The 57,671-nt window shown below is 39.0% G+C and carries 49 protein-coding genes and 1 pseudogene (1 of these 50 running past the window's edge); 27 read left to right on the forward strand and 23 right to left on the reverse strand.

Annotation, left to right across the window (positions count from 1 at the left end):
- Nucleotides 1-43: 43 nt before the first annotated feature.
- Both HUS62_RS06530 and HUS62_RS06535 read right to left on the reverse strand, forming a co-directional pair.
- On the reverse strand, nucleotides 44-628 hold the full coding sequence (locus tag HUS62_RS06530) for a hypothetical protein (RefSeq protein WP_175078935.1): 585 nt from the start codon (nucleotides 626-628) through the stop codon (nucleotides 44-46).
- The gene (locus HUS62_RS06535; RefSeq protein WP_175078936.1) at nucleotides 621-2,393 is read right to left on the reverse strand and encodes an AAA family ATPase; all 1,773 of its coding nucleotides are present in this window, start codon (nucleotides 2,391-2,393) and stop codon (nucleotides 621-623) included. Before HUS62_RS06535 ends, HUS62_RS06530 begins: the two co-directional genes overlap by 8 nt.
- A gap of 182 nt (nucleotides 2,394-2,575) precedes the next feature.
- Between HUS62_RS06535 and HUS62_RS06540 the strand changes: the two genes are divergently transcribed.
- The gene (locus HUS62_RS06540; protein ID WP_175078937.1) at nucleotides 2,576-2,878 is read left to right on the forward strand and encodes a helix-turn-helix domain-containing protein; all 303 of its coding nucleotides are present in this window, start codon (nucleotides 2,576-2,578) and stop codon (nucleotides 2,876-2,878) included.
- A gap of 2 nt (nucleotides 2,879-2,880) precedes the next feature.
- Here HUS62_RS06540 and HUS62_RS06545 read toward each other — a convergent pair whose 3' ends face one another.
- Nucleotides 2,881-3,645 (reverse strand): ATP-binding protein, encoded by a 765-nt coding sequence (locus HUS62_RS06545; RefSeq protein ID WP_175078938.1) that lies wholly within the window; start codon nucleotides 3,643-3,645, stop codon nucleotides 2,881-2,883.
- A 56-nt stretch (nucleotides 3,646-3,701) separates the two neighbouring features.
- On the reverse strand, nucleotides 3,702-4,358 hold the full coding sequence (locus tag HUS62_RS06550; protein WP_175078939.1) for a site-specific DNA-methyltransferase: 657 nt from the start codon (nucleotides 4,356-4,358) through the stop codon (nucleotides 3,702-3,704).
- A gap of 494 nt (nucleotides 4,359-4,852) precedes the next feature.
- Between HUS62_RS06550 and HUS62_RS06555 the strand changes: the two genes are divergently transcribed.
- The 4 genes from HUS62_RS06555 to cas6f are packed head-to-tail and all read left to right on the forward strand — an operon-like array spanning nucleotide 4,853 to nucleotide 9,707.
- Nucleotides 4,853-6,028, forward strand: a complete 1,176-nt coding sequence (locus HUS62_RS06555; protein WP_175078940.1) for a TniQ family protein — start codon at nucleotides 4,853-4,855, stop codon at nucleotides 6,026-6,028.
- Nucleotides 6,029-6,031: 3 nt separating this feature from the next.
- Complete coding sequence (locus tag HUS62_RS06560) at nucleotides 6,032-8,083, forward strand: type I-F CRISPR-associated protein Csy2 (protein ID WP_175078941.1); 2,052 nt, start codon at nucleotides 6,032-6,034, stop codon at nucleotides 8,081-8,083.
- Complete coding sequence (gene csy3, locus HUS62_RS06565; RefSeq protein WP_175078942.1) at nucleotides 8,083-9,111, forward strand: type I-F CRISPR-associated protein Csy3; 1,029 nt, start codon at nucleotides 8,083-8,085, stop codon at nucleotides 9,109-9,111. The genes HUS62_RS06560 and csy3 overlap by 1 nt, the downstream gene beginning before the upstream one ends.
- The gene (gene cas6f, locus HUS62_RS06570) at nucleotides 9,108-9,707 is read left to right on the forward strand and encodes a type I-F CRISPR-associated endoribonuclease Cas6/Csy4 (protein WP_175078943.1); all 600 of its coding nucleotides are present in this window, start codon (nucleotides 9,108-9,110) and stop codon (nucleotides 9,705-9,707) included. Before csy3 ends, cas6f begins: the two co-directional genes overlap by 4 nt.
- A 518-nt stretch (nucleotides 9,708-10,225) precedes the next feature.
- Here the strand turns inward: cas6f and trpS are convergent.
- From trpS to HUS62_RS06600, 6 genes are all read right to left on the reverse strand, one after another.
- Nucleotides 10,226-11,248, reverse strand: a complete 1,023-nt coding sequence (gene trpS, locus HUS62_RS06575) for a tryptophan--tRNA ligase (protein WP_220094977.1) — start codon at nucleotides 11,246-11,248, stop codon at nucleotides 10,226-10,228.
- A 724-nt stretch (nucleotides 11,249-11,972) separates the two neighbouring features.
- Nucleotides 11,973-14,285 (reverse strand): AAA family ATPase, encoded by a 2,313-nt coding sequence (locus HUS62_RS06580; protein ID WP_175078944.1) that lies wholly within the window; start codon nucleotides 14,283-14,285, stop codon nucleotides 11,973-11,975.
- Between the two features lie 927 nt (nucleotides 14,286-15,212).
- On the reverse strand, nucleotides 15,213-16,187 hold the full coding sequence (locus tag HUS62_RS06585) for a transposase (protein WP_175078945.1): 975 nt from the start codon (nucleotides 16,185-16,187) through the stop codon (nucleotides 15,213-15,215).
- A 226-nt stretch (nucleotides 16,188-16,413) separates the two neighbouring features.
- Nucleotides 16,414-17,793: an alpha-amylase family glycosyl hydrolase gene (locus HUS62_RS06590; protein WP_175078946.1), complete on the reverse strand. Its 1,380-nt coding sequence runs from the start codon at nucleotides 17,791-17,793 to the stop codon at nucleotides 16,414-16,416.
- Between the two features lie 244 nt (nucleotides 17,794-18,037).
- Nucleotides 18,038-18,238: a hypothetical protein gene (locus HUS62_RS06595; RefSeq protein WP_058586260.1), complete on the reverse strand. Its 201-nt coding sequence runs from the start codon at nucleotides 18,236-18,238 to the stop codon at nucleotides 18,038-18,040.
- A 225-nt stretch (nucleotides 18,239-18,463) separates the two neighbouring features.
- Nucleotides 18,464-20,254, reverse strand: a complete 1,791-nt coding sequence (locus HUS62_RS06600; protein WP_175078947.1) for an ATP-binding protein — start codon at nucleotides 20,252-20,254, stop codon at nucleotides 18,464-18,466.
- A gap of 280 nt (nucleotides 20,255-20,534) precedes the next feature.
- On the opposite strand from HUS62_RS06600, the gene HUS62_RS06605 reads away from it, so the two are divergent.
- The 7 genes and pseudogenes from HUS62_RS06605 to HUS62_RS06640 all read left to right on the forward strand — a co-directional run bounded on the left by HUS62_RS06605 (nucleotide 20,535) and on the right by HUS62_RS06640 (nucleotide 28,387).
- Nucleotides 20,535-20,834: a hypothetical protein gene (locus tag HUS62_RS06605; protein ID WP_175078948.1), complete on the forward strand. Its 300-nt coding sequence runs from the start codon at nucleotides 20,535-20,537 to the stop codon at nucleotides 20,832-20,834.
- 187 nt (nucleotides 20,835-21,021) lie between these two features.
- A complete protein-coding gene (locus HUS62_RS06610) occupies nucleotides 21,022-21,867 on the forward strand; it encodes an HDOD domain-containing protein (protein WP_175078949.1) in 846 nt (281 codons plus the stop codon).
- Between the two features lie 200 nt (nucleotides 21,868-22,067).
- A pseudogene (locus HUS62_RS23070) lies at nucleotides 22,068-22,742 on the forward strand (SIMPL domain-containing protein).
- 310 nt (nucleotides 22,743-23,052) lie between these two features.
- On the forward strand, nucleotides 23,053-25,671 hold the full coding sequence (locus HUS62_RS06625; protein WP_175078951.1) for a TonB-dependent receptor: 2,619 nt from the start codon (nucleotides 23,053-23,055) through the stop codon (nucleotides 25,669-25,671).
- Nucleotides 25,672-25,806: 135 nt separating this feature from the next.
- A complete protein-coding gene (locus HUS62_RS06630) occupies nucleotides 25,807-27,258 on the forward strand; it encodes a glycoside hydrolase family 10 protein (protein ID WP_258536733.1) in 1,452 nt (483 codons plus the stop codon).
- Nucleotides 27,259-27,330: 72 nt separating this feature from the next.
- Complete coding sequence (locus HUS62_RS06635) at nucleotides 27,331-28,074, forward strand: hypothetical protein (protein ID WP_175078953.1); 744 nt, start codon at nucleotides 27,331-27,333, stop codon at nucleotides 28,072-28,074.
- A 79-nt stretch (nucleotides 28,075-28,153) separates the two neighbouring features.
- Nucleotides 28,154-28,387, forward strand: a complete 234-nt coding sequence (locus HUS62_RS06640) for a hypothetical protein (protein ID WP_175078954.1) — start codon at nucleotides 28,154-28,156, stop codon at nucleotides 28,385-28,387.
- Here the strand turns inward: HUS62_RS06640 and HUS62_RS06645 are convergent.
- Genes HUS62_RS06645 through HUS62_RS06655 form a run of 3 tightly spaced genes read right to left on the reverse strand, consistent with a single transcriptional unit; the run spans nucleotide 28,384 to nucleotide 32,369 of the window.
- The gene (locus tag HUS62_RS06645) at nucleotides 28,384-28,764 is read right to left on the reverse strand and encodes a diacylglycerol kinase (RefSeq protein WP_175078955.1); all 381 of its coding nucleotides are present in this window, start codon (nucleotides 28,762-28,764) and stop codon (nucleotides 28,384-28,386) included. The genes HUS62_RS06640 and HUS62_RS06645 overlap by 4 nt on opposite strands.
- A 20-nt stretch (nucleotides 28,765-28,784) precedes the next feature.
- Nucleotides 28,785-30,410, reverse strand: a complete 1,626-nt coding sequence (locus tag HUS62_RS06650; RefSeq protein ID WP_404936066.1) for a phosphoethanolamine transferase — start codon at nucleotides 30,408-30,410, stop codon at nucleotides 28,785-28,787.
- Nucleotides 30,411-30,425: 15 nt separating this feature from the next.
- Nucleotides 30,426-32,369 (reverse strand): LTA synthase family protein, encoded by a 1,944-nt coding sequence (locus HUS62_RS06655; protein WP_175078957.1) that lies wholly within the window; start codon nucleotides 32,367-32,369, stop codon nucleotides 30,426-30,428.
- 174 nt (nucleotides 32,370-32,543) lie between these two features.
- Between HUS62_RS06655 and HUS62_RS06660 the strand changes: the two genes are divergently transcribed.
- From HUS62_RS06660 to HUS62_RS06675, 4 genes are all read left to right on the forward strand, one after another.
- Nucleotides 32,544-33,218, forward strand: a complete 675-nt coding sequence (locus HUS62_RS06660) for a response regulator transcription factor (protein WP_062566930.1) — start codon at nucleotides 32,544-32,546, stop codon at nucleotides 33,216-33,218.
- Nucleotides 33,218-34,627: a cell wall metabolism sensor histidine kinase WalK gene (locus HUS62_RS06665; RefSeq protein WP_175078958.1), complete on the forward strand. Its 1,410-nt coding sequence runs from the start codon at nucleotides 33,218-33,220 to the stop codon at nucleotides 34,625-34,627. Before HUS62_RS06660 ends, HUS62_RS06665 begins: the two co-directional genes overlap by 1 nt.
- Before the next feature lie 75 nt (nucleotides 34,628-34,702).
- Entirely contained in the window at nucleotides 34,703-34,891 is a 189-nt protein-coding gene (locus tag HUS62_RS06670; protein ID WP_054553751.1) for a DUF3185 family protein, read from the forward strand.
- A 66-nt stretch (nucleotides 34,892-34,957) separates the two neighbouring features.
- Complete coding sequence (locus HUS62_RS06675) at nucleotides 34,958-37,132, forward strand: exonuclease domain-containing protein (protein ID WP_175078959.1); 2,175 nt, start codon at nucleotides 34,958-34,960, stop codon at nucleotides 37,130-37,132.
- Nucleotides 37,133-37,149: 17 nt separating this feature from the next.
- On the opposite strand, the gene HUS62_RS06680 is transcribed toward HUS62_RS06675, so the two are convergent.
- From HUS62_RS06680 to HUS62_RS06690, 3 genes are all read right to left on the reverse strand, one after another.
- A complete protein-coding gene (locus HUS62_RS06680) occupies nucleotides 37,150-37,989 on the reverse strand; it encodes a mechanosensitive ion channel family protein (RefSeq protein WP_054561892.1) in 840 nt (279 codons plus the stop codon).
- 165 nt (nucleotides 37,990-38,154) lie between these two features.
- Nucleotides 38,155-39,423 carry an HlyC/CorC family transporter gene (locus HUS62_RS06685; protein WP_130051057.1) on the reverse strand — a complete coding sequence of 423 codons (1,269 nt, stop codon included), beginning with the start codon at nucleotides 39,421-39,423 and terminating at the stop codon, nucleotides 38,155-38,157.
- A 61-nt stretch (nucleotides 39,424-39,484) separates the two neighbouring features.
- Nucleotides 39,485-40,288: an inner membrane protein YpjD gene (locus HUS62_RS06690; RefSeq protein ID WP_054551738.1), complete on the reverse strand. Its 804-nt coding sequence runs from the start codon at nucleotides 40,286-40,288 to the stop codon at nucleotides 39,485-39,487.
- A gap of 243 nt (nucleotides 40,289-40,531) precedes the next feature.
- On the opposite strand from HUS62_RS06690, the gene ffh reads away from it, so the two are divergent.
- The 6 genes from ffh to tyrA all read left to right on the forward strand — a co-directional run bounded on the left by ffh (nucleotide 40,532) and on the right by tyrA (nucleotide 45,507).
- The gene (ffh, locus tag HUS62_RS06695; protein WP_054551737.1) at nucleotides 40,532-41,908 is read left to right on the forward strand and encodes a signal recognition particle protein; all 1,377 of its coding nucleotides are present in this window, start codon (nucleotides 40,532-40,534) and stop codon (nucleotides 41,906-41,908) included.
- Between the two features lie 240 nt (nucleotides 41,909-42,148).
- Entirely contained in the window at nucleotides 42,149-42,397 is a 249-nt protein-coding gene (gene rpsP / locus HUS62_RS06700; RefSeq protein WP_054551736.1) for a 30S ribosomal protein S16, read from the forward strand.
- Between the two features lie 17 nt (nucleotides 42,398-42,414).
- On the forward strand, nucleotides 42,415-42,948 hold the full coding sequence (rimM, locus tag HUS62_RS06705; protein WP_054561890.1) for a ribosome maturation factor RimM: 534 nt from the start codon (nucleotides 42,415-42,417) through the stop codon (nucleotides 42,946-42,948).
- Nucleotides 42,948-43,715, forward strand: coding sequence for a tRNA (guanosine(37)-N1)-methyltransferase TrmD (gene trmD / locus HUS62_RS06710; protein ID WP_054551734.1), 768 nt, complete (start codon nucleotides 42,948-42,950; stop codon nucleotides 43,713-43,715). The genes rimM and trmD overlap by 1 nt, the downstream gene beginning before the upstream one ends.
- Before the next feature lie 33 nt (nucleotides 43,716-43,748).
- Nucleotides 43,749-44,108 carry a 50S ribosomal protein L19 gene (gene rplS / locus HUS62_RS06715; RefSeq protein WP_054551733.1) on the forward strand — a complete coding sequence of 120 codons (360 nt, stop codon included), beginning with the start codon at nucleotides 43,749-43,751 and terminating at the stop codon, nucleotides 44,106-44,108.
- Nucleotides 44,109-44,373: 265 nt separating this feature from the next.
- Nucleotides 44,374-45,507, forward strand: a complete 1,134-nt coding sequence (gene tyrA / locus HUS62_RS06720; RefSeq protein WP_175078960.1) for a bifunctional chorismate mutase/prephenate dehydrogenase — start codon at nucleotides 44,374-44,376, stop codon at nucleotides 45,505-45,507.
- A 75-nt stretch (nucleotides 45,508-45,582) separates the two neighbouring features.
- Here the strand turns inward: tyrA and nhaB are convergent, their stop codons facing one another.
- Nucleotides 45,583-47,163, reverse strand: a complete 1,581-nt coding sequence (gene nhaB / locus HUS62_RS06725; protein WP_175078961.1) for a sodium/proton antiporter NhaB — start codon at nucleotides 47,161-47,163, stop codon at nucleotides 45,583-45,585.
- Between the two features lie 233 nt (nucleotides 47,164-47,396).
- On the opposite strand from nhaB, the gene fadR reads away from it, so the two are divergent.
- Nucleotides 47,397-48,110: a fatty acid metabolism transcriptional regulator FadR gene (fadR, locus tag HUS62_RS06730; RefSeq protein ID WP_054561887.1), complete on the forward strand. Its 714-nt coding sequence runs from the start codon at nucleotides 47,397-47,399 to the stop codon at nucleotides 48,108-48,110.
- Between the two features lie 284 nt (nucleotides 48,111-48,394).
- Nucleotides 48,395-49,000, forward strand: a complete 606-nt coding sequence (locus HUS62_RS06735) for a peroxiredoxin C (protein ID WP_054561886.1) — start codon at nucleotides 48,395-48,397, stop codon at nucleotides 48,998-49,000.
- Between the two features lie 68 nt (nucleotides 49,001-49,068).
- On the opposite strand, the gene HUS62_RS06740 is transcribed toward HUS62_RS06735, so the two are convergent.
- Both HUS62_RS06740 and smpB read right to left on the reverse strand, forming a co-directional pair.
- The gene (locus tag HUS62_RS06740; protein ID WP_404936067.1) at nucleotides 49,069-51,594 is read right to left on the reverse strand and encodes a TonB-dependent receptor; all 2,526 of its coding nucleotides are present in this window, start codon (nucleotides 51,592-51,594) and stop codon (nucleotides 49,069-49,071) included.
- Between the two features lie 264 nt (nucleotides 51,595-51,858).
- The gene (smpB, locus tag HUS62_RS06745) at nucleotides 51,859-52,338 is read right to left on the reverse strand and encodes an SsrA-binding protein SmpB (RefSeq protein WP_054551727.1); all 480 of its coding nucleotides are present in this window, start codon (nucleotides 52,336-52,338) and stop codon (nucleotides 51,859-51,861) included.
- Between the two features lie 133 nt (nucleotides 52,339-52,471).
- Here smpB and HUS62_RS06750 point away from each other — a divergent pair, with 133 nt between their 5' ends.
- Both HUS62_RS06750 and HUS62_RS06755 read left to right on the forward strand, forming a co-directional pair.
- A complete protein-coding gene (locus HUS62_RS06750) occupies nucleotides 52,472-52,912 on the forward strand; it encodes a type II toxin-antitoxin system RatA family toxin (protein WP_054561884.1) in 441 nt (146 codons plus the stop codon).
- A complete protein-coding gene (locus HUS62_RS06755; protein WP_055197025.1) occupies nucleotides 52,909-53,235 on the forward strand; it encodes an RnfH family protein in 327 nt (108 codons plus the stop codon). The genes HUS62_RS06750 and HUS62_RS06755 overlap by 4 nt, the downstream gene beginning before the upstream one ends.
- Nucleotides 53,236-53,276: 41 nt before the next feature.
- On the opposite strand, the gene HUS62_RS06760 is transcribed toward HUS62_RS06755, so the two are convergent.
- A complete protein-coding gene (locus tag HUS62_RS06760; RefSeq protein WP_054551724.1) occupies nucleotides 53,277-53,639 on the reverse strand; it encodes an outer membrane protein assembly factor BamE in 363 nt (120 codons plus the stop codon).
- Nucleotides 53,640-53,756: 117 nt separating this feature from the next.
- Between HUS62_RS06760 and HUS62_RS06765 the strand changes: the two genes are divergently transcribed.
- Nucleotides 53,757-54,074 carry a GIY-YIG nuclease family protein gene (locus HUS62_RS06765; RefSeq protein WP_062564301.1) on the forward strand — a complete coding sequence of 106 codons (318 nt, stop codon included), beginning with the start codon at nucleotides 53,757-53,759 and terminating at the stop codon, nucleotides 54,072-54,074.
- On the opposite strand, the gene HUS62_RS06770 is transcribed toward HUS62_RS06765, so the two are convergent.
- From HUS62_RS06770 to HUS62_RS06780, 3 genes are all read right to left on the reverse strand, one after another.
- Nucleotides 54,075-54,941 carry a M20/M25/M40 family metallo-hydrolase gene (locus tag HUS62_RS06770; RefSeq protein ID WP_175078963.1) on the reverse strand — a complete coding sequence of 289 codons (867 nt, stop codon included), beginning with the start codon at nucleotides 54,939-54,941 and terminating at the stop codon, nucleotides 54,075-54,077. It lies immediately after the preceding gene.
- On the reverse strand, nucleotides 54,928-56,112 hold the full coding sequence (locus HUS62_RS06775) for a tetratricopeptide repeat protein (protein WP_175078964.1): 1,185 nt from the start codon (nucleotides 56,110-56,112) through the stop codon (nucleotides 54,928-54,930). The genes HUS62_RS06770 and HUS62_RS06775 overlap by 14 nt, the downstream gene beginning before the upstream one ends.
- An 84-nt stretch (nucleotides 56,113-56,196) precedes the next feature.
- Nucleotides 56,197-57,671, reverse strand: the 3' portion of a protein-coding gene (locus HUS62_RS06780) for a methyl-accepting chemotaxis protein (protein WP_175078965.1). 439 nt of this gene lie beyond the right edge of the window; only the last 1,475 of its 1,914 coding nucleotides appear in the window; its start codon lies beyond the right edge, outside the window — the gene reads right to left on this strand; it ends in the stop codon at nucleotides 56,197-56,199.

The following is a 57,671-nucleotide window of genomic DNA, read 5'->3' on the forward strand; positions in this document are numbered from 1 at the left end:
GGGCTAGTTTTGACGATGAATTCAGGGCTGAGCTTATCTTTGGTTAATACTTGTTAACAAAGTATGCTCTCACCCTGATTACCCATTTAGGTATAACTTCTAATCCTTTAGATAAGCTTGTTTTACCATGCTTTAAATTACTTAACTCTACTAATGCATCTCTTTTTTCTGATGCTTTTCTGTTGACTCTACGGTTGATCTTAAGAGATTTCTCTAGGAAGTTGCTTGGATTATTAATGAAAAAGTCACTTAGATCTTTTAATGTCGTTTTAAATAAAACATTAATTTTGGCTGTTTCTTTTGCCTCAGTAAGGTTTAAAGCTTCAATTTCTTGTAAGTTATAATTTAGTTTAAGATTTATCAGAAAGAGTTCAGGGCAGTAATATTCTAAAAGCTCAGGAAATTTTTCATAAATATCAGTGATAACTAAGTGTAAATTTTGGGCTTCCTCAAATGTAATGCTTTCTAGCTTATTTTTTGAGAAATAAGTAATTAGCCTTTTATGAACTTCTTTATCATGTATTGACTTCGCTAGCCTATCAATATTAGGAACCAAATTTTCTTCGACAACAAACTTTTTGTATTGAGCTATGAGGTCTGGACATTTTACTGGAGTAATTTTAATCATTTTTTTTCAGGAACATTTCTTGAATGTCTTTATCTGGTATTTGTTTTATTAGGTACCTATCAAGGGAGCTAATTTTTTTATATTTCTTAGCTAAAAATAGTTGCTCGATAGTTTCTCTGGCTAATTCGCCAAATGTAGAGTCCAAGTGCATACCATCGAGGTATAAGTCGTTAATTCTGGTGCCGAAACCATTTGATTTTTCCTGTGTTATTTTGCCATCAATCTTAGTAATTGAAACTATATCATCGGGTAGAAAGTCACTTAGTATGATAGGAGAGTGTGTTGTCAAAATTGTATTTATAGTTGCTCGTTTCATTCTATTATGGTCTTTAAAGTGGTTTATTATATCAATAACCTCACTAACAACTTTTCTTTGCCACTCTGGGTGAAGGTAGGCATCTATTTCATCTACAAGTAACTGAATATTTGAATAGCCTCGTGAAATTAGTTGTTGTATGCCAGTGAAAATACGAGATTGTAGCTTTAATCTTGCCTCCTCACCCGAACTCAGACCATACCAACCATATGTAAAGTTATCACCAGTAAAGTAATTTAGATCGTTAAATTTTTCAGAGATTTCAGCTATTAGATGACTGTCATCAATATCGAAATAAATATATTTGGTATCAGATAGTATGCTTATATTTTTATCTAGTAATGATTGAGTCATTTCTTCTAGTTCATTTCTAAAGCTTTCGGACTCATACACTACATCTTCAACTGCATCATTTTTATCGAGGAGGTTATTTTCATCAATATGATATTTAATAATTTCAGGTACTCTTTCATTTGAACGTGAAGCTAGGAAAATGATATTTATATAAAACCACGCCCTATCATTTGGATCACTTATTTTTAAAGAGGCTTTTTTTAAGAAGTCACTTATCAAAAAGTTGTGTATATACCAAAATACATCATCGCTATGCCTGTGATTTTTTATATTTGATAGTAAGTACTTGGTTAAAGATTTTTTTATTACAGTCCCAGTTATTTGGTGCTCTCTAGAAATATTATTTATCGAGAATGTTATTTCGTTATTTTCTAAGGCTCTTTCTTTATTCTTATCAGCTTCTTCCATTACTAAATGATGAAAGTGGCGATTTTTCAATAAGTTAGAAACATTCTCATTAGTTAGCTTATTTACTGCTTGTTCAAGGTAATTTTTACTTGAGGGGTAAATGTGGAACCTAAATGATAAAGGTGCTCCAATTACACTTTTTTTATAGTTGAAATATTCAGCATACTTTAATTCCCTAGCAACCTCAGCCATAAGAATTTTTTTCTTTGCGACTCTTTTTTCAAGGAATTTATTTGAAGATAACTTTAGTACATTCTTTTTTTCTTTACTGTGTTCATTGAAAGTAAATTTATTTAAGTCAAAAAGGTTGGTTATAAAAAGTAGACTAGACCTGTTGTTTGATTCGTACTCATTAATAGGGCTGTCATTAAGGAATATTTCTGATAAAGAGTTGTTTTTTATATAGTACTTTGAGTCAATGTCATTCCAGAAAACAGCTGTACCAATACCAACGATTTCGTTGAAGGCTCCTTCAATAAACTCTAAAATTGATGTTTTACCTGCCCCATTTTTGCCAATTATTAGTTTTATATTTTGTCCACGATAATATTTTTCTTTAAATTTACAATGCTGTTTTTTTACATGAATATGAGGTTTATCGAAATCACAGATGAATTTTTGATTCAGATTTACGAAGAGATCTTTAATACCTTTATATTCATCAATGTATATACAAACAAGTTCCATATGAGAAAGCTACAATTTTTATGATAGACATAGACTGCTAGATCCTAAGCATTTTTTAAAGAAGAAAAGTGAAAAAGTTAGATTAAAGTATAAATTTAAGTGAAACTAAAATATCCTTAGTACACTTATGGGTTAGATACTAAGAGAATCTTAGCATAATGTAATTTATTGCTAAGGTTCTCATGGAAACTCCAACACCTTCACGCCTAAAATCTGCAAGAAAAGCAGCAGGTCTTACTCAGCAACAGCTAGGTATGGCATTAGGCATGGAGCCAAACACGGCTAGTGCTCGCATGAACCAATACGAAAAGGGCAAACATGCTCCAGATTTTTTAACTATGAAACGCATTGCTAAAGAGCTAGATGTGCCAGTAGCTTATTTTTATTGTGAAGAAGATGTTTTGGCTAAATTGATATGTGAATTTGGGAAGTTAAGTATAGAAGATCAACAAAGCATCTTAGGTATAGTTTTATCAAAAAAATAAAATCAAAAGCTTGGTTGCATGCGTTCAATTATGTAATCTTGCAACGCTAACCCTTGAAGTTTTTGTTTACAACCATTCACTCTAACCCAAGTTTTACCTGAAGAATTAAAAAAGAGCTTAGGGTTATTAGATTTTGGAACGTTTACTTCTAATACAAATCCAGATTCAACTCCTAAAACCAAATGAAAAATAATTCTAATCTTAGTGGGATCAATGGATGGTTGAATGACATTGATTTTTGCATTGATTACTTTATTTATTTCATCCTTTTGATGAGTGTTTAATTTAAGGCATTTAACAACACCATCGTCACATATGCCCCAAAATATGCTGCCACCCGAACTATTTAAAAAAGCAATTATATATTCATCTACTTGGTTCTGTATGGAATTTGTAGGGCTTAACCCTTTAACCTCTTTAAACTCATGCGTTAAATCTTCTTCAAGTAGGCACTTTTTTCCTTCAATGAATTGGTAGTTTTCTGATTGTGTTGTTTGCTCAAATTGATCTGGTAGTGACTCAAAAAATTTTCGAAGTTGGTTTATTGACCTAGGACTCATTCTAATGGCTTTGGAAAGCTTGCTTAATGTACCATGCTCTTGAAGCAGTGAGTCTAATTGAGCAATAGCTTGTTCTTTTCCAACAAGCTGCCCCCAGCTTTCAATCTTTCTATTTCTTTGTGGTCCACTCTGGAGTCCTCCTGGATAATAAACAGCATTAATTGCATCAAAAGCATTTTGTAAATTCCAGTTTTTATTAATAATCAAATGACAGCACCGTGTTTAATCGTGTTATGTGGATAAGCATTTTGAAGTATTACTTATCATATATTTTTTCTATCAAAGAAATGTTGATGAGCAGATTCTGAAATATCACATCCGATAGCTTGTCGATTTAAGTTATTGGCTGCTACTAAAGTTGCTCCTGAGCCAAAAAAAGGGTCAGCGACGATTTCATTTTCATTACTGCTTTGAGAGATGAGCGTTTCAATTAACTTAACTGGTTTTTCAGTAGGGTAGCCTCTGGTTACTCTTTTACAAGTGAGGATATCTGGAACACTTAGATCATTTAACTTGCGCTTACCTTTCTCGAAAAAAAGAATATATTCGTGTCTAGCTCTGTAATGATAACCCATTCCAATAGTCACTTTATCCCAAACTATTGGTTTCCAAAATTTGAAACCTACTTTTTCAGCAATTGGTTTAATATAAAACATTGTTTCTTGATCGCAGAATAGATAAAAATGCGAGCCTTTTTGTAGCACTCTGTATATTTCTGTTAAAAGTTCTTCAAAGCGACTATTTGGAAATATGTCGAACCATTGATTGCTTGACGATTTACTTACTTTAAGGCGAGTGGTTGTTCCTATTTTTCGATGTTTTTCTAATGATTCGTAGGGTGGGTCGGTAATGAAAAGATCAACACTTTCGGTTGAAAGTGTTGATAACCAGTTTACTGCATCGTCTTTATGTACTTGCATTAAATATCTTCAGTTAAAGTGTGCTGCATAAACGACCATTATGTGAGTTTTTTGATGAAGTTCCCCTTGGTAAATGACGGCAATCTATGCAATAGCTCTGGAAACCATCGGGGTTTTTTGACGACTTACGTGCGGGTGTTTTACCAAATGAGTTAGGGTAAGAATGAAAAACATGCTCCGAACCATTTGCGTCTGAACAATGAGGACAAGATTTAAATCTTTTTCCTGTAACAGGGTCGGCTTTTATGATCATTCCACTATTGAGTGCTTTATTGCAGCAGCTACAAGCCATAAGAATCTCCTTATAAGTTAGCTTTGTTTGATTTTTAAAATGTTACGAGACATTAATACATCCTATAGAAATGCTGTAACACACTTTACATTATCAGATATTGTACTTTTGTGAAGTACTAGTATTTTAACGATAATTATTTTTGACTATCTAATTAATTTAACCTAAACCTAAACTAAGATTTTCTTAGTTTAGGTTGGCGATGCATTTTTTAGTTCAAACAAAACCTTATCCTGATGAAGCGCTTGAAAGCTATTTAATAAGGCTTGCAAGTGATAACTCATACGATGGCTATAGTGAGCTTGCTGATATTTTATGGCAATGGCTTGCAGAGCAAGATCATGAGCTCGAAGGTGCATTGCCGTTAGAGCTAAAAAAGGTTGATGTTTATCATGCTAGGCAAGCAAGTAGCTTTAGAATAAGAGCGCTCAAGTTAGTAGCCCAATTAGCAGATGTTAATGCTGGTGACATTCTTGAGCTTGCATGTCGGCGCAGCAACTTTAAATTTGGCAACCTAGCAGCAGTAAGCCGTAATGAACTGACTATTCCCCTTGAACTACTTCGCACTGATAACATACCTGTTTGTATTGAATGCTTGTATGAGTCTTCATATATTCCTTTTTATTGGCATTTAAAGCCCTATAAAGCGTGTTATAAACATAAAACACAATTGACTACCCATTGTGGTGAATGTCATAACTTAATTGATTACAGAGCTTCTGAGGCGTTTCTAGAATGTAATTGCGGTTGTAAACTAACCAATAGTGAACAGTTAAACGATGCAGACTTTAAAATTGCATCTGCGCTTGCAGGTAATAACAGCGATAAAATAGTGGGATTGATATCATGGTTTGCAAAGGATAAGCAACTTGATGTAAGCGATTCTGGCTTTAACCGTGCCTTTGTTGATTACTTTAGTACTTGGCCTGATGGCCTTATCACTGAACTAGATATACTTACAAACAATGCGCGGCTCAAACAACTTAACCCTTTTAATAAAACTAAGTTTAACTCTGTATATGGTGATTTACTCCGTGATGGTCAAATTGCAGCAACAAGTAACCGTAAAAACAAATTACTTGATGAGATTATTAATTACTTTGTTGAATTAGTTGATAGTAACCCTAAAGCTAAACACCCAAATATTGCTGACTTACTACTTTGCGCTTTTGATGCAGCAGTATTGTTAAACACAACCACAGAGCAAGTTTACAGGCTTCACCAAGAAGGCTTTTTAAACTGTGCTTATCCACAAAAAATACACGAACAGCTCAGAGCTGATAGCCATGTATTTTATTTACGCCAAGTTATTGAACTACAGCAAGCATTCGCAGCTGAAAAACCTCAAACAAAAAAACAATTTATAGCGCCGTGGTAACTTATGGACTTACAAGATGCATTTGCAATTGAATCACCGAAAGAAAAAACCACAACACTTAGAAAATTGTTTGCACCATATACACCTCTTGTTGCGGTAGATGGTCTTGAAGAACAAGCGCTGACTGTGCTCATTAACCTAGTTTATAAACGAAGTGAAATTGATGATTTAACAAGTGTAAGAGCCGCTAAAAGTGTATTACGTGATGAAGTGCTACTTAGTAAGTGTATTAACGAGGTTAAATGGTTTCATACTCATAATTTAAAATACCCTGATATACGAGTAAGCCATCAGCGTTTAATTAGTAAGGTTGTAAGTGAAGATATTGCAGGTATTTGCAGTCGGTCATTACCTTTGAGTTTTGGTTGGTCGCACAACAGTGCTGAAATTAATCATGCAAAGCTATTTTTAACCTCATTTATTTGGCAAGGTAAAGTGACTTGTTTAGCAAAGTTATTAATTGCTGAAGAGCCTTTTTGGATTAATTTAATAAGAGCATACGGTTTCACAAAAAAGGCAGTTTTAGACATAGCTGGTAAAATAGAACAGCAATTGCCAGTAGCAGAGCTCCCGTTAGAAGTGAGTTCTTTTTCACTACAATTACAAATGCCATTCCAGCAAAGCTATTTCGCTGTTACGCCTGTAGTAAGCCACGCAATGCTAACTAAAATTCAGCAACTCACTGCAGAGCGTAAACTAAACTCTGGTTTAGTTGAGCACTCAAGGCCTGCCAATGTTGGCGATTTGGCAAGCTCAGTAGGCGGTAATGTAAGAGTGTTGCGCTACTTTCCTAAAACATATTCTAAAGCTGTTAACCGCTCTAAAGTAGCCAATAATGATATTGAGAAAGCATTTAAAGTTCGTGCGCTATTAAGTAGTCAATTTCAAGAGGCACTTTTGGTGCTGGTAGGTATTAAGCAGTTTAATACGTTAAGGCAAAAGCGATTAGCGCGAGTCGCCGCTATTAGGCAAGTACGTGTTAGCTTGCAGTTATGGCTTGATAACATTCTTGAAGCTAAAAATAACGCTCAAGAGCAATCTTACCCTGAGTGGGCAAAGCATTACTTAGATCAGAGTATTACTAACTGTATTAGCCAATTTAGTAACATACTAAATGAAAGCCTTGGTAATTTAAGTAAGCTCAAACGCTTTGCATATCACCCTAATTTAATGGGGCTGTTTAAAACGCAGTTAAACTATGTGTTTACTCAGTGTGCAACTGAAGAAGAAACATTAAATGATGAGCAAATAGTGTATGTACATTGCCAAGATATGCGAGTGTTTGATGCCGAGGCAATGGCTAACTCGTATATTCAAGGTATGCCGTCACTTACTGCTTTAAATGGGCTTGCTCATAACTTTGAGCGTAAGCTAAAAAATTTCATAGACCCTTCAATTAAGTGTATTGGTAGTGCCATTTACATTGAAAACTATCAATTACATACAGGTAAACCATTACCTGAGCCAAGCAAGTTAAAACAAGTTGCAGGGTGTAGTCATGTAATAAGATCAGGAATTATCGATAAACCTAAATGCGATATAACACTCGATTTAGTATTTAGACTTTTTGTACCAAATATTGAGATGCTTAATAAATTAAACAGTCAACTTTTAAAGCCCGCACTACCATCTTCATTTTCAGGTGGGACTATGCATCCACCTTCGTTATATCAAAATATTGACTGGTGCCATGTACATACTAAACCGAGCGAGCTGTTTAAAAAGCTTAAAGCAAAATCGTCAAATGGCAGTTGGTTATATCCTTCAAAAAAAGTAGTTAAAAGTTTTGAACAATTAATTGATGCCCTTAACGGTAACTTTAACTTAAGACCCGCAGCAATTGGCTTTGCTGCGCTTGAAGAACCCGTAAAGCGAGATGCAGCCTTACATGAATATCATTGTTATGCTGAGCCCATTATTGGGCTTTTAGAGTGTGTTAGTAACATATCAGTAAAGTACGCGGGCGCTAAGCAGTTCTTTCATGACGCATTTTGGGTTATGGATGTTCAAAAAGAGTCTATGCTTATGAAAAAGTCTAAGTTTGAGTATGAATAATGCAATTACCTCGGCACTTAAGTTACTCGCGTTCGCTCTCACCTAGTAAAGCGGTGTTTTTTTATAAAACACCAGAGTCTGATTTTGAACCGTTACAAATAGAGCAAAATAAATTAGTTGGGCAAAAGTCAGGGTTTGGCGATGCGTATCAAAAGCAAGGTGAAGCTAAAAATTTAGCGCCACAAGATCTCGCTTTTGGTAACCCACAAACAATTGATGTGTGCTACGTGCCTCCAACAGTAAATGAGGTATTTTGCCGTTTTTCACTAAGAGTTGAGGCTAATGGTATTGAGCCACATGTTTGTGATGATCCTAAAGTTATTTATTGGTTAAAACGTTTTTTTGAAACCTATAAAAAGCACAATGGCCTTAATGAAGTGGCAACTCGCTACGCTAAAAATATACTGATGGGCAACTGGCTTTGGCGCAACCGCCAATCACCGAATATTGACATTGAAATACTTACTGAACATACAGCCCCGATCATTGTTGAAGGTGCACAAAAACTAAAATGGCAAGGCAATTGGCAAAATAATCAAACAGCATTATTAACGTTGTCAGAAGCTATTCAAGAAGGGCTTAGTAACCCTCAAAATTATTGTTATTTAGATATAACCGCAAAAATTAAAAATGCATTTAGCCAAGAGGTTCACCCTAGTCAAAAGTTTGTAGATACTGTTGAACAAGGCATGTCATCTAAACAGCTTGCTTACACCCAAGTGGGCGATAAAAAAGCAGCAAGTTTAAACTCACAAAAAGTAGGGGCTGCGATTCAAACTATTGATGATTGGTATGAGGGAGGCTACAAACCTATACGCACTCATGAGTATGGCGCAGATAAGCAAATATTAGTTGCACACAGAACACCTAAGACCCATTCGGACTTTTATTCATTACTCCCGCGTATTGCTTTGCATATAAAGCACATGGAAAAGCATGGTTTAGAGCAAAGTGAAGCATCAAATGCAATCCACTTTATTGCGGCAGTTTTGATTAAAGGTGGCTTGTTCCAAAGGAGTAAAGCTTGAAACGCTATTATTTTACCATTACTTATTTACCCAAAAATTGTGATGTAAGCCTTCTTGCAGGCCGTTGCATTGGCATTTTGCATGGGTTTATGAGTTCACGCGAAATTAGTAATATAGGTGTGTGTTTTCCTAATTGGAATGAGCAAACCATAGGCGACCAAATTGCATTTGTATCGACAGATAAAAAGCAATTAACCAACTTATCTCAGCAAAGCTATTTTGAGATGATGGCTCATGATAAGTTATTTGGCTTATCAAAAATACTCGAGGTACCAGTAAACCAAAGAGATGTAATGTTTGTTCGCAACCAATCAATAGCTAAAGCGTTTGTTGGTGAAAAGCAAAGACGGTTAAAACGCGCTAAAAAACGAGCTGAAGCCAGAGGTGAAATTTACAACCCTGAATATAAGTTTGAGGCGAAAGATATAGGTCACTTTCATTCCATACCTGTATCAAGTAAAGCCAATGGGCAAAACTTTGTTCTTCATATACAGAGGATTGAAAAAATAGAATCAATAAAAAGTCAGTTTAACAATTATGGCTTTGCTACAAATCAAACATTTCTAGGAACGGTCCCAGCTTTGAATACCTTATAAAAATTGCTACATAACATTAATAATATTTTCAATGAGTTATAAACTAAATAAAAGTAAAGGTATAATCGTGTAAAAGTCATATAACGGTTTGATAATTATAGAAATATATACTATAAATAATGGTGAACTGCCGAGTAGGCAGCTGAAAATTTGAACTGACCATGTGTCTTTTATCTTGTTGTGTGAACTGCCGAGTAGGCAGCTGAAAATAGGCTTGGAAGTAATCAACCACAACTTGTGACTTTTAACTGCCGAAAAGGTAGAGGCTAATTAGAAAAACCCAGCAGAAGCTGGGTTTTATTTTCATAGATAAATAGCTTTTTTCTTCGCCTTTCTGTGATGATTTTATGTGTAGATTTATGAAGACCTTATCAGTTCAAGTTCGTCAAAATATTTTTTACTATTAGGATAATCTAAGTTTCCATATTATAGCTTAGCCACTATAGCGCAGAAAATATATTAACTTAAAGAAAGCATCTTGTTATCTAACGGAACATCTCGACTTTCGACCTAGTGAATCATTTAAGAATATTTAATCCAAAAATGTCTTTAACTTGAAAAAGAACTTTTTCCGTCTCTATTTGTGACTTTTTGCTCCCTGACTTTAATACCTCAATTAAAAAAGCTTTATCACTTAATAGCTCATTCCTTCTTTTTCTGATAGGACGAAGAAACTCTTGCAAGCACTCTTCCAAAACACTTTTTGTATACCCATCACCTAAACCTCCACGTTGGTAGTGCTCTTTTAATTGCTCCACTAAAGTCAAGTCAGAATGAAACGCATCTAAGTAAGTGAATACTACATTACCTTCAACGCGGCCCGGACTTTCAACAGTTAAGTGATTGGGATCTGTATACATTGATCGTACTGCCTGACGTATCTCTATTTCATTTGAGCCTAGGTTTATAGGCTTTCCATTTGACTTAGACATTTTACTTTTTCCATCCGTACTAGGTAGTCGTGAAGCCTTACTTAACAAGGGGTGGCATTCTTTCAACACACTTTTTTTAGCTAACGAGTTTATCTTTCGAACTATTTCATTTGTTTGCTCAATCATAGGTAATTGATCGTCCCCAACGGGGATTAGGGTAGCATTGAAAGCTGTAATGTCAGCTGCTTGAGATATTGGATATGTCAGGAAACCTGCAGGAATTGACCGTTCGAAACCTTTCTGATGGATTTCATACTTTACGGTAGGATTTCTCTCAAGCCTAGCTATTGTTACAAGATTGCTGTAAAGCATTGTTAATTCAGCTAATGCAGGGAGTTGAGATTGCAAACAAATTGTTGTTAGCTTTGGGTCAATTCCAACAGCCAAGTAATCTGCGACTACATTCAAAATATTCTCAGACACTATGGAAGGATTATTGGCGTTGTCTGTCAACCCTTGCATATCTGCAACAAGAATAGTTTGCTTATGAATTGACTGTAACTCAACTCGTTGTTTTAATGAACCAACATAGTGCCCCAAGTGTAAAGGTCCAGTGGCTCTATCACCCGTTAATATTGTTTCTGCCTGTTTTGTGTGTTTGTTTTTCAAGATGAAATCTCCAAAATAGAAGAGCTACTGGAGATAAAAAAGACCACATTCTTAGCTACCTTCCAGCAGCTATAGAATGTAATAATCCTGCGCCGCTCTATTTAGAGCGCCACCAGATTTTTGATTGTGAAGTGAATAAAATCGTTTTCATACTTTAAATATACCTAAACTAAGTTTGAATGCAATACCGTGTACTTCGAAAGTTTATCCGTTAATGCTTACCCATTAATGTAACAGGAAATACATTTCTAAAAATTATTGCTAGTGTTTGCGTAACTCAACAAAACTAAGTGTTGACTGAGCGATTTTTAATAAATATTCGTGATAGAGTATTAGAAGGGTAGTATTGGAACAAACTATCATCTATCGAAAAGTTGGGCACTTACATTCTTCAGAGTTCTGGAAAAGGCATGCGCCATTATACCTTACCGCTAAGTCACTACATTGGTCGAAGATATCGTTGAACAAATTTAATACGCACATAACAAAATATTTAAGAGTGATTTCCAGTCTTTTGCATTTCTAGTTCAAGGTTGGAGTTCGTATTTAAGGTGAGTGGTTTAGGATTAGTGATTGCCTACCTCACACCTAAATGCAGCATTACCAAGGCTTTCTCGCTTCGGCTCTAAAACGATTTGTCCAAAGGCGGATTATAAATATAACTCGCCTTTGCCCCATTATGAATTGGTACTGAAAATCAAAGCTCTATAAATAAGCCGTGCTTTTATAAACCAGTAACGAATTGAAGTGTTTCCTGTGCGTATGATTGAACGGTTTGTAGATCTAAGCTTTGAATTTTTGTATCAAAACCATCTGCGTGATGAAACCCCTTAGAAAATTCATTAATTTTAGTAAGTTGGCTTATTTGGTTGTGTTTATCAAAGAAGTGACTACTTTGATCAGTCTCATCTCTAATCATCGTAATCATATTCCCTAGCCAAACGCCATCATTAAAATCTCTAGGGTATAAGAAGCGAAGGTGAGCTTCCAAAATAGGGCGAATAGAGCGAGCTACTTCAATCTTTGATTCATCTTTTGCGTCAGCAACAAATTCATAAAGCTTATTATATTCTTTGTGGTAAGAGTGAAGGACGAGAGAGTCATAGTTGCTTCTCTCTATCATTCTACTAGAAATGTATTGAGAACTGTCAGCATTAAGAGGATCTGATTTTTTATATGACACAGAGATCTCAAAGCACTTGGTATGTTGAGATAATATAGAGTATTTCTGTATCTCTGATAAGAAAAATGGATCGTGACTAAATACGATGGTTTGATAAGCGTTGTTAATTAGTTTTTCGATCTCAAAGATAGTTGCATCTTTGCGGTAGTTATCTAAGGAAGACATTGGGTCGTCTAAAACAACTATAGAATTGTCACAATTTGTCTTAGCAAACTTAGATAAGAAGAATGCTAGAGCGAGAGCAGATCTATCTCCGAGACTCAAAACGTGCTCAAAAATGTGTTTATTATCGTCCACATTCTCAACTGAAAGCTCTTTGTCGATAAAGGTTATGACATACTTAAGTCGAGTTGAACCGCCTTTACCTTTATTGTCCTTATCAAGCTCTTTGATTCTTATCATAGAGTGAAAGTTTTTTAATAGCTGGTTGATAGAGTCTTTATGCTCTTTAATGCTACTTTCCTGTTCTATATCAATTTCTTTTTTTAGTTTTTTGACTTTCTTAGTCTTGTCTTTTTTATCATCTGACAGAGACTTGTGATTATCCAAATCGTTTATTACAGAGGTTTCGAAGCGTTTCTTAGTTTCTTCAATACCGTCGATTTTGGCTTGCAATGCTTGAGAAGAGCCAGTTGCTAGTTCATTTAAAAATTTAGTGACTTGCTCGTTAAACTCTTCCACTTGTCTGTTGTACGCTGAGAAATCAACCCCATCAAATAGTTTGCCTAATAGTTGGTTGAATTTAGATAAATCAGTTTCTAACAATAAATCCTTTTTCTTCTCTTTGATCAGGTTGACACACTCAAGTCCGATTGATGTTGATAATGAATTAAGGTATTTGAAGTCATATTCAAGAGCGAAGCCTTGAATGCGATCTGACCAAGTATTGGTAATCTCATTATTAAATTTTACTATTGCTTCTAAATCTTCAATCTTACTACTAATGGCATTTACTTCTGATTCGAATTGTTTACTATCACGCTCAAATTTATCACTAGCTTTATTGTACGAATCACTAATAAAATCCTGATACAAAAGAAAAATTTGCGAGTTTGCAAGGGGTTGAGCGCAAAAAGGACAATTATCTGATTCGTTTATTAGTTGAGTGCCAGTTTCAATCCATTTAACATCACGTTCCTTAAGGTTATTTGTAATGTGCAGCTCCACTTTTTCTTTTGCTTCTTTTGACAGGCTCTCGATGCTCACTTTGAAGAAATTTATATCTAAATCAGGCTTAGTTAGAGTCAAGGGAGTGAGGTTTTTACGGCTCTTGTAGTGTTCAGCAATTTTCAAATCTAGGATTTGAGCTTCAAGATTTGCAATTTCAGCATCAGCATTAGGAGTAGCTTTTATATCACGGATTTTTGCAACTGTTTTGCTGGGAAATTTCGTAGTAAGTCGCGTATCAATTGGGCTTAGCTGAGAGTTGATAGTGTCAATTTCTGCCTTAAGCGCATCAATCTCTTGTTCCTTTAATACTGATACTTTACCTAATGAAAATTCATAATAGTTGGTAAGTTGACTACGATCTTTAGCATTGGGAATATAAAGATTACTGTCAATGAACTCTTGGTTGAATACCTGGAAATTGAACGGCGTTTGAAGCGAGTTTAGCGTTACATTTGCACCACCTATTCGAAGAGATAGAGCTGTGATACCATCAGACTCTAAAGGCTTTAACGCTTCTATAGCTGCTTTGTTGTTTTCATTTATAAAAGTAAAGATCTTACTTAAAGTAGACTTACCAGAGCCGTTGCGCCCGTAGATTAAGTTGAGCTTATCAAACCCTTGAGATAACCCTCCTTTATGTTGCCATTGCTTGATGTTTTCAATTTTTATTATTTTTTCTAGCATTTAGAGTCCTTTCTATAGTTACTGGTTTTATTGAAGCCTAAGTTTTCCTATCTTAAGTATCCAATATTAGCTGTTATTAAATCAAAAAAGTATGAGGGAAATGAAAAATAAATGATGCGAATCAGTTTCTGTCCAAAAAAATAGCTGAGCGAACGTCTGGTTTAGCCTCAAAGTAGACATTTAGAGTTTTAGTTACCATTTTTGAGGCGGGTAGATTTTAGTGAGTAATAAAGTTGTGTAACAAAGTAAGGTGATGCTTTTTAATATGAGGTAGAAGTGACTTTATTGAATCTAGATTAACTTAGTTCATTAAGTTTAGTTTCTACGCTTTGCTAGTGGAATATATTTGCATTCCATTTTTTTAGAATCTTCCTTGAACCTCTTAACAAAAGTAATCTTTGGGCATTTTATGCCATTATATGCTTCAATATTATGCCAACTTATACTTCACTTGTGCCGTTGTAGCTCAATGAATTCGTATTCAGCTATGTCAACTTATACTTCAAACAACATGGGTGACTTTCTTCATTTAAATTCCATTTTAAAGCTTTCTTTAAACTCTTTTTTATTCTGTATTAGTTAAACTCAACTTTAAGTATGTTTTTTTAAGTTATCGAGACATCCACTTTAGAGTTATCTAGACACCCATATTAAAAATGTGAACTTCGTTTTTATGTACATGATTGATTTGAAGGAGACTCTGTTAATCAGGTACAGGTTATAATTATTAAGACACCCAATAGTAGGAGTTTTTAATAGCTAACTCTAAGAGCAACTAGTTTAGTCGCTCAAAATTAATTAACTAAATAAATCTATACATCAAAATGTTATGTTTACAAGATTTTGTAGGGCATTGCCTGAATAGTACCTGATTTCGGGCAAGCTTAGTCCAAAGGCAGGTTACTTTAAACATTTTCGAGTTTCAGTTTAGGCAAATAGTGCACGACTAGTGCTAATAGAGCTTCTTCGTTTTCGTTTCATGTGATTTGCATAAGCAGTTATAGCTTGCTCTTTACCAGCCGTATTTTTAAACGAGCGGGTAAAGGAAGTGGTGAGTGTAAGCCAGTTGTCAGTACAAATATCTAGTCTTTCAAGTATTGGTAACGCATTTTCTGGGATTGTCCCTGGCTTATCTTCTCGTATTGAACGGCCTGTCCAATCTACAAGTTGCAGATATGTCTTGAGCTCAAATGGTAGTCCCTTAGGCATATGTTTACGTGTCTTACCTGCAAAGCGCATAAGTGATTTTGGTTGCTTATTATTATGAGATGCATTAATTCTAGATTTAATACTGGTGTAGTCAGATTGCTCAGGTAAATCAGCCGCTTTTGCTCTAACAGGATTTAAATCAACATAAGTAAGGCATGCAGCAAGTGCAGCTTCATCCAGCAAGGCTTGTGATTTAAAGCGACCTTCCCAAAACCGTCCTTTGCACTCATCTTCTTGATTCGCTTTTCGTGCAATACCCTCATTAAGAACTCGCATAAACCAACTAATACTGCTAAGCCGTTCTCGATATAAATTTACTCTGGCATTAACCGAAGCGAGTTCAGCTTGTGTTAGTAATTCGCCATTTAAGAACCGTTGGCATAAGAATGTACTTTTAAATAACTTGTGCCATCTAATCAGAATCGCTTTATTGTTCAGGCGCTTTGCCTTTGCTATATCAATGTGAAGAACTAGATGAGTGTGATTACTCATAACCGCGTAGGCACAAATATCAATACAAAATACCCGGCCAAGTTGAAGTAGTTTCTTTTCAACCCAATCGCGCCGGTGTTCATATGAACGACCCGTTAGTGGATCTTGCCCGCACAAATAAGCGCGACGAACGCAGCGTGAAATACAATGGTAGTAAGGTGTATTTGAAATGCTAATTAAGTTTCTACGTGGGGTTGCCATGCTCTTCTCCTCCATGAGTTGAACAATTTAAGTTTAGTCATAATTTTGAGAAGTGAGAAATTTTAAGTTGGGTGTCTAGTTAGAGGTTTTTTCATAGGTTTAACTCTGTGGAGTGATGGAAATAAATATGGGTGTCTTGTTAGTAGAGTAATGTATTATTTGATCCCATAGCTTTAGTTATGGGATCAAATTTGGTTATTTAGAGTAAGTAGAGTGAGGCGGTAAGTTATTTTACAAATACTCTAAACCCCCATGCTGGAATTGTAAGTTCTGTTGTTTGAGCAAATTCTATTTCTTGCTTTGAAAAAGCATCAGTGTATTTACCTAAAAACAATGGCTCTTTAAAGCTAACTGTTTGTGGCTCTTTCGATAGATTGAATACGGCAAATACTTTATCGTTGCCTTTTGCACGAACAAAGCTTAGCACTTGTTTTGGTGCGCTGTTTGGTACATGTACCATGCGGCCGCCAAATTGGCCATTCCACAGAGCTTCATTACTATGTTTGAGTGCAAATAGTGATTGGTATAAATCACCAATGGGGTGCTTTTGCCATTTGATTGGGTCTCGTTCGAAAAAGGCGAGGCGTTTATCGTTACCTGCCTCTTGGCCGTTGTAAATCATAGGGAAGCCTTCGCCAACGACAGATAATGCAATAACGGCTTCAAGTGCATCGCCATAGTTTTCGAACATGGTGCCTTCCCATGCATTTGTGTCATGGTTGGCAACACCCACAAGGCGATAAGCTTCTGCTGGGAATGCACTTTCGTTCCATGAGTAATAAACGAAGAGGGCGCTGACATCTGCATGGCCATTTACGATTTTATGCATGTGCTCAGACCAAGACCACGCGTAAGTCATATCAAAGGCTTCGGCATGTAAATCGCGAGACTCCCACTCAGCCAGCATTAAAACAGGCTTTATGTTATCAAGCTCACGGCGGACGTTATTCCAAAAATCTACCGGCACAAAGCCAGCTACATCACAGCGATAGCCATCAATACCGACTTCTTTTACCCAGTATTTCATCGATTCTGTCATGTATTCACGTAGAGCAGGTTTTGAATAATCAAAATCAATAATGTCAGACCAATCCCACCACGGTGTTGGCCTAAATTGGCCTTTGTAGTCTCGGTCGTACCAATCGGGATGTTCAAATCGAAGCCAGTTATCCCATGCACTGTGGTTTGCTACCCAATCTAAAATGACGTACATCCCCATATCATGGGCTTTGTTCACAAAGGCTTTAAGGTCTTCTAGTGTGCCAAACTCAGGGTTTACTTTACGGTAATCTTTTACAGAATAAGGGCTGCCTAAACTGCCTTTTCGGTTTTCTTCACCAATCGGGTTTATGGGCATAAGCCAAATAATATCAACGCCTAACTCTTTCAAGCGTGGCAATTGCTGCCGTGCTGCATTAAAGGTGCCTTCTTTAGTGAATTGACGCGTATTTAATTGATAAAGCACCGCCTTTTTTGACCACTCAGGATGAGTTAGTTTTACGTAAGGCTTGGGCTCATAGGCAGTGTTTGTAGTTTTAGTGTGTGTACATGCAGTAATGAGACTTAGTAATAAAATAAGCAAACTTTTGGTTAGCAATGAATTCATATCAGGCCTTGTTGTCGAATAAAGGTGTTGTATGAAAAAACAACACTTCGACTAAATATATACCCTGAGCTAATATTTACAATTAAATGCATACGTATTCACAATGTGGTTACATAATCGATTAAGTAGCAATATTACGCTTAATTATATTTGGATGGGGGCTAAATACTTAAATGATTAAATAGGGTGGTAATATGTAAAACGACAGCAAGGTAAAGCTAAGCTGTCGTTTAAATATGCCGAGCTAGGCTGAAATCATAAAAGTAGATTTACTGGCATCCCAGCTGATCAGTTTTTTAATTTCTAGCTCTTTTATAATGGTTAGTAATTCAGAGTCACTTAGGCAGCAGCCTTGTTTTAATGTATCGAGTGATATCTCTTTATTACGGCTATGAAGCTTAGAGGCCAACATAATACGGTAGATTAATTTTGACTTACGGTTCATAACGCATCTCCTCCACATTTTTGTGATAGCATTTTAGCTGCTACTTGGTTTTATAATTTGGTCTAATGTGTACTGATGATTTTTTCGACTATGAGGGAGCTTTTTAGCCAAGTCAATCAATATTGGATGAAAATTACACGATCTTGAATCAGCAGGAGAAACGTAGAAGTAAAGTTTTAAGTCATTGAAAATAAAGTGAAGGTAAAAATTTTCTGCTTGGGAAGCCTAGTCTATGAGCTCGTCACGGCTAATTGCAATGACATCATGCAGCGCTTTAAATAGTAAATGCTTTTCAATGGGTTTGCCTACGTGGCCATTAAAACCACAATTCATGTATTCGATGATATTTTCTTTCATCACGTTGGCAGTCAAGGCAATAACAGGCACCTCTTTATCAATACTACGAATATGTGAGCAGGCTTCTATCCCCCCCATTGTGGGCATTTGTATATCCATTAAAACTAAAATGGGGTTAAGTTGTTTAAATAGCTCGACTACTTCAGCGCCATCTTTTGCAAAATGAAGATATGCGTTGGTTTCTGCAAGCATTGATTTGATGATCATGGTATTGAGTGGGTTATCTTCAGCAATCAACAGTGTTTTAGCCGATAAGTCAGGTGCAGTCACATCAGTAAAGCTATCATGTAAGTGTTGCTTTTCAGATACTTTGAGCGGTAAATAAACGGTGAAATGGGTGCCTTTACCGAGCGCGCTGTCAACATCAATAGTGCCGTTCATGCGGTTAATAAGATTCGCGGTGATCGACATTCCTAATCCAGTCCCGCCAAAACGCCGTGTTATACTGTTATCGGCTTGCTGAAAACGGTTAAACAGATGCATTAAACCTTCTTTATTCATACCAATGCCGGTATCAATCACTTCTATCTCAACACCTTGCTTTTGGCTTTGCGAAGATTTATTAATTTTTACTTGTACGCCACCTTGCTCGGTAAATTTAACGGCGTTAGAAACCAGGTTTAAAATAATTTGTCGAACTCTAACTGGGTCTCCTATCCATAAATCTTCAACGTCATCGTCTATATCTATGTTTAATTCAATTGCTTTTTCGTTACAAAGTGGCAGAAAATCAGAATTGATCGACTCAACAACCTTCGACATCGAAAAATCTACTTGTTCAATTGAAAGCTCGTTCGCCTCCATTTTCGAAAAGTCTAAAATATCGTTGATGATGGTAAGGAGTGACCGACAAGAAAACAACGCCTTAGAAACAACTTCTATATTTTTCGGCTTTTGAATGTTCGGCTGCAAAATTTGTAAAAGCCCCATAATGCCATTAAGTGGAGTGCGTATTTCATGACTCATATTGGCTAAAAATTCTGATTTTATTCTCGCGCCTTCTAAAGCTCTCTCAGTAAGTTCAATTTGTTGTTTATAAGAGTTTGAGAGCTTTCTAAAGTAAATAAGCAATATGCTGGTGAGCAATATGATTGTTAACACATGCACGATGTAAGCAATTTGGAAGTTTTCATCAATGGCGATGCTTTTATCTTTAAGCATAAAGTTTACATGTTGCTCGAATGCGGCAAGTGCCTTCAATGCATCTGTATCATCTACTTTTACAGTAGTATCTATCTGCTCGCTAGCCGCGCTGTTAGCAATCATCTTTAAAACAATATCGACTTTACTTTCATACTCAATAACCGTTTTTTTAACGTCAGTAAGTGCCGCTTTGTCGTATTCTTTTATTGCGCTAAGCTTGGCAAGAATCTCTTTTATTTCGATGAGTTCCTTTTCAATGGGCGGAAGATACAGTTCTGTATTTTTTCTGAGCACTAGGTTTTTAAAATGGTGAATAAAGCCACCATAACCGAGTTTTTGAATTAGCTTGTCGTGAAGTACATAAACGTTAGCGGCGGTTTTTGAATAGTCATGCCATTGTGAGTCGACATTTTTGTAAAAGAATAATGAGGTAACAGTAAGCGATGTTACTAATGCAATCACGATAATTGCATTCACTTTCAACTTGTTTTTAGTTTGCTGCAGTGCTTTTGTCATCAGTTTACGGCACCTATCCTGTTGTTATTTTAAGCATAGCGCATTTTTATTTGTTCACATAAGAAAGGGGTCAATTCAGAATGACTTTTTATGAGGGTAATAAAAAATCTTAATAACTAAGGTAAAAGTAACTTAAAGCGAATAATTAAGTTTTTTATAAAAATATTTTAAATCAATAGCACTGTACTTTTTTTGTACTTATTGTATCTTAAGTTGGTACGCAATTTTTATGATTTAATTGAGTGTAAGCCACACTCATTTGTTAAGTGGAGTAAAGGATATGCACGCGCAAACAGTCAAAGAATCAATAGCAACTATTCAGTCGGGTGTCGCAAAAGCGGATGGTAAGCTTTTAGTTACAGAACAAGAAATTGTTTTTGAACCGTTTAATAAAGAGTTAGGCTTAGGTCCATACACACTTTCACGAGCGCACATCAATAACGTTGATAAGTGTTCAGGAAAAGGCGCGGGTATTATACCAATTACAGCAAATGGAATTCGCATTACTCTAAATAACAACGATGTATTTGAGTTCATTCTTGCAAACCCAGATGAGTGGCTAAGCGTACTTGCTCACTAAGCAAATCTTCAAAAAGACGGCATATTAAAGCAAGTTGTCATAATGTGCCGTGTTAGCCTTTTATTAATTATTTTCCTTTCTTCGCAACACATTGATCTCAAACAATACTAAGGCGAACTTCTTAGGTTATTTTACACATCTAAACTATTAAATTGCTCGTTGCTTATTAACGGAGGCTCTTGGGCAAATGATCAACTTAGATGAACAACGCCTAGTTTCGCTTGAACGCGGTTTTCATATTCCACCAAAACCTGAACTATTGAGCCAAATTGCTGATGAAATGCAAAAGTCGGATGCAAGCTTAGATAAAATAGCTCAGCTAATATCAAGAGACATCAGTCTTTCAGCTTTATTATTAAAAACAATAAACAGCCCGGTGTTTGGCTTACAACGCACCATTAGTGATATACGCCAAGCGGCGATGTTTTTAGGGTTAGATCAGCTTAATCAGTTGGTAACTTTGGCTCTGCTTAAGCAAAACTTTAAAGGTAATGCCTGTATTAGCTTAGAGCGCTTTTGGGATGAGTCGGTTGAAGTTGCGAATGCCTGTGTGCAGCTTGGTAACAGTTATAAGTCATTAATGCCAGTGGACGAGCTTTATTCATTAGGACTTTTTCATAATGTCGGTATTGCTACTATGGCATTAAAATTTAAAGATTATGTTGAGGTTCTTAAACAAGCAAACCTAGCAAAAGAGCACGCGATTACCGACCTAGAGCAGGCTCGTTATCAGTGCGACCATGCGGTGATTGGCTATTTTATCTCGGTATCTTGGCACCTACCTAAGCCACTTTGTCACGTTATTTTAAATCATCATAACACGCACTTTTTAGAGCAAAACAATGATGAACAACAACGTATGGCGTATGCCATCTTAAAATGCGCGGAGAGTGCTGTGGACTATGCCCGCCACCAACAGTATTCGAGCGAGTGGTTTAAAATTAAAGAGCTGTGCTTTGCAGAGCTAGGTATTGTTGATCAAGATTTTGCCGATATGGTCGAAGATTACGTCGACAATGCGATGGCAAGTTAAAGCCAATTAGCGTTTATTTCCTATCATCGTAACTTCGATGAGTTTGCGAGTGGTGAGTTATCATCACTCGCTTTTTTACATCGAAAGAAAGTATGCATTACTCTACTTTCCTGCTGTAGCAAGGCATCATAACTTTTTTCTAGGGAGAGGTTATGATGCTTAAATCTTTGTTGTTACTGGTTTTATGTAGCAGTTCTGCAATGGCTGCAACAAGTCTGCCGGATAATCGCCATATTGTTGTTAAAGGTGAGGCTGTTGTACGTACTGCCCCCGATAGGGCTGATATCACGTTAGAGTTTGAAGCTGTAAAAGCTGAAAGCGTGCAGGCTAAGCAGCAAGTTGATGCGCAAGTAAATGAACTCCTTGCGGGCTTAAATAATTTCTCAATAGACGAAAAAAGTATCTCTGCGGGTCGAATTTTCGTAGAGCCGAACATGCGATATGACGAAAACGATAACCAAGTCAAAGATGGTTTTCGAGCCACGCGTAAGGTCAAAGTCAGCCTTAAAAAACTCTCCCTTTTGGACGGATTTTTAAATTTTGCGCTTAAAGTGGGCGTCAATCAAATCGAGCAAATTCAACTTTTATAAACCAAAGCCTCAGATTACGAGCAAGCCGCTCTTGATAAAGCAGTAGCGAATGCCAAACAGCAGGGAAGTAGCCTTGCTAGCGCATTCGAAGCGAAACTTGGTCGGGTGTATAGTATTCAATCGCAAGAGATAGGTAGTCACTTTGGCTATGGTAGCAATACAAATATTGAACGTATCATGGTCACGGGCTCACGTATTAATACCGTACCAGAAGGTAAGTATTTACAAGAATCGATTACCTTCAGAGCAAGTGTCAATGTTGTGTTTGATTTGGTTTTGGAATAATTAACTCCCTTGTTTTGAAGCGAAAGAACAGTATTTTTAATCTGCAAAGTATTGTTTTTTAATACCCTTTATATTCATGTACTTTTTTGTTTTTTATTGACTTACATGAGATTTTTGCTGAATTTTAGGAATTTAATATTATTAAAGCGGTCTTTGGTGGGAATAAAATATCTTGATTTTAAAGTTTATTACGAATATTGTAGCCGCATTGTAACAATAAAGTTGTTACCAATTGTTGTTCAAAAGAGCATTTATGTAGTTTGTAGTCACAAAATCTCTCACTTTTTAAAAACGATAGGGTTACATTTCCATGAATAAAAAATTCTCCACGCTAACTGTTTGCATCAAAAAAGCATTGCTCCCAACTCTTTTACTTGGAACATGTGCACCAGCCTTTGCAGCTGATCAACAAGATGAAAAAAAGAAAGTTACAAAAGAAGATATTGAGCTGATAGAAGTCCGCGGCTATGCGGCGTCAGTTGAGAAAAGTATTAATATGAAACGCTTTTCAAACAGCGTAGTTGATGCTGTTTCTGCTGAAGATATCGGTAAATTTCCTGATCAAACAGTTGCAGATGCATTGCAACGAATTCCTGGCGTGCAAGTAGAGAAAGACTTAGGCGGTGAAAGCGACCGAGTGAGTATTCGTGGTACAGCACCTCATTTAAATATAACGCTGTTAAATGGCCAAAATGTGGCTTCTGCAACGGCTTCGGCATCAATTACACGCCCGTCGCGTGGTTTTAATTACTCATTATTACCAGCAGAAATGGTCGATACTCTCGAGGTTTATAAGTCTGCTGAAGCTGACATTGATGAAGGTTCAATTGGTGGCACTGTTGTAGTAAAAACACGTAAACCGCTTGATAGTGAAGCTAACTATGCAGCGCTTTCAGTAAAAGCATTCCACTTTGAAAACGCAGATGAAACTAAGCCATACGTGTCTGGTTTATATTCATGGAAAAATGAAGCCCAAGACTTTGGTTTTAATCTCGGCTTTGTTCATAAAGAAACAGCAACTCAACGCGATAGTAAAGAAGTTCGATTTGGTTATCGCAGCACAGATGCTAACCAAGATGGTAATGCAGAATTTTATCCAGGGGCAGTGGGTTACAACCGCTACGCAAGTGATAGTGATTTAGATACCGTAACAGCGACATTCCAATACGCCGCAAATGATAACCTTGATTTTGTTTTCAATAACTTATATTCAAAGTCAGAACATGAATCATATGGCACGTATTCAAGCGGTTTTATCTTGCAAAATATTGCTAACATTGAAAACCCAGTTATCGTTGATGGTACGGTTGTCGCCGGTGACTTACCAGCACACAATAACTTGGGTTATTATGGTAATGCGGGCTATCGTGGTGAATTTAATACTCAAGCTCATGATTTAAAAGTGACTTACAAAGCTGATGACTACACTGTTACAGGTCAGCTAGGTTACAGTAAGGCTGAAGGTGAGGTAAGTGATGTTTATTCAGAGTACTATGCCAATACAAATGCGTCATTTACGTTAGAAAATGGTACGCCAGATGTGACTTTATCAGCAGATTTAAGCCCACAAGATTACCGTTTAGATTACAACCATAAAAATGACATACTCAATGACTCTGATGAGCTTTATGTGCAGTTTGATGTTGAATATTTATTAGACACTGGTTTTTTCACTGCAATTAAAGCGGGTATAAAGTACCGTGAGCATACAAAAGCTGCCAGTTTGATGAAAGCCAACTATCCAAAAGTGTCAGCAGCAGGTGAGAGCTTTAATTTGGGTATGTTTGCAAGCGATTCTACTAGCGATGGCATTTTATGGCAGTTTGATAATAACCAGTATGCAGACTGGATCTCGTCTACTAGCCCAACTTCAGGTCCTTATGAACACCTTGACTACACCTTCGATCTTGAAGAAACTGTTACAGCTGGATACGTGAAAGCCGTGTTCGAGCACAATAAGTGGCGCGGTAATATGGGCGTACGCGCGGTTAAAACAGAGCTTGACTCTCGTTCAGTTGAGTATACAGGGCGTAGCTTTGCGCCTGAAAATATTCAAGATGTATATAGCTCAAATAGCTACGATGACTTCTTACCAAGTGTAAACATTAATTATGACTTTACGGATGATGTTGTGCTTCGTTTTGCTGCGGCTAAAGTAATGTCTCGCCCTGACTACGATTTTTTATCAGCGCGTAAAAGTGGCTACTGTGCAGCGGCAACAGGATGTAAAGGTTCACAAGGTAATCCAGACTTAAAACCTTATCGTTCGACTCAATATGATTTATCAGCTGAGTGGTACTTTAATGAGTCATCAATATTGTCATTAGCTTATTTCTACAAAGATATTGATTCGTATATCACCAATACCACGATTGAAAAGCAGTGGACATGGACAGACCCTGATACCGGCGTTGAAGAGGTTCGTGATTTCTTAGTGACTCAGCCTCAAAATGGCCTAGGAGGTGAGAACTCGGGCTTTGAAGTGAACTACACTCAAAAGCTTATGTATGGTTTCGGTATTCAAACCAACTATACATATTCAGATGCTGAACTAGAGCAAACACCGGAACAAAAAGCCGCAGGTGAAGAAGCTGTGTTGCCAAACAACTCAGAAGATACTTTTAATGCGACGGTTTATTATGAAAACACTGCTTTCAGTGCCCGTGTTTCTTATACATATCGTTCAGAATATTTTTATACTAATTACCTTGGCTTAAACCAGTATAAGGATGGTTTTGGCCAATATGATTTAAATGTTAGCTATAACATTTCTGAAGATTTTAATCTTATTTTCCAGGCTATTAACTTAACAAATGAAGAGCAAAAAGCGACTTCAGGTAATAGCACAGGCATGCCAGATGTTAATCGCCCATTAGCGATACACGATTACGGTCGTCGTTTCTTACTTGGCGCACAGATTAAGTTTTAATTTTCTTATTTGAATTTGATATATGTAGGCACAGCAAGACTTTGTTGTGCCTTTTTTATGAGGTATACAATGTATTTTAGAATTTTACTCACATTGACCCTTTGCTTAGTTTTGAGTGCGTGCAGTTTTGTACAAATGAAGGAGGTGTCTGATACTAAAAAACAGTTATTCGGTACTATCCATCAAGATTACGTTGCAAGGGAGTTTCGTGCAGCATGGGTTGCCACAGTTGCCAATATTAACTGGCCAAAAGAGCCTGGATTAACTGTTGAAGAGCAAAAGCAACAAGCCATTCAGATTCTTGATTCACTTCAAAAACATAACTTCAATACGGTTATTTTTCAGGTTCGACCACAAGCCGATAGTTTGTATCAAAGCTCTTATGAACCTTGGTCGTATTACCTTACTGGTGAGCAAGGTAAAGCGCCTGAGCCGTTTTATGACCCTTTAAAATTTTGGATCAAGCAAGCACATAAACGAGGTTTAAAGTTGCATGCATGGATAAATCCTTATCGCGCACATCATCACTTGGGAGGCCCAATTTCAGAACTCTCAGTCGTTGAGAAAATGACAGATAAAGTAGTGAAACTAAAAAATGAGACCTATTGGTTTTTGCCAACAGATCAAGCCGTGGTCTCACATACATTAAATGTATTAACCGAACTTGTAGATAGTTATGATTTAGATGGTATTCACTATGATGACTATTTCTATCCATATCCTTCTTACAACAACGATGAAGATTTTCCTGATGCTAAACAATACAGTCAATATTTAGCTGAAGGTGGAGAATTATCGATAGGTGATTGGCGTCGAGAAGCTGTTAATCAGTTCGTTAAACGTTTATATCAACGAGTCAAACAAACGAAGCCTCATGTACTTGTTGGCATAAGCCCATTTGGTATTTATAGACCTGATGAACCCCAAACTATTCGTGGTATGGATCAATATGACAAATTATTTGCTGACGCTAAGCTTTGGCTTAATGAAGGGTGGCTTGACTATTTTACGCCGCAACTTTACTGGCCAATTAATCAGTATGCACAAAGTTATCCGCTCTTATTGAGCTGGTGGCAATCACAGAACACGCAAGGACGACATTTGTGGCCTGGTATTAATGCGATACGCTCATTTGATGAAGCCGGCGTTGATGAGGTCGTCAATCAAATCATGATTAATCGTGGTTTTTTATCAACGTCACCCGGTACAGTGTTTTGGAATGTCGCTGCACTTGATGGCAGTCAATTAATGACTGATGTGATTGCACAAGGCGTGTTTCAGCATCAAGCATTATTACCTGAAACTCCGTGGATAGCTGCACCAGAATTGGCAGCAGTTAATGTTGAAATTAATTATGTTGGCGAAGACATCCATCTTACTTGGAGTCATCCTAATTCTGAGCAAGTGTCACAGTTACTCGTCTATTTAAAATACGCACAGCAGTGGCAATATCATATTTACTCAAGTGAAGAACGTGTGATTTCTGTTAAGGCTTCAGACATGCAACGACCATTAGAGGCGGTGAAGGTAATTACTGTTGATAGGCTAGGTAATCAAAGCGATGAGATTGAGTTGTTAATTAAATAGCACCTGTACTGCAAATACAAAAATTTGTTACGCTTTGAATAACATGAGTATCTAAATATAAAAGTGAACTGAATGAAGTATTTTGCGGTAATTTTATTAGGCTGCCTTATCTCATTTTCAACAACTGCCGCAAAAAAACACATAAAAATTGTCAAACCTGTGGTTGTGGCCTTTAAGTCGGGTGATAAAGCTGCCATTGCCAAGCGAGTGCATTATCCACTGCAGCGTAAAGAGCCGCTACCAGCAATTGAAAATGAGAAAATGCTTATAGAAAACTTTGAGCAAATTTTTGATAAAGAGTTTGTCGAAAAAATAGTGAACTCAAATATTCGCCATGATTGGCAAATGATGGGTTGGCGCGGCATTATGTTTGATTCAGGCAAATTGTGGTTAGACTTTGATGGTTCTATTTGGGGAGTGCCTTATGAATCAGAGGCAGAAAAAGCACGACGCGAAGCACTGATTGACGAGCAAAAACAAGCATTACACAAAAGTCTTCGTGAATTTACAAAGCCGATATTAACGTGGCAAACAAAACAGCATTTAATTCGTATCGATGAACTGGCTGATAATCAGTACCGCTATGCTGCATGGGAAATAGACCAATCTATGCAAGATGAGCCAAGCCTAGTGATCAGCGGCGGTACGTTAAGTTTTGATGGCAGTGGGGTCAATCATTTTTATACCTTTACTAACAACGGTTATCGTTACGTTTGTCATGTAACAGTGCTTGGTACTGAACACTCATCGCCGGGGCTTTTAGAGGTATTCAAAAATAATGTACAAATATTGTCTGATCCTGCTTCGAGTTTTTAGGGGATTTTTCTTATTTTGAACTACACTTATTCTTTCAAAGGAGTCTCGCTTAAAGGGGCCTCATTTAAAGGAGTAAGTTGTGGGTACAAAATTTTGGATATTAAGAACCACTAAAGTTTTTACGCTGGTGGCAATTTTGTTATTTATGGTGGAAATTCTAAAAGGTCACGAGACAATGAGCGCATTAGGCTTTGCGCTAGTTTGGTCATTTATTGCAACGGCCATTTTTATCGCAACCCGTTTATATCATTCATCAAAAGGGCGCCACTGTGCACTTTGTAATGACACCCCAGATGATAAAAAAGCGAGTTAGCTTAGGTTATTAACAAACACGCCGCCCCATACCAACGCACAAATCGATAGAGCAATCAGTACGGCTGCAGATCCTAAGTCTTTAGCTAGGCCTGATAATGGATGAATTTCAAGGCCTATTCGATCTATGGCGGCTTCAATTGCCGTATTGACGACTTCAGCAAACATCACAAATAGCACTGATACAAGCAGCATAATTTTCTCATACAGACTAATCTGCCATACAAAAACCACCGCTATGGCAAGCAGCAACAGTATCAGCTCTTGTTTAAAAGCAGACTCATGCTTTGCCAACCACGTGAATGCTCGTTGGGAGTTTTTGAATGCAAGGCGAATACGTTTAATGCCAATGGGTTTGTTAGTGCTATCAAATTGCATAGTATGAAATCTCTATTTCGTTAGCTTTGTGTTGAGCAAGCATTAAAGATATCTTGCTTTGGGTGATATTCAGTGCTTTGTACATGGGTTAAGCCTAGTAGGGTGTCAAAAATGTTATCGTGCGAAAAAGCATGGTTACGCTGCTGTTCGATACATTGATTAAAGCGGGTATCGGCCAGTTTATTACTCCAAAACAGCATAGGCACTTGGGTTTGCTCTTTAGGCGCTAACGCATACGGGAAGCCATGTAAGTACAGACCTTTTTCACCTAGTGATTCACCGTGGTCAGAAACATACAGTAGGGCTTTGTCATCCGCCTGACTGTTTTGCAGTAAATTAATAAGTTTACTGAGCACTAGGTCGGTATAAGCAATGGTATTATCATAGGTATTGGTAAGTTGCTCACTGCTACAGTTTTGGATATCGCTACGTGGGCAATCAGGCAAAAATTTACTGTCTTTTTCTGGATAGCGTCGATAGTAGGTTGGTCCATGTGAACCAATCATATGTAACACCACTAGTTGGTGCTTCGCATGACTTTTGGCAAGCTTTGCAGCTAATTCTTCAACTAGGACTTCATCAAAACAATAGCGTCCGTCACAAAGTGGGTTGCTCTTTGTTGGTTCTACCGTTTCTGAGTTTACCCGCACACAAACCCCTTTACAGCTGCTATTGTTATCAATCCACGTTACTTCTACACCACTTCGTTGAATGATATCTAGGGCATTTTCTTGGCTTTGCGCGATGCGCGAATCATAGTGATTGCGATCTAAGCGCGAGAACATACAAGGTACAGAAATGGCCGTTGCGGTGCCACATGAACTAACATCACTGAAATATTTAACGCCAAGTTTAGGGATATATTGATTAGTCTGCTTGTCGTAACCTTGCAGTGAAAAGTTTGCTGCGCGTGCTGTTTCGCCTACCACCATAATCGTCAGTGAACTTTGTTGCTTAGCTAATAGGTGCGGTGTTTTATCTAAGACTTTAAATGGTAAAGGTGGATAAAAATAATTATCGCGCAGGTACTTATAGCCCGCAGTATAAAATGCAAAGGGGGTAATGTAGCTGGTTAATTGACGATTATTACGCCCTACAGAGGCGTAATCTTTATAAAAAGGAACGGCAATAACAGCTACAGCAATAAACGCTGTAACGTTAAGAAGCGCAAAGCTTTTAAGACGAACACGAAAGTTTCCGACAATTTTAAAGCGAGAAAACAAGTAAGCAGGCAGTACGCCTAGCGCAGTAATAAAAGCGATAACTTGTACATTAAGGTATGAAAACGCCTCACCTGAATTTGTCTCTAAGATATTTTGCAGCATGCTTTTATCAAAGATAACACCGTAATTTAAGGTTGCATAAAACAACAACGATGAAACCACGACGCTTGTTAAAAGCACGGGTTTAACAAAGGTGATTAACGATAACCAACTTAACACCATTGCCGTCAGTGCTAATAAGAAAAACGGTACGCTTGCTATAAATAACCAATTGACATGTTCAGGTTTGCTGGCTGCTTCAAGCATGTTAAATAAAAACAGGCCATTAAATGCAATAACCAAGTACAACGACACCAGCCAGACAAATTGGCTGTAGCTAACGTGCCATATTTTAGAAAGGAGTTGTTTAATTTGCATGCTCATAATCATTCCTCATCGCTACGATTTATTTGGTAAGCGATACAACTGTTCGGTATAAGCTAAATTGCTAAATAAGACGTGTGCTAAGGCTTTTTTGGCAAGTTCAACGCTGCTATCTGTGTTATCGATGGCAACTTGCGTTTTACTTGTAGAGTCATAGCGCCAATAGCTCACTTTTTGGTTTGGCATCAGGATCACGGCTTCACCATTTTCTACGTAAGCAAAGTTGTCGTAGTACTGCATCATGGCGCGCTCAACAGGGTATTGTTGAGTTAAATCATAACCAAGCATGGGGGTTGCTTGCTCAACGCCTAATAACGACAACAAAGTAACAGGTAAATCAATTTGGCTGACTAAGCGTGTATCGCGCTTTGCATCCATATCACTATTTAGGATCACAGCAGGGATGTGGAAAGATTTAAGCGGCACAGGCTCAGAACCAAACACGCGCACATCATGATCTGCAACCACTAAAAAGACGGTGTCTTGCCAGTAATCTTGCGTTTTTGCCTTTGCGATGAATTTACCAAGAGCATAGTCTGCATATTTGATTGCTAGATCGCGTTTGTAGTTTTCTGGGTCGTGGCCTTCAGGCAGTGTTACTTTACCCTCTGGAATATCGAATGGGTCGTGGTTACTTGAGGTAAACACAAGGCTGAAAAATGGTTTGCCTGATTTATTTAGCTCACTTAGCTCTATATCAGCTTGATTGAACAAGTCTTCGTCGCTTGCTCCCCATGACGAAATAAACTCAGGGTTTTGCATGTCATTAATATCGACAATATCGCTAAAGCCATTGCCTAAGAAAAAGCTTTTCATATTATCGAAATGACTTTCACCACCATAAATAAATTGGGTGGTATAGCCTGTGCGGCTTAATACATCAGCAAGTGAGAAAAAGTTACGCTGAGATTTAGAAAGTTTGACCACCGAGCGCGAAGGTGATGGGGTAAACCCAGTTGTTACCGCTTCGATACCTCGAACAGATCGTGTGCCAGTGGCATATAAGTTATCAAACCCCCAGCCTTGTTGATAAAGCTTATCTAGTTCAGGAGTCACACCTATGCCACCTAGTTCGCCAACAAAGCGTGCGCCTAAGCTTTCTTCTAAAATGATCACTAAATTCTTTTGTTTGCCTGTGTTAAAAGGTGTGTTGTTGGCAAGGGTTGGGATACTCTCTGTGATAAACTGCTGTTTATAGGCTGCTTGCTTTACTGTTTGTAAAATCTCATCACGTGGCATGGTACCGTATAAACTACTGGCATTTTTTTCATTGCCTATATTCTTAATCGCAAATGCAACACTGTAAGTTGAATTAAGGGCCAAGGAGTTAACCAGTGAGTCACTTGAAAAGTGCACTAATGCAGGGTTTAACGGGCGATGGCTTACAGTGCCTCTTGCGCTAATTAAGCAAACTAATAAAGTAGTAACGAGTATCACCACTTGGCTAACCGTTTTAGCATTTTGCTGTTTGCTAAATGCAGCATTAATATAACGATACGTAAACACACAACTAAGCGTTGCAATAATTAAGGTGCTTATCATGGCAAATAGGTGGCCATGTAATAGCATAGAAAAGACTTCTTGAGGGTAGTCTAGGTATTCGACAAATAAACGATTTGGTCGTACATCGTACTGGGTAATAAACGCGGGAGTAGAAGCCTCTACAACCACGATTAAAGTTATAACTATACTGCTATAAAAAGTAAAAACATGCTGAAATAAAGCGGTTTTGCTGCGCAAAAGTACATTAGCGAGTAACATTAAAACAGCCAAGGCTGACAAATAGCCGATGCTGCTAAAGTCGACTCTTAAGCCTCCTAATAAAACGGCTAGGCTATCGCCATCAGCTAACCTTTGGTGTTGCCATACAAGCAAGGTAATTCTCGACAGTATAAATACTGACATTAAAATTAATGAAAAACGGAGTAAAGGTTTTAAAACAGAAAGTTTTGTTGTCATAGTCGTACTTACTTAATCGAAACTACGGCAATACTAGGAATCGAAACTTAAGAAATCCTTATGGTAATCTTAATATTTTCTAAACTAGAAAAACCTCAGTAAATCTTAAGTGGATCTTAAGATTCAAAGCGTAAGCTGATGACGCTAAAGCGCTTTTACCTAAATGAGTAACATATGAAATTGTTGATTATAGAAGATTCGGTGTCATTAAGACGTAGTCTACGAATTGGTCTTGAGAACCTAGGTTTTACTATTGATGAAACCGGCGATGGCGCTGAAGGTTTGAGTATGGCAATGACAGGTGAGTACGAATTAATCATACTCGACATTATGTTACCCAGTATTGATGGCATTACGTTATTACAAACCATAAGAGCAAAGCAGCTCGACGTTCGTGTGCTTATTTTATCTGCCAAGCAAGAACCAGAAGATAGAGTGAAAGGACTACTCACCGGGGCCGATGACTACCTGACCAAACCATTTTCGTTTGATGAGCTGCATGCAAGGTTATTAAATTTAATGCGTCGCGGCGGCCTGAAAACAATCAGCGATGTGATCCGCATCGATAACTTGGCTTTAAATTTACAATTAAAACTTTTGCAAGTTAACGACACTGTCATCGATTTAACCCCCAACGAATATAAAATAGTCGAGTGCTTGTTTAGTAATCAAAACAAAGTGATCACAGCTGAAAAGTTAAGTACCTATATTGCTGGGCAATATGACTTAGTTTCAAAAAACTCCATTGAAGCGCACTTATCATCGGCGCGTAAAAAGGTGAGGGCAGCAGGTGGCGAGTTACCTATTCAAACTAAGCGTGGTTTTGGTTATATCATTCAAGGAAAATAATGAAATCAATTCGCAGTAAGTTAGTAACCACATTATCGATTACTATAACTGGGCTAGTGCTGAGTATTTTAGTTGCTACCGATATCGCCGTTGATAGTTGGATTGATAACGAATTTAATCGTGGTTTGAAATCAAAAGCCGGCATGCTTATGTCATTGATTGATATTGACGAAGAAGAAATTGATTTTGATTTTTCAGGGCAATTCATGCCTGAGTTTTCTGGCAGTACAGAAACTGAGTATTTTCAAATTTGGTCGCAGTCTGGCGTGTTTGCGCGTTCAGAAAGCTTGCATCTTTTCTCACAAAAGAATCTACCTCTAGAGAAAATAAAGCTTGGCGAGACAAAAATCATCAATACTGAGTTACCTGATGGTCGCAATGGCCGTGTTATTTACACTCGCTTTATACCGCCTTTAGACCTAGACGATGATGAAGATTTTATTGAGGGCGTTAACACCTCTTTGCAACAACCCATAACCTTAGCTTATGCGGCTTCATCAGAAGAAGTTGACTTTGTTTTATGGCTCATCGACGTTATTTTTGTTGTTTCTACTGTGTCAGTAATCGTATTTATTCGTCTATTTGTGCGTAAATCGGTCGACAGCTCTTTGGCGCCGCTGAATAAACTAAACCGGGATATTAGCCGGCTCAGTATCGCTGATAAAAATGCCGTGATAACAATAAAAGAGCCTGTTAAAGAGCTGCAACCCATTGTTGATAGCTTAAATGCCTTTATACGGGAAAACCGCCAGCTTTATTTTCGTGAAAGACGCTTAACCTCGGATATTGCTCATGAGTTAAAAACGCCTATAGCTGAGCTTATTAATATGGCTGAAGTGGCCATTCGTTTTCCAAATGAAAAAGAGTTTGAGGCAGATTTTAAACCCGAAGTGCTAAAAATCAGCCAGCGTTTAAAGAGTATTGTGTCGAACTTATTATTACTGCATAAGTACAGTGATGAAGCACTTCCAAAGCAAGATGCATGTGATTTAAACCAGGTTATTTTACGTACCTTAGAAAAATATGATTTAGAGCGAATTAAGTTTGAGTTTCAAGATGATATTCCTGCCATTGTCAGTAATTTATTTGTCCTTGAATCAATCATCACCAACCTTGTAAATAACGCCAAGCAATATAGCCCCGACAAGAGTGATGTAACTATAAGCACGCTACTGAATAAAGAGAATAAGTTGCAATTCTCTGTTATGAATGAGTTACAAGTACCCTTAACAGAAGAAGATATAAGTCAGTTATTTGATCCGCTTTGGCAAAAAGACAGTGCCAGAACCTCTAATGATAACTTTGGGTTAGGCTTATCTATTGCCAAAGCGTTAAGTAAAGCAATTGATGCTGAACTTCAGGTGTCGTTAAGTGGGCAAAACATAACCTTTAGTTTGATTATTTCTTAAGGCTTTGCAGGCGTTTAATATGTGTGCAACACTGAGGTTATCAAAAAGAAATTAATAACAATAAGGAACAACACGATGGGAAAAATTATAGGTATTGCTTTAATCGTTATTGGTGTGGCGCTAGCTGTATGGGGATATAACGTGTATGACTCTGCAAGTGCGCAAATTAGCCGCACGTTTAGTGGTGATACACCAATTGAAGCTTGGCTCGGTATGGTCGGGGGCGCAATTTGCGCAATTGTGGGTATTTTAAAAGTTAAATAACCGCAAACATTGAAATCAATTAGCTAATACCTGATACTGTATTTATATACAGTGTCGGGTTTGGCTATGAAAACACAACTACCAGCAAAATATTATTTAAGTCACTTCTTTGAGCTTGCTGAATTTATTCAAGCTCAGTGCAGGCATCTGCTTTTAGAAGAGCAGCAGTTATTTCTTGAAAAACTCCTTCAGCTTGATGAGCAAAGTTTATGTACTTTGCTGCGTATTTATTCTCGAAAGCCAAAAATCATCGCGTTGTCATCATTAAATTATGAAGAGATCCCTAATCTGCACGGTGCTATTTTTAAGCTAAAGCAGCAAGGGCTGGTGGCACATCCTAGCAGCGACGAATTAGATCTATTACTTGAGCATTTAACCAAACCAACCCTGTTAACCTTATTAGCAAATGATGAGCTAATGGCGACTCAACCTGATTACAAAAAGTCAGCCAGTAAACAGCGCTTAACCCAACTGTGTAAAGAGCATATTGATCGCAACCACAGTGAATTAGAGTCGTTGTTTAGTCAGTTCGTGGTCAATAGCCGTAGTCAGTATTATGAATACTTCGAGTTTTTACATAGCGGCCGACTAAGTGGCGGTGATATCAACCATCAAAATCGTTTTGTGATGCGTGATTTAGGAATTGCAAAAGTACGTGGTGATGTTAATGAGAGCATATCGCGTTTTCAAACACTAGCCGAAGCACAAACGCATTATCAATTAAATAAGCTGCGAATGCAGTTCAAAGAAAGTGAGTCACACACAGAGTATCAGAACCTAGCCCAAGCACTTTTAGCCATTAGCTCTGAAGATGAATTAGCCCAGAGTATCAAAAACAAATTACTGATCCGCTTATATAAGCAGCTAAAAGATCATGATTTAGCATTTGCATTTGAATTACTTGAGCACTGTGAAGGTAGCAGTGAAGCGCAAGAGCTAGCAATTCGCCACCGTTACAAACAAGGTGATAAAAGCTGGGTTGAACAAAAGCTTGAGCAAGTTATTCAAGACCCGCTTGATGATGGCATTTTGTATTTTGCAGAGGACTTTTTACAGCGTAAATATAATAAGCAACAACGCTCACGCCTAACACAAATGCTCATTGATACAGAGCATCAATTAGAGGTTGATGACATTTATCGTGGCGATGTAGAGCAAGGAGTGTGTGAGCATTATCAACAGCTTGGTAATACGGTATTTTTTACCGAGAATAATCTTTGGTTGAGCCTTTTTACGTTAACGTTTTGGCAAGAACTTTTTATAGAGACCCCGCACCCGCCGTGTAATGAATTTGATCTTTATCCAAAGGTGTTACTGGCTGATTGTTTTTATACAGTGCAACAAACACAAATTGAGCAAAAGCTTGCCAAATTCACTAGCAATGAAGCCTTATATAAATATGTTTGTAAAAACGTAGGGCAGTTTTATGAAGCGCCTAACGCTATGTTTATGTGGCACAGCGATATGTTAGAGCCGCTAGAGGTATTAATAAAACACAGCCCGCTTGCAAATTTAAAAGCGCATTTATTGCAAATGACAAAAACCTTTAAGCAGCTCAAAGATGGCTACCCAGATTTGATGGTGCTTAAAGGGGATAAGCTCACCTTTGAGGAGGTGAAAGCCCCAGGCGATAAACTAAGGCGCAATCAACTTGTCAGCATTGAGGTGTTAAAGCAACTTGGCTTTGCAGTGAATATCGTTGCGGTAAATTGGTTTAATGATCCGAATCGAATTTACAGTGTGGTCGATATAGAAACCACCGGTGGCGTACAAGGTAATAATAAAATTACTGAAATAGCCGTTGTGCAGTTACAAGCGGGCGAAGTAATTAAACAATGGGCGAGTTTAATCAATCCTGAGCGCAGTATTCCTGCTTTTATCACCAAGTTAACGGGGATAAACGCCGCTATGGTTCGTGATGCGCCACGCTTTGCAGAGGTTGCTGATACCCTGCGCTCACTATTAAAAGGCAGTGTATTTGTTGCCCATAATGTGAATTTTGATTACGGCTTTATTCGCAAAGAATACAGTGCAATCGGGCAGGGCTTTAAAATGCCAAAGCTATGTACCGTAGTTGAATCACGAAAAGCATTTCCTAAGCTTAAGTCATATTCGCTCGGTAACTTAGCAGCACATTTTGAATTGAATTTAACGAATCATCATAGAGCGTTAGCTGATGCAACTGCCACAGCAGAACTGTTAAACCTGATTCAACAAACACAATCAAAAAAGGAGAGTTAACCTCGCATTTTAAGTGGTTATTTACCAGGGAACTGGTGAATATGGACATCCCTTTGCGGGAATGGAATCGTGATATCAGCGGCGTCAAAGGCAATTTTAACGCGTTCGTATAAGCCAAAATACACTGGCCAGTAGTTATCAGACTCAACCCACGCCCATACCAACATGCCAATATGGCTTTCGCCGTGCTGGCTAACATGAACCGATGGTTTTTTATCTTCTATATCTTTTAGTATCAAATCATAGTCATTAAGCACGCTCATAAGCACATCACGGGCTTTATGAACATTATCGCCATAACTAATGCCAAATTCGATTGCAACGCGGTGTGTTGGCTCTGAAAACTTATTCTTAACGCAGCCATTTGAGAGCGTGCCATTTGGGATAATGATTTTTTCATTGTCGTAGGTGAGTAAAACAGTGACAAAAATTTGTATCTCAACCACTGTACCCATGTAACCCTGTGCTTCGATTACATCGCCTACTTTAAAGGGCTTAAAGAACAAAATAAGCACGCCACCTGCAAAGTTAGCAAGGCTACCTTGAAGTGCCATGCCCACCGCAAGGCCAGCAGCACCCAGCATTGCGATAAACGATGTGGTTTCTATACCAATCATAGAAGCAACAGATATCAGCAACAGTACTTTTAAAATGACCGAGATAAAGGAGACTAAAAAGTGCGTAAGGCCAACTTCGAACTTGACCTTATTCATTGATTTTTCGGCCATATTGGCAATTCTACCAATTAACCACCAACCTATAATTAAAACCAGTATTGCGAGGATAAACTTTGGCCCGTAAAGCATCAGCAATTCGATAGCTTGGTTATAGATTTTTTCGATTGATATTTCGTCCATTATTTTCCCTTTTATATCAATATATGCAAAAGAAAATAATAGTAGAGGAATTCGTGTTTGGTTGTGCAGGATAGCTAATAAAATGTGAATCTTCAGAGGTAATTCAGCTATAAGTAACAAAAAAGGAGTAGCAAGCTACTCCTTTTGTTTAGGTGGTGTAGAAAATTATTCTGTGCGTTTACTTGGAATAACTTTAACTAACTTAACCATATTTTCTTTTATCTCGATAACTTCAATAGGGTAGCCGGCAATACGCAAACTTAGGTTTGAGTCTGGGATGTCCTCTAAGTATTCAACAATTAAACCACTTAGCGTTTTCGGGCCATCAATCGGTAGCTCCCAACCCATTTCTTTATTTAAATCACGAATATTGGCACCGCCATCAACAAGTACTGAGCCATCATCTTGCTCTGTTACTTCTTCACTCGGTGTACGCGTTTGCGTTGTAGTGAAATCACCCACTACTTCTTCAAGAATATCTTCAAGGGTTACTAGACCTTGAATATCACCATACTCATCAACGACTAAGCCAATACGCTCTTTTGATTGCTGGAACTTAAGAAGTTGCGTGTTCAGTGATGTGCCTTCAGGAATAAAGTAGATTTCACGTACCGCACGCAGTAGTGATGGTTTATCAAACTGCTCTTTCGTTAATAGACGCAGTGCATCACGTGAGTGAATAAAACCAACAGCATCATCAATTTGGTCACGATACAACAGTACACGGGTGTGCTGTGCATGAGTAAGTTGGCGGCTGATAAGCTTCCAATCATCATTGATATCGATAGCAACAATTTCGTTGCGTGGGATCATGATATCTTCAACAGTGACTTGCTCTAAATCTAAAATTGAAGTCAGCATGCTTTGGTGGCGAGCAGGTAATAGTGCACCTGATTCGTTCACCACAGTTTTTAGTTCTTCTTTACTTAAGCTGTGCTCTTCAATTTGTGCTGTGGTAATACCAAACAAGCGTAACATGCCGTTGGTCATCCAGTTTACGATAACCACAAACGGGAAAAGGATTTTCAATAGGCCTTTGAGCACAATTGAGCTTGGAAAAGCAACCTTCTCTGGGTATAGCGCAGCAAGTGTTTTTGGCGTTACTTCGGCAAAGATTAAAACAACCAGCGTTAGCGCGCCGGTTGCAATAGCGATACCGAGATCACCATACAAACGAATACCAATAATCGTTGCAACCTGTGCTGCAGCGATATTGACAAGGTTATTACCAATTAAGATCAGACCAATGAGTCTGTCAGGGCGACTTAATAGTTTGCTGACGCGCTTCGCTGCACGATGATCTTCTTTAGCAAGATGACGCAGGCGAATACGGTTGATTGACATAATTCCAGTTTCAGAACCAGAAAAATAAGCAGAAATAAGTATCAATAATCCCAATATAATAAACAGGGTACTAGTCGATATGTCGTCCAAGGATGGATCCTTTTTTTATAAATCAGTGCATATTAAGCTAGAGACAGCTTGCTGAGTCAAGTTAAAACTTATTTAGAACCACTTCTTGGATGAAACGGCTGCCAAAATAAGCAAGTGACAAGATAAAAGCGGCTATCATGATCGAAAATACCACAGGCTTACCACGCCAGCCTTGGCGTAAATGACCTACAGTGACCACGGTGAAAATTAGCCAAGCAATTAACGATAAAACCGTTTTATGGATAAACTCACTGGCAAACATTCCCTCTAAGAAGATAAACCCAGAAAGGAGAGCAAAAGTCAGTAAGATAGTACCCAGCGTGAGTAATTGATACAGCTGACGCTCAACCACCATTAAAGGAGGGAGGTGGCTGTGTACAATTGCCAAGTCTTTGCGTTTGAGGCGCTTATCAATAAAGTAGAACTGGACTGCATAAAGTGTTGAGATTATCAAAACACAATAGGCTAGCAGTGATAACGATATGTGAGTAACTAAACCAAGCTCGACATCGATTGATTGCAAAATCACATGATGCGGTATAAACAAGCTGGCAAGGGTTAGTAAGGCTGCAAAACCATAAACAACTGGCAACAATAAAGTTGCGGGGAATTTGAGAGACACAGCAGTCACCGACACCACAATGACCCAACAGGTTAATAAGGCAACGTTGACGATACTTAAATCTTGGCCGTCAGCACGAAAAACTGAATTAACCAGTAATAGCATATGAGCAAGGATAGCCACAGTGCTAAGAATGACTGTGAGTTTTTGGCTTGGACCTTGTTTGTGAAAAAGGCGTGATAGCACATGTGACGTTGCTAACACATAAAACAAACTAGCAATAATAGTTAAACTAATAATCATCGTGTTTTGGCCACTTAATTTATATCGATAAATCCTTGTCTCTTTGATGCCATTGTATTTTATAGCAAGGCAAAAGCATAGAGTTTGTAAAAAGAAACTCAAACTGCACACTTGAACACTGTATTGTCGACCACCATTTACGGTATACTGCTAGGAATTAAATTTTAATATTGCCTGTATTGTCGCCAAACTTGTTTGATTTATGTACATTGCAGGTGTAACACGTTTTATCGGAACCTTTACATGTTTGAGAATCTCCAAGAACGCTTAGGTAAAACCTTAAAAAATATCAGTGGCCGCGGACGCCTAACTGAAGACAATATAAAAGATACATTACGCGAAGTCCGCATGGCATTTTTGGAAGCGGACGTTGCCTTACCTGTTGTTCGTGAGTTCGTTAAGCAAGTTAAAGAACGCGCCGTAGGTGTTGAAGTAACAAAAAGCTTAAGCCCGGGCCAAGTCTTTATTAAGATTGTTCGTGAAGAACTTGAAAAAGCCATGGGTGAAGCTAACGAAGAGCTAAGCCTTAATGCACAGCCGCCAGCGGTGGTGATGATGGCGGGTTTACAAGGTGCTGGTAAAACGACCAGTGTTGGTAAACTAGCTAAATTCTTAAAAGAGCGTAAAAAGAAATCTGTATTAGTTGTGAGTGCCGACGTTTATCGTCCGGCAGCAATCAAACAGCTTGAAACACTGGCTGATGAAGTGGGTGTTGAGTTCTTCCCAAGTGACATTTCACAAAAGCCTGTTGATATCGCAAACAATGCGATTTCGCACGCGAAGAAGAAATTCATTGATGTGGTATTAGTTGATACCGCAGGTCGTCTACACGTCGATAACGACATGATGGACGAGATCAAAGCACTTCACAGTGCGATTAACCCAATCGAAACCTTATTCGTTGTTGATGCGATGACAGGTCAAGATGCAGCAAACACTGCAAAAGCATTTGATGAAGCGCTTCCTTTAAGTGGTGTGATCTTAACCAAGACCGATGGTGATGCCCGTGGTGGTGCTGCATTATCGATTCGTCATATTACCGGTAAGCCAATTAAGTTTATGGGTGTGGGTGAGCGTACTGATGCTCTTGAACCATTCCACCCTGACCGTATTGCTTCTCGTATCCTAGGTATGGGTGATGTACTTTCATTAATCGAAGAAGTCGAAATGAAAGTAGATAAAGAGAAAGCTGCTAAAGTTGCCGAAAAAGTATTTAAAGGTGATGGTTTCACATTAGATGATTTTGCTGAGCAACTTCGTCAGATGAAGAACATGGGCGGTATGATGTCGATGCTTGATAAGCTGCCAGGCATGCAAAACCTGCCAGACGCTGTAAAAGGCCAGATGGGTGATAAAACTTTCGTACAAATGGAAGCTATCATCAACTCTATGACGCCAAAAGAGCGTGCTCGCCCAGAAATCATCAAAGGCTCGCGTAAAAAACGTATTGCTGCAGGCTCTGGCACTCAGGTGCAAGAAATCAACAAACTGCTTAAGCAATTTACGCAAATGCAGAAGATGATGAAGAAGATGAAAGGCAAAGGTGGCATGAAGAAAATGATGCGCGGCATGAAAGGCATGTTACCACCAGGTATGATGGGTGGCGGCCCTAAATTTTAATAGTGCTGTTTATTAAGTGTATAAAAAGGAGCATATAGCTCCTTTTTTTGTAGATAATTTATGCGTAGTTGTTAGCTGCATGTAAGATTTAAAGCCCAGATCAGTGTTTAATCAACTAAACTTACATTTTGCAGCAGTTCTTACTTGCAATGTTGCAAAAAACTCGTACAATTCCCCAGCTTCCCGTATTGGGGAGTAAATCTTATTAATGAAAACAGTCAATCTAATGTAGAGGACGGTATGGTAACTATTCGTTTGCAACGTGGTGGCGCTAAAAAACGCCCTTTCTATCAAATTGTGGTTGCGGATAGCCGTTTCTCGCGTGACGGTCGCTTCATCGAGAAAGTAGGTTTCTTTAACCCAATCGCTTCTGGTCAGGAAGAAAAAGTACGTTTAGATTTATCTCGTGTTGATCACTGGGTAGGTCAAGGCGCATCTCTTTCAGATCGCGTAGCTAAGTTAGTTAAAGACGCTCGTAAAGCGGCTTAATAGGCGTAAGAGTAACCATGAGTCAAGAGAACACCTCGTATATTACAGTAGGAAAGCTCGGTGCCCCGTATGGTATAAAGGGCTGGCTTAAGGTGCATTCATTTACTGATGATCCCGAAGGGATCTTCGATTTCAGCCCATGGTTGATAGGGCAACAAGGTAAATGGCAGACCTTAGAAGTGGTCGACTGGCGTCGCCACAACAAAGGCTTTATCGCTAAAGTTGCGCAAGTAAACGACCGAGACGAAGCAATGGCTTTAACCAATGCAGAAATCTCAGTAGATGCAGCGCAGCTACCAGAATTACCGCAAGGTGAATTCTATTGGCGAGATCTGATCGGCATGTCTGTTGTAACTGATAAAGGTTATAACTTAGGCACTGTTGATGACCTAATGGAGACAGGGTCAAATGACGTTTTGGTTGTGAAAGCAAACAAAAAAGATGCATTTGGCCAAGCAGAGCGTTTAATTCCTTTCTTAACAGATTCTGTTATTAAAGAAGTTAAACATGATGCAAGAGAAATTACCGTAGACTGGGACCCAGGGTTTTAATGTCACAAACGAGTTCGCTATGGGTAGGGGTGATAAGCCTTTTCCCGGACATGTTTGATGCGATTACCACCCAAGGGGTAACAGGTCGCGCAGTTAAAAATGGTCTAATCGACTTTAACTGTTGGAACCCACGTGACTATGCTACTGATAAGCATAGAACCGTGGATGATCGTCCTTACGGGGGCGGTCCTGGCATGTTAATGATGGTTGAACCATTGAAACAAGCTATCCTTGACGCTAAAAAAGCGGCAGGTGATGGTGCAAAAGTAATTTATATGTCCCCGCAAGGGCGCAAATTAGATCAGCAAGGTGCAAGCGAGCTTGCACAATCAGAAAAGCTGATTTTAATTGCAGGTCGCTATGAAGGTATAGATGAGCGAATTATAGAATCATACGTTGACGAAGAATGGTCAATTGGTGATTTTATTTTAAGTGGTGGTGAGCTACCCGCGATGACGCTAATTGATGCAGTAGCACGATTAGTACCAGGGGTGTTAGGTCATAACCAGTCAGCTGAGCAGGATTCATTTTCGAATGGCTTGCTTGATTGTCCTCACTATACACGGCCAGAGACATTGGATGATAAACAGGTGCCTGCTGTATTACTCAGCGGAAACCACCAAGAAATCGCTAAGTGGCGCACAAAGCAATCACTTGGTAGAACTTGGCTTCGTCGTCCTGACTTGTTGCATAACCTAGCTCTGACTGAGGAGCAAGCGGCACTCCTTGCTGAATTTCAGCAAGAGTACCAACAAGCTTGTGGCTAGAAGACAGTTACACCTAGGAAAGTGAGAAATATAATGGCAAAAGTAAACCAAAATATTATTAAAGCGCTTGAAGAAGAGCAGCTTAAAACAGACGTACCAGCATTCGGCGCTGGTGATACAGTAGTTGTACAGGTACGTGTAAAAGAAGGTAACAAAGAGCGTCTACAGGCCTTTGAAGGTGTTGTAATCGCTAAGCGTAATCGTGGTCTTCACTCAGCATTCACAGTTCGTAAAATCTCGAGCGGTGAAGGTGTTGAGCGTGTATTCCAAACGCACAGCCCTCTTATCGATAGTATCTCAGTTAAACGTCGCGGTGCAGTTCGCCGTGCGAAACTTTACTATCTACGTGAGCGTTCTGGTAAATCTGCACGTATTAGAGAAAAACTTAACTAATACGCGCTGTTTTACAACGCAAAATAAAACGGGTTGCAGCCTTAGGTTGCAACCCGTTTTGGTTTTTATACCACAAAAAAATTTTCCTTCCCTGAGAAATACCGAAATACTCCCTTCTAAATTATCTATTATCCCTTCATAAGCTATGCTACATGCACGTTAGGGCTTTGTGCTTTGGCTGTTATCCTGTTACTATAATTTGTATTAAAAGCTTTACTTTTTTGTATATAAATATTTACGTTTTTAGGGTTTGAGGTGTGGTAACGTGGTAACAGTGAATGATCTAGCTGATTTAAGAGCAGGAATAGATGAATGTGATGCGCAATTGGTGGCATTACTGGCAAAGCGTAATGGGATTACAGAAAAAATAGGCGCAATTAAGCAACAAATCGGTGCTCCATTACATGCACCTGATCGCGAGGCAGATTTACTCGCGGCACGTCGTCAAGAAGCAATCGCACAAGGGGTTAACCCTGAGTTAGTTGAAGATATCCTGCGTCGTATGATGCGTGAAGCCTATCAGAATCAGCAAGGTAGTCTTGCTTGTGTTGCACCTCAGTTATCACCTATTGTAATTGTTGGTGGTGAAGGTGCCATGGGTCAGTTGTTTGCACAACAGTTTACTCGTTCAGGTTATGAAGTGCGTATTTTAGATAAAGCACAGCAAGCACAAAGTGAAACGATATTAAAAGGGGCAAAATTGGTTCTAGTCAGTGTGCCAATTAATGCACTTGAACAAGTCGTCGCAGCGCTACCAACACTTGATGATGATTGTTTGCTGGTAGATATTACCTCCGTTAAGCAGAAACCTCTAAAAGCGCTTATGGCGGCTCATAACGGCCCGGTAGTTGGCTTACACCCGATGTTTGGCCCAGATATTTCGCACTGGGTAAAACAAACGGTTGTGGTGTGTGAAGGGCGAGATCATGAAGTGGCTAAAGGGTTAATGGCACAACTACAAGTTTGGGGCTGCCAAGTAGTTGAAATGGATGCTAAAAAACACGATGAAGCAATGCAGATCATTCAGGTTATGCGCCACTTAACAACTTTTGTATATGGCCAGTTTCTTGCCAAGCAAAGCCATACACTTGCAGAGCTTCGCAGCTGCTCATCACCCATTTATCAATTAGAGTTAATGATGGTAGGGCGCTTATTTGCCCAATCGCCAGAGCTTTACTCTGACATCATGTTAGCGCAATTCGACGATGTAGAAGCACTGCTTGCCAACTACCAAGATACTTTTGCAGACACGCTAGAAAAGCTAAAAGCTGGGGATAAAGCATCATTGATTGCCGCATTTGCTGATGCAAAAGAATACTTCTCTGATGCAACTGCACATTTCTTAACGCAAAGCCGCAGCTTACTCAATAAAGCAAACGACGCGAAAGTGCTTGATTAAACGACTCTTACTTAGCAAAAAAGCCCGCATCAAGCGGGCTTTTTAGTTTAAAATATTTTGTTTTAAATAATCGTTTTAATGACCACCTAATGAGCCAGGTAACGCTCCGCTGTGGTGATTGATTAAACCCCATTGATACAGTAAGTCAGTCATATCTGAAAGGCTGAATAAGGTCATGCTCAAGCCAACAATTGTCAACACGATGGTATAAGGTAGTGCCATGTATACCATGCGTCCATAAGATAGTCTTAACACAGGGGCTAATGTTGATGTAAGCAAGAATAAGAAGGCCGCTTGTCCATTAGGAGTCGCAACACTTGGTAAATTAGTACCTGTGTTAATTGCCACAGCTAATAGGTCAAATTGATCACGGGTAATTTGACCTGCCTGTAACGCAGCAGCCACTTCATTGATATACACAGTACCCACGAAAACGTTATCGCTGACCATCGACAGAATACCGTTGGCAATAAAGAACATCACTAGTTGCAGCTGACCTTCAAAGGTAAGCACCCATGCGATCACAGGTGTAAATAAATGCTGGTCGATAATAACTGCGACAATTGAGAAGAATACGCATAGTAATGCTGTAAATGGTAAGGCTTCTTCAAATGCTTTACCTAACTGGTGTTCTTCAATAATACCAGCACTGGCTGTGGCAAAAATAATGACAGACAAACCAATTAAACCAACAGTGGCTAAGTGAAGGGCTAAACCTATGATCAACCAAACAGCAATGAAAGCTTGAATTGCTAGGTTCACTTTGTCGCGTGTGGTGCGTTTTTTCTCAAGCTTTTTAGCATGATCCGATAAAATCGTGTGGATGGGGGCAGGGAGTTTTGCGCCGTAACCAAAGGCTTTAGTTTTTTCTAGTAAGAAAGTAGTGGTAATACCGGCAATCATAACGGGTAAAGTAATAGGCAACATTCGTAAGAAAAATTCGCCAAATAACCAGCCAGCACGCTCAGCAATGATCAAGTTCTGTGGCTCGCCTACCATGGTACAAACACCGCCTAAGGCAGTACCAATTGATGCATGCATTAATAAGTTACGAAGAAAAGCACGAAACTCTTCAAGCTCTTGACGGTTTACAGGGCGAACTTGGTTATCGTCATTAATATCATGCTCGCTGCTAGAGTCTTTTCCTGATGCAACCTTGTGGTAAATACTGTAAAAGCCCATCGCAACGGCAATAACCACCGCCATCACCGTTAACGCATCTAAGAAAGCAGATAAAAAAGCCGCAGCAATCGTGAACGACAGCGACAATACGGTTTTACTTCGCACCGAAACAACCAGCTTTGTGAAGATATACAAAAGCAAGTCTTTCATAAAATAGATGCCGGCAACCATAAAGATAAGTAACAGGATCACATCGATATTCTGTACTATTTCATGTTCAACTTGGCCGGCGGTTGTCATGCCGATAAATAAGGCCTCAATTGCTAATAAGCCTCCCGGTTGTAGCGGGTAACATTTAAGTGCCATGGCGAGTGTAAAAATAAACTCTAGCACTAATACCCATCCTGCCAGATAAGGGTTAAGTTGAAATAACACCGGGTTGATTAGTAAAAACGCAATAATGGTGTATTTATACCACTGTGGCGAAGTCCCCAAAAAATTTTTAAATACTGCTGGTAAAACGCGCTGCTGCATGGCCGTACCTTTTAATAGTGCTGGTTGTTATTGTTAATAATTAGAAATTCAGTATATCGAAAGTATTGTTATTTGGCGTACTTTTAATCCAAAAGGTCATTTATTTAACTAGATCTTGTAGATTTTTATGCACTGCGGAGTTAGTTTACTTGTTAGTTGCAGATCATCTGGTACAATCAGTGAGTTGAACACCAAATGCGGTAAAAGTAGTTGCTAACTCAAGTGGAAATTGGATGAGAATTTTTAAAGCGAAAAGCCCAGCAGGTTTTGCTGAAGAATACATTGTTGAATCTATTTGGAATGGTGACTTTCCGCCTGGCTCAATTCTTCCTGCTGAACGTGAATTGTCAGAGCTGATTGGTGTAACACGTACAACCTTACGTGAAGTACTTCAGCGTCTAGCTCGTGATGGCTGGCTAACGATTCAACACGGTAAACCTACCCGTGTAAATAACTTCTGGGAAACCTCGGGTCTTAACATTTTAGAGACGCTAGCACGTCTTGATGAAGACAAAATGCCAGAGCTTACAGATCAATTACTTTCTGCTCGCACTAATATCAGCGCAATTTATACTCGTGCAGCTATTAAGCTTGCCCCAGAGCGTGTAATTGAAATCTTATCGCAAAGTGAAGAACTTGAAGACAGTGCCCAAGCATTTGCTGATTACGATTATAAAGTCCACCATGAATTAGCAGTAGCGGGTAATAACCGCATTTACGTGCTTATCTTAAATGGTTTTAAAGGTTTCTACTCAAAAATTGGCTGCCATTACTTCTCTGATTCTCGTACCCGTGAATTAGCGCGTCAGTTTTATAAAGACCTAACAGAGCTTGCTGAGCGTCGTGAGCATGACGGTGCGATTTCTATGATGCGTAAATACGGCCATCAAACAGGTGAAATCTGGCAGCAAATCCGTGGTGATATGCCAGAAGATATCATGGACTAAGTGTCCGTATTGATATTCATTTAAGAACCCAGCTAAAAGCTGGGTTTTTTGTGTTCTGTGGGTCAATTTGCACACTAATATAGAGTTATCTCAATCCACGTTTATTGAGAATCAATTTTTCCGATTAAGCATATCGTTTTTTTCGATTGTTCATTTGTCTGTAACCTCATTAAACTATCTTGCAAATTATCAATACTTACTCTTGGTTTTTGATTTTTAGTAACCATATCTAAGTGAGTATTGCATAGGCAATTGGAAATAAACTCAAATATTTGGAGATAAAAATGGGTGTATTAGTTGGCCGTCAGGCACCAGACTTTACTGCAGCAGCTGTTCTTGGTAACGGTGAAATCGTTGAAAACTTCAACCTAAAAGAAACTATCAAAGGTAAAAAAGCAGTTATCTTCTTTTACCCGTTAGACTTCACTTTCGTTTGTCCTTCAGAGCTAATCGCTTTCGACAAGCGTTTTGAAGAGTTCCAAAAGCGTGGCGTTGAAGTAATCGGTGTTTCTATCGATTCACAATTCTCACACAATGCATGGCGTAACACTGCCGTTGCTGACGGTGGTATTGGTCAAGTTAAATATGCACTAGTTGCAGACGTTAAACACGAAATCTGTCAAGCATACGACGTTGAGCACCCAGAAGCAGGTGTTGCTTTCCGTGGTTCTTTCCTAATCGACGAAGAAGGTAACGTACGTCACCAAGTAGTTAACGACCTTCCACTAGGCCGTAACATCGACGAAATGATCCGCATGGTTGACGCGCTAGCGTTCCACAGCGAGCACGGTGAAGTATGTCCAGCTGGTTGGACTGAAGGTAAAAAAGGTATGGACGCAAGCCCTGCAGGTGTTGCTAAATTCCTTTCTGAAAACGAAGGCGACCTATAATCTAGGCCTTAGTTAAAGAATTAAAAAACCCGCCAATTGGCGGGTTTTTGTTTTTAAGCTCAACGATATTAGTTAAAGCGCATTGTTAGCTTAGTATAGAAATAACGACCACGTGGGTTATGTACGCTTGATACATAGCCATATAAGTCGCCATCACCATCACCGATTGCAAACGGAGGATCTTCATCAAACACGTTATTCACACCCACAGAAAGTTTGATTTTCTCTGAGAAGTTATAAGCAGTTTGTAAATCAACTAGCGTTTGTGAATCAACCATACGTGATGTGTTGCTATCAAAGTCTAAATTACCGTCAAAGTCGATATCTGGCGTATCTTCAAACTCGCCCGTGTAACTGACGTTCACATTAGTGTTGAAGTCACCCATTTCCCAGTTTGTTGAGAAAATCCAACGGTTTTCAGGATAACGATACTCGCCAGTGTAATCACGGCCATCTTTCTTAAATTCGTTTTGGTAAGCCCATTCTAAATTGAATTTTAAGAAGCCGTAATCGTTCATCGCATGTGTGTAGTTAGCCGATACATCGACACCTGATACTTCTTGTGATGAGACGTTTTCAAAGGTGCTGTAAACTTTTTGGATTACACCTAAACTCTGACCATTTTGTGGTGCTAAACGTACACACACAGTGCTGTTTTGGTCATTACAGTTGTTATCATAGATAGGGCCGAACTCTTGCTCGTCAATCTTATTATCTTGCGTAATGCTCCATACATCGACTCCAAAACCAAATTCAGCAGTTGGTGCCCAGATGAAACCCACATTCCATGACTCTGATTCTTCAGCTTCAAGGTTCGGATTACCTGCAAATTGGATATTGTAATCTAGAGCGTTACAATCCTGTCCCGTTGCCTGACAACGGTAAGTATCTACAAAGAACTGACTCTCTTCAGATGGACCTAAACCAATTTGTGCCAATGAAGGCGCGCGGAAACCTTGAGCCCACGAACCACGAACAGTGATTGAATCTGTAGGTGCCCAGCGAACAGCTACTTTAGGGTTTGTTGTTGAGCCAAAATCACTGTAGTCATCGTATCGACCCGCTAACTGCAGTTCTAGGTTATCTGCTAACGGAATTGAAAACTCAATATAAGCTGCGTATTGATCGCGTTCTGCAGCGGCTGAGACAGACTCAGTACCAAAGATTAACCCACGTTGAAATTGGTCGTCTGGAATATCGCTTACATCTTCTTCACGGTATTCAATACCAGCAGCCATCATTACTACATCATCGCCAAAGCTAAATGCTTCACCACTGATATTTGCATCAAATGAAGTCATATGAGACTCACCACGGCGTACTAAGCTTGTCGTGATACGGTCAATCACTGCTTGGTCATTATAGGTGCCACCAAATGGGTTATAGTTACCCGCATCGATTTCTTGTTGTAAGAAATCAGTGCGCACCCAACCTTGGCTTCTGTCACCGGTTTGCATTGATTTACTGCGACCTTTTTGAACTGCTGCTTCCCAGCTCCAGTCACTGATCTCACCTTTTAGGCCTGCAACAAAACGCAGCGTATCTGATTCAATATCCCATTGGCGAGGGCCGGCATCTACCGTTCTATAGCGACCAATTTCGATATCTTGACCAAATGGGTTATTAGGATGGCTTGCTGGCACAGTTAAACCGGCATCTTCATCAAGAGGCGTTGGTGCACCTGCTGCTTGCGACGTATTATGTTGTACTGCAACCTCTAAGAAAGCTGAAATACCGTTGTCGAAGTTATATTCAAATTGTGAGATAGCACCGACGCGCTCAGATGCTGGGGTTACATAACCAAATGGGCCGTAGTCAAATAAGCAGCTGCCACTTGCAGTTGCATTTTCTGCCGGACAGGCCGGATCAATGGTTTTTTCACCATCTACATAAAAGTAACCCGGGAAGCCACGGGATGAGCGAAAATCCATACCACCGTATGGTTCTTGGTTTGCTGTACCTAGGCGGCCCATTTCATCAGAAGAGAGAGCGGTGTTGTTAAAGTAATCAATAATAATTGATGCGCTGCTTTTTTCTGTACTGGTGCCCCAAACTAGGCTTGCTGTTTTTTCTTCGTAGTTAGGACCATCAGTGCCACCATATCCAAGGTTTACCTCTAGGCCGTTAATATCTTTCTTTAAGATAATATTAACTACACCTGCAACTGCATCAGAACCATAAATAGCTGATGCGCCATCCTTTAAAATATCGATACGCTCAATTGCAGAGACAGGAATTGAGTTGATATCAACAAACGAATTAGTAATGCTTTCAGCAAAGGCGCTAATAGATACACGACGGCCATTAATAAGTACCAATGTTGCGTCTGAGCCTAAGCCACGAAGGCTGACTGCAGCAGCACCATTAGCTGTAGAGTCTTGGTTATTACCGCGAGTAGAGAAAGTACCATTACCGGCGACTGGCATACGCTCTAATAGTTGTTGTAGGTTGTCGTAGCCCATGTTATCGATGTCTGCACGACTGATTGATTGAACCGGTGATGGCCCTTCAATGTCAGAGCGCTTAATGCGAGAACCTGTAACTTCAATACGTTCGACCTTATCAGCTCCGTCTGACTCTGCAGCAACTGACATAAAACTTGTGCCTGCTAATGCTGCAACTGTAAATGCATAGAGAGGTCGTTGTATAAAGCGATGGGTGTTCTTCATATATTTCAATCCTTGTATAATTGTGAAAGTATTGTGAATTAATCACGATAAAGATTGATATCATGTAAATGGTGGCGAATGAAATAGCAAAAAAGTATGGGTTTATTAAGGGGTTAAGTTCTTAAGTAGGGAAAGTCAGGACTAGTAAGGGGCACGAGCCTACCAAAAAGGTTAGGCTCATTTCATAAATTAAGCTTTATGTTTCATCAGGCGTTCTTTTTCACGCGCCCAATCTTTATTTTTTCCGTCTTCACGTTTGTCGTGCATCTTTTTACCTTTAGCAAGGTGGAACTCCAACTTCACCCAGCATTTTTTCCAGTACATTGCAGTCGCGATTAATGAAAAACCTTCGCGTTCTGTAGCACCGATAAGACGATCGATTTCACGCTTATTTAAAAGTAACTTACGATACCTTAAAGGATCGCAAATTACGTGAGTAGAAGCACTGTTGAGAGGCTGAATTTGACTGCCAAGTAAAAATGCTTCGCCGTTTTTAATGTGAATATAAGTCTCAGAGATGTTTACTTTACCAGCTCGGATACTTTTTACTTCCCAGCCCTGTAGTTCAACCCCTGCTTCGAACTTATCGTGTAAAAAATACTCATGACGCGCTTTTTTGTTAAGCGCGATGGTATTACTTGTCGATTTAGATGATTTTTTCTTAGCCATAGTGGCTCATATTATACGTAAAAACAGTGTTTTTACATCGCTTTTTTAAGGCTTTGCAGATATTTTCGTGTTACTAAAATTTGGGGAAATAGCCAAAGCTTGCTAAAATTCGCCGACAAAGTTGGGAGTGAGTATGCCGCAAATAGAAAAAAGTGCGCTTGTAATGTACAGCAGCAAAGAAATGTTTGATTTAGTGAATGATGTTGATGCTTATCCAGAGTTTTTGCCACATTGCTCAGATGCAAAAATCGTTACACAACAAGCCAGTGGCATGACGGCCAGTTTAGAGATCTCAAAAGCCGGCTTAAAAAAGTGGTTCACTACCGAAAATACCTTTATTGATGAGCAAACTGTTGCACTACGCTTAGTCGACGGCCCATTTAAAAAGCTGCAAGGTAAATGGCATTTTTTACCGCTGGACGATAAAGCATGTAAAGTTCAGCTTCACCTTGAGTTTGAATTTGCTAGTAAACTTATTGAGATGGCTTTCGGTAAAGTATTTAACGAAGTCGCTAAGAACATGGTTAATGCATTTACACAACGCGCTAAAACTGTATATGGAGTTCGCCCATGATCACTGTTGAAGTGGTTTTTGCCTTACCTACAACGGCAACTAGTTTGCTGGTAGAAGTGCCAGTAGGCACTACAGCTGAGCAAGCGGTGATTAAGTCAGGTATTATTGATAAGTGCCCTGAAATAGACGCAAATAACCTAACGCTTGGGATTTGGAATCGTACTTGTAAACTGCATCAAGAAGTAAAAGATGGCGATCGCATAGAAATCTATCGACCGCTTATTGCTGATCCAAAGGATGCACGCAGACGCCGGGCTGAAAAAGCCAAAGAAGAGGGCCGAGCCAACAAAGTGACGGGCGGTCGCCCTTTAAATAAAGCATAAAAAAGGGTAGCTTAGGCTACCCTTAATAATTTGCGCTGCTATTACTCTTGTTCAAGCGGCGTATTAAATTCGCTAGGTTGTTCATAGTCTCCTGACAACGAAACAAGCTTATCGTTTTCAAAGTTAATAGTGAGTGACTTACGTTGCTCGTTGCTACGACCAAGGTTGAATACGTACAGGTAGTGCCAGGTATTTTTATCAAATGAGTCTTCAGCTACTGGCTTGCCTAGTACATACAGTACTTGCTCGCGAGTCATATTTACACGAAGCTTATCTACATCTGATTGCTCTAAGAAGTTACCTTGAGGAATGTTGATTCGGTAAACCCAGCTTGAACACCCTGCTGTAGCACTTAAAGTAAGGGTAAGTACTAACCAAAAAGAAAAAGTTTTAAACGACTGCATTATTTGTTTGAATCCTTATTTTTTATACACTGCATGATACCGATTAGTCACAGAAGGTAAAACCCTTTTCAGTAATTGTTTTTACTGAAATGCGATTAACAATCACGAGGCACAGATTTGACCACAGCAAACCCAGAAAGTTTACAGCAGCCTATAAAAAACAACGAAAATTCAGAGGCTCTGTGGCATTTGTATATAGTGCAAACACGTTTAGGTCATTGGTACACTGGGATCAGCACTAACGTTGAAAAGCGTTTTATGCAGCATCAAGCGGGAAAAGGGGCTAAAAACCTCAAAGGCAAAGGGCCTTTAACACTTATCTATCAACAGCAGGTAGGTAATCGTAGTGAAGCAACTAAACTTGAAATAAGCGTAAAAAAGCTCAGCAAAGCACAAAAAAGACAGTTTGTTTTAACCTCTGAACTACCCAAATAGCTAACTTGGAAGCTTTTCAATAAATAGGGCTATCTTCGCCATGGCATATTCGAACAATGTAAAGTCGATGTGCGCCGCTGTGTCAGTGCTTTGATGATGATGTTTATCGTGTCCGATGCCAAAATAAATGTAAGGGATCCCGGCTTTAGCGAATGAATAATGATCACTTGCTCTGCGCCAATCAACTTTGAGATCAAATAATCGATTCAGCCTCGCTGACGAGCTAGTTGCCATAAAGGTTAGCTGCTCATCAGATAGGGTTTTAATGTCAGTTTGATATTGCGCTAGTGATTGCTTATCTAAAAACGCATAGATACGCGGTTTTCGTGGGTTTACAACGAGCATATCTAAATTAATATTAAGTTTGATTTCGTCTTTATTAAGTGTTGATACCAAGTACTCGCTACCATGTAGGCCATTTTCTTCTGCATCGGTTGCAACAAAAACTAATTGATAGGGCTGGGGGCTTTGTGCAAAGTGCTCAGCTAAATAAAGTAAAGCGGCAACGCCGCTGGCATTGTCATTAGCACCAGGATAAAGCCGACTGCCTTTTTGCCCTAGGTGATCATAGTGGGCAGTAAAAATAACTTTTTTACAGTTTTCACAGCGGCTATTTTGGGACGCAATAATGTTCCGCCCAGTAGCCTTGCCAAAGAATCCTGATTGATAAGTAAAACTTTGCTCATCAACAGTGTAGCCAAGTGAGGTAAAGCGCTCAGAAACAAACTCTGCGGCTAACTGAGCGCCTTGAGTCGCCGTTTTTCGCCCTGCAAATTGAGCCGATGTTAGCGTTATTATGTCTTGTTCTAAGTCTTTACTGGCAAAAGCGTGCCCAGTGCTTATCAGTACAGCACTAGCGGTAATCAATAAGCTTTGCAGTATGCGAGCGAAGCGCTTGTAATTTACTTTCGTAACGCTGTTTATCATGATCAAAGTCTGCTTTATTGTTTGCCATAGTTAAATATTTTTTAGCCAGCTTTAAGTCACCCAATTGATAGTAGGTTCTCGCTAAACCAAAATCAGTATCATGCAGGGTTGGATTTAAGTCACGGGCTTTTTTGTAGTGCTTTAAGGCATCTTGATAACGGGCGGTTGTATAGGCGTCATTTCCTAAAGAAATATGATAATACGGGTTTGCTTGGCGCTTTTTATCAAGCTTGGCTAATATAGCTTGACCTTGCTCTTTACGATCGGTCAGGTTATAGAGTCTTGCTAAATTGCCTAATGCGGTGTTGTTGTCTGGATCTAAACTAATCGCGTATTGGTAGGCTGTTTCTGCATTTTGATAGTCACTCGTTAATCTGAATAATACCCCAAGGTTGCCCCATGCACCTGAGTAGTTGCTATCAATATCAACTGCCGCCTTGTAATAGCTAAAAGCAGTATCATAATCATGTTTTAGCATCGCAGCTGCACCTTTATTGTTATAAAACATTGCTGTGATGCGGGCTTTATTGATGTTGCTAGTTTTAAACGCTTCTTGGCGGCTGTTAGGGTCAAAGTCTATTACTAAAGAGCGCTCTTCTGGGTAAATGACTTTTCTATTTACCACCAGTTTTTGAGCTTCACTTACTTTTAAGTTGATATGGCCTGTGAGTAAATTAAAGCCATTATCAAGTGCCCAATATTCTGGGATATGCACTTTTTGAAATTGTCCTGCAAGGCCAAGGTAGTCAGCAAGACTATAGGCTAAAATCGATAACGATAAACAGTTGGCGTTTAAATTTGAGTAGGCTTGATTAGCGGTTAAGGTCGCACCAGATTGATAAGATAAAGACGCATCGCCATTTTGCAACAGGAACTTCAGCAAACGTTTAGTGCTTTGCAATGAACGGCTGTCTTTTGGAAAAGCACTATCAAGTTGCTCTTTTACATGTTTGCTTAATGCAAAAATCTCTTGTTGAGTTTCAACTGGGATTTGAGTAAACGTATTACTTTGCGTCAAAGCAAATGGTGGGGGAGCGGTGTTATTTTCTGTACTACTACACGCTGTTAATAAGCAAAAGCTTGAGGCTAAAACAATGCTAGATAATTTCATCTGACCCTCTTAAATCATGGCCTAATACCATTTAAGTATAGGCCGTGAATGAAAAAGGGGCAGGGTTAACTGTTACAAAACGTGTCAGCGTTTATCAAATGTCGCAACAAGGTCATCAAGGGTTTGCGCACTGTTCGCTAAGTCTTTGATTGCTTGTTCACTGTCAATTTGTTCACGCATGACGTTGTCACTAATGTCACTTATTTGTTCAATATTGCGACCGACATCTGCCACAACATTACTTTGCTCTTCGGTCGCAGTTGCTATTAAGGTTGCCATATCGTTTATTTCATTGGCAGCATCGTTAATGGCATTAAGTAATTCAACAGAGTTCTGCATTGCATCAACGCTTAATTGAGCTTGTGATTTTGAGTGATTAATATGATTAACCACTAAATCAGAGGTACTGGTAAGTTCACTGATCATAGTTTGAATTTCAGTTGTTGATTGTGAAGTGCGATTTGCAAGCGCTCTTACTTCATCTGCTACAACAGCAAAGCCTCGGCCGTGCTCACCCGCACGAGCAGACTCAATCGCCGCATTAAGTGCTAACAAGTTGGTTTGCTCAGAAATACCCCTGATAGAGTCAACAATACTGGCGATAGCTTGCGTTTTATTTGCCAACTCGTTTACTTGCTCGGTGATATTATCGATATCACATGCCAGCTCTATTATCGCTTCTTTACTTTGCGTTACCTGAGTATGGCTTTGTTCAGTGTTCTGCTTACTATTCTCAGTGAGCTTAGCCGTGTTCGATGCGCTTGAGGCAATTTCTTGCACTGTCGCACCCATTTCATTAATTGCCGCAGCAACCGAGATAGTTTGCTCTTTTTGATTATCAAGCGCTTCTGAGTTCTTTTGTGCTTGCTGAAATACATGATCAGCGCTTTGTCTGATTTCACTACTCTCTTGAGCTACTTGACTAATTGCAGTTTCAATCTTAGAGATAAATTGGTTAAAGCCTGCAGATAAGTTAGCAAGTTCTGGCTGCTCAGAGTCAGGAAGTCTATATGCTAAGTTAGCATCACCAGAGCCTAAACGGGTGAATAACTCAGCCATTTTCGACAGCGGCGATGAAAGCGTGCGTGCAAGCACTAAACCAGCAAAACTTGCGATCAGCGCAATCACTATTGCAAAGCTGATGATTTGCCATTGTAAAACCTGAATACTCGAAAACACTTCGTGCTTAGGTACTTGGGCAATAACAAATAAATCGGTGTTTTTAATTGGACTTGCAGCCACTAAGGTTGCTTCTCCGTTGAGAACAATCTCTTGTAAATTGAAGTCGCTTTGCGTTAGCAGAGTACGCGTGATACCCGTTTTATAAACGTCATCCAACTTAGCTTTAGCGACTTTGTTTTCGTCTTTATGTAGCTGAATGAGGCCGTTTTTATCGGCAACAAATACAAAACCTGTTTCTTCGATTTGGAAGCGCTGCAGCATAGCCTGCATATCGTCAATGCTTTTAGCAAGGCCTGCTAAACCAATGCCGTTGGTTTGCTGGTGGTTTACAAACATTTTCACATCAGTCGGTGATTCTTGATAGATACTGATAGAAA

It is taken from the genome of Pseudoalteromonas sp. 0303 (assembly GCF_013349995.1).
In the GTDB taxonomy this organism is placed as follows: domain Bacteria; phylum Pseudomonadota; class Gammaproteobacteria; order Enterobacterales; family Alteromonadaceae; genus Pseudoalteromonas.

Excerpts from the sequence above, each read along its gene's own strand:
- HUS62_RS06530 (WP_175078935.1), bottom strand. The coding sequence starts at position 628 with ATGATTAAAATTACTCCAGTAAAATGTCCAGACCTCATAGCTCAATAC.
- HUS62_RS06535 (WP_175078936.1), bottom strand. The coding sequence starts at position 2,393 with ATGGAACTTGTTTGTATATACATTGATGAATATAAAGGTATTAAAGAT.
- HUS62_RS06540 (WP_175078937.1), top strand. The coding sequence starts at position 2,576 with ATGGAAACTCCAACACCTTCACGCCTAAAATCTGCAAGAAAAGCAGCA.
- HUS62_RS06550 (WP_175078939.1), bottom strand. The coding sequence starts at position 4,358 with ATGCAAGTACATAAAGACGATGCAGTAAACTGGTTATCAACACTTTCA.
- HUS62_RS06555 (WP_175078940.1), top strand. The coding sequence starts at position 4,853 with ATGCATTTTTTAGTTCAAACAAAACCTTATCCTGATGAAGCGCTTGAA.
- HUS62_RS06560 (WP_175078941.1), top strand. The coding sequence starts at position 6,032 with ATGGACTTACAAGATGCATTTGCAATTGAATCACCGAAAGAAAAAACC.
- csy3 (WP_175078942.1), top strand. The coding sequence starts at position 8,083 with ATGCAATTACCTCGGCACTTAAGTTACTCGCGTTCGCTCTCACCTAGT.
- HUS62_RS06580 (WP_175078944.1), bottom strand. The coding sequence starts at position 14,285 with ATGCTAGAAAAAATAATAAAAATTGAAAACATCAAGCAATGGCAACAT.
- HUS62_RS06585 (WP_175078945.1), bottom strand. The coding sequence starts at position 16,187 with ATGGCAACCCCACGTAGAAACTTAATTAGCATTTCAAATACACCTTAC.
- HUS62_RS06590 (WP_175078946.1), bottom strand. The coding sequence starts at position 17,793 with ATGAATTCATTGCTAACCAAAAGTTTGCTTATTTTATTACTAAGTCTC.
- HUS62_RS06595 (WP_058586260.1), bottom strand. The coding sequence starts at position 18,238 with ATGAACCGTAAGTCAAAATTAATCTACCGTATTATGTTGGCCTCTAAG.
- HUS62_RS06600 (WP_175078947.1), bottom strand. The coding sequence starts at position 20,254 with ATGACAAAAGCACTGCAGCAAACTAAAAACAAGTTGAAAGTGAATGCA.
- HUS62_RS06605 (WP_175078948.1), top strand. The coding sequence starts at position 20,535 with ATGCACGCGCAAACAGTCAAAGAATCAATAGCAACTATTCAGTCGGGT.
- HUS62_RS06610 (WP_175078949.1), top strand. The coding sequence starts at position 21,022 with ATGATCAACTTAGATGAACAACGCCTAGTTTCGCTTGAACGCGGTTTT.
- HUS62_RS06625 (WP_175078951.1), top strand. The coding sequence starts at position 23,053 with ATGAATAAAAAATTCTCCACGCTAACTGTTTGCATCAAAAAAGCATTG.
- HUS62_RS06630 (WP_258536733.1), top strand. The coding sequence starts at position 25,807 with ATGAAGGAGGTGTCTGATACTAAAAAACAGTTATTCGGTACTATCCAT.
- HUS62_RS06635 (WP_175078953.1), top strand. The coding sequence starts at position 27,331 with ATGAAGTATTTTGCGGTAATTTTATTAGGCTGCCTTATCTCATTTTCA.
- HUS62_RS06645 (WP_175078955.1), bottom strand. The coding sequence starts at position 28,764 with ATGCAATTTGATAGCACTAACAAACCCATTGGCATTAAACGTATTCGC.
- HUS62_RS06650 (WP_404936066.1), bottom strand. The coding sequence starts at position 30,410 with ATGAGCATGCAAATTAAACAACTCCTTTCTAAAATATGGCACGTTAGC.
- HUS62_RS06655 (WP_175078957.1), bottom strand. The coding sequence starts at position 32,369 with ATGACAACAAAACTTTCTGTTTTAAAACCTTTACTCCGTTTTTCATTA.
- HUS62_RS06660 (WP_062566930.1), top strand. The coding sequence starts at position 32,544 with ATGAAATTGTTGATTATAGAAGATTCGGTGTCATTAAGACGTAGTCTA.
- HUS62_RS06665 (WP_175078958.1), top strand. The coding sequence starts at position 33,218 with ATGAAATCAATTCGCAGTAAGTTAGTAACCACATTATCGATTACTATA.
- HUS62_RS06670 (WP_054553751.1), top strand. The coding sequence starts at position 34,703 with ATGGGAAAAATTATAGGTATTGCTTTAATCGTTATTGGTGTGGCGCTA.
- HUS62_RS06675 (WP_175078959.1), top strand. The coding sequence starts at position 34,958 with ATGAAAACACAACTACCAGCAAAATATTATTTAAGTCACTTCTTTGAG.
- HUS62_RS06680 (WP_054561892.1), bottom strand. The coding sequence starts at position 37,989 with ATGGACGAAATATCAATCGAAAAAATCTATAACCAAGCTATCGAATTG.
- HUS62_RS06690 (WP_054551738.1), bottom strand. The coding sequence starts at position 40,288 with ATGATTATTAGTTTAACTATTATTGCTAGTTTGTTTTATGTGTTAGCA.
- ffh (WP_054551737.1), top strand. The coding sequence starts at position 40,532 with ATGTTTGAGAATCTCCAAGAACGCTTAGGTAAAACCTTAAAAAATATC.
- rpsP (WP_054551736.1), top strand. The coding sequence starts at position 42,149 with ATGGTAACTATTCGTTTGCAACGTGGTGGCGCTAAAAAACGCCCTTTC.
- rimM (WP_054561890.1), top strand. The coding sequence starts at position 42,415 with ATGAGTCAAGAGAACACCTCGTATATTACAGTAGGAAAGCTCGGTGCC.
- trmD (WP_054551734.1), top strand. The coding sequence starts at position 42,948 with ATGTCACAAACGAGTTCGCTATGGGTAGGGGTGATAAGCCTTTTCCCG.
- rplS (WP_054551733.1), top strand. The coding sequence starts at position 43,749 with ATGGCAAAAGTAAACCAAAATATTATTAAAGCGCTTGAAGAAGAGCAG.
- nhaB (WP_175078961.1), bottom strand. The coding sequence starts at position 47,163 with ATGCAGCAGCGCGTTTTACCAGCAGTATTTAAAAATTTTTTGGGGACT.
- fadR (WP_054561887.1), top strand. The coding sequence starts at position 47,397 with ATGAGAATTTTTAAAGCGAAAAGCCCAGCAGGTTTTGCTGAAGAATAC.
- HUS62_RS06735 (WP_054561886.1), top strand. The coding sequence starts at position 48,395 with ATGGGTGTATTAGTTGGCCGTCAGGCACCAGACTTTACTGCAGCAGCT.
- HUS62_RS06740 (WP_404936067.1), bottom strand. The coding sequence starts at position 51,594 with ATGTCAGTTGCTGCAGAGTCAGACGGAGCTGATAAGGTCGAACGTATT.
- smpB (WP_054551727.1), bottom strand. The coding sequence starts at position 52,338 with ATGGCTAAGAAAAAATCATCTAAATCGACAAGTAATACCATCGCGCTT.
- HUS62_RS06750 (WP_054561884.1), top strand. The coding sequence starts at position 52,472 with ATGCCGCAAATAGAAAAAAGTGCGCTTGTAATGTACAGCAGCAAAGAA.
- HUS62_RS06755 (WP_055197025.1), top strand. The coding sequence starts at position 52,909 with ATGATCACTGTTGAAGTGGTTTTTGCCTTACCTACAACGGCAACTAGT.
- HUS62_RS06760 (WP_054551724.1), bottom strand. The coding sequence starts at position 53,639 with ATGCAGTCGTTTAAAACTTTTTCTTTTTGGTTAGTACTTACCCTTACT.
- HUS62_RS06775 (WP_175078964.1), bottom strand. The coding sequence starts at position 56,112 with ATGAAATTATCTAGCATTGTTTTAGCCTCAAGCTTTTGCTTATTAACA.